54 protein-coding genes (2 of these 54 running past the window's edge) are annotated in these 57,429 nt (G+C 70.1%); 27 read left to right on the top strand and 27 right to left on the bottom strand.

Translation table 11 applies throughout. The features are described from left to right. From OG422_RS16205 to OG422_RS16195, 3 genes are all read left to right on the top strand, one after another. Positions 1–3,654: the 3' portion of a HAMP domain-containing protein gene (locus OG422_RS16205; protein WP_405747818.1), read on the top strand. It extends 579 nt beyond the left edge of the window; only the last 3,654 of its 4,233 coding nucleotides appear in the window; its start codon lies beyond the left edge, outside the window; its stop codon occupies positions 3,652–3,654. After that, positions 3,651–4,460: a response regulator gene (locus tag OG422_RS16200; protein WP_405743480.1), complete on the top strand. Its 810-nt coding sequence runs from the start codon at positions 3,651–3,653 to the stop codon at positions 4,458–4,460. The genes OG422_RS16205 and OG422_RS16200 overlap by 4 nt, the downstream gene beginning before the upstream one ends. A gap of 88 nt (positions 4,461–4,548) precedes the next feature. Further along, positions 4,549–5,997, top strand: a complete 1,449-nt coding sequence (locus OG422_RS16195; protein WP_405743479.1) for a DUF5685 family protein — start codon at positions 4,549–4,551, stop codon at positions 5,995–5,997. A 147-nt stretch (positions 5,998–6,144) separates the two neighbouring features. On the opposite strand, the gene OG422_RS16190 is transcribed toward OG422_RS16195, so the two are convergent. Next, positions 6,145–6,696 carry a SigE family RNA polymerase sigma factor gene (locus OG422_RS16190; RefSeq protein ID WP_405743478.1) on the bottom strand — a complete coding sequence of 184 codons (552 nt, stop codon included), beginning with the start codon at positions 6,694–6,696 and terminating at the stop codon, positions 6,145–6,147. Between the two features lie 559 nt (positions 6,697–7,255). On the opposite strand from OG422_RS16190, the gene OG422_RS16185 reads away from it, so the two are divergent. The 7 genes from OG422_RS16185 (at position 7,256) to OG422_RS16155 (ending at position 16,661) form a co-directional block, all read left to right on the top strand. Further along, positions 7,256–8,971, top strand: a complete 1,716-nt coding sequence (locus OG422_RS16185) for a hypothetical protein (protein ID WP_405743477.1) — start codon at positions 7,256–7,258, stop codon at positions 8,969–8,971. Between the two features lie 211 nt (positions 8,972–9,182). Further along, positions 9,183–11,072, top strand: a complete 1,890-nt coding sequence (locus OG422_RS16180; RefSeq protein WP_405743476.1) for an amino acid adenylation domain-containing protein — start codon at positions 9,183–9,185, stop codon at positions 11,070–11,072. After that, entirely contained in the window at positions 11,069–12,013 is a 945-nt protein-coding gene (locus OG422_RS16175; RefSeq protein WP_405743475.1) for a chlorinating enzyme, read from the top strand. Before OG422_RS16180 ends, OG422_RS16175 begins: the two co-directional genes overlap by 4 nt. Continuing rightward, positions 12,006–13,265 carry an alpha/beta fold hydrolase gene (locus tag OG422_RS16170; RefSeq protein ID WP_405743474.1) on the top strand — a complete coding sequence of 420 codons (1,260 nt, stop codon included), beginning with the start codon at positions 12,006–12,008 and terminating at the stop codon, positions 13,263–13,265. Before OG422_RS16175 ends, OG422_RS16170 begins: the two co-directional genes overlap by 8 nt. Continuing rightward, positions 13,262–14,686, top strand: a complete 1,425-nt coding sequence (locus OG422_RS16165) for an FkbM family methyltransferase (RefSeq protein WP_405743473.1) — start codon at positions 13,262–13,264, stop codon at positions 14,684–14,686. The genes OG422_RS16170 and OG422_RS16165 overlap by 4 nt, the downstream gene beginning before the upstream one ends. Then, positions 14,686–15,522: a thioesterase II family protein gene (locus OG422_RS16160; protein ID WP_405743472.1), complete on the top strand. Its 837-nt coding sequence runs from the start codon at positions 14,686–14,688 to the stop codon at positions 15,520–15,522. The genes OG422_RS16165 and OG422_RS16160 overlap by 1 nt, the downstream gene beginning before the upstream one ends. Further along, the gene (locus OG422_RS16155; RefSeq protein WP_405743471.1) at positions 15,459–16,661 is read left to right on the top strand and encodes an acyl-CoA dehydrogenase family protein; all 1,203 of its coding nucleotides are present in this window, start codon (positions 15,459–15,461) and stop codon (positions 16,659–16,661) included. Before OG422_RS16160 ends, OG422_RS16155 begins: the two co-directional genes overlap by 64 nt. 310 nt (positions 16,662–16,971) lie before the next feature. On the opposite strand, the gene OG422_RS16150 is transcribed toward OG422_RS16155, so the two are convergent. The 6 genes from OG422_RS16150 to OG422_RS16125 all read right to left on the bottom strand — a co-directional run bounded on the left by OG422_RS16150 (position 16,972) and on the right by OG422_RS16125 (position 22,703). After that, positions 16,972–18,156: a lipid-transfer protein gene (locus OG422_RS16150; RefSeq protein ID WP_405743470.1), complete on the bottom strand. Its 1,185-nt coding sequence runs from the start codon at positions 18,154–18,156 to the stop codon at positions 16,972–16,974. Next, complete coding sequence (locus OG422_RS16145; protein ID WP_405743469.1) at positions 18,153–18,632, bottom strand: MaoC family dehydratase; 480 nt, start codon at positions 18,630–18,632, stop codon at positions 18,153–18,155. The genes OG422_RS16150 and OG422_RS16145 overlap by 4 nt, the downstream gene beginning before the upstream one ends. After that, positions 18,629–19,705: an acyl-CoA dehydrogenase family protein gene (locus OG422_RS16140; protein ID WP_405743468.1), complete on the bottom strand. Its 1,077-nt coding sequence runs from the start codon at positions 19,703–19,705 to the stop codon at positions 18,629–18,631. The genes OG422_RS16145 and OG422_RS16140 overlap by 4 nt, the downstream gene beginning before the upstream one ends. 1 nt (position 19,706) lies before the next feature. Further along, positions 19,707–20,798, bottom strand: coding sequence for a bifunctional MaoC family dehydratase N-terminal/OB-fold nucleic acid binding domain-containing protein (locus OG422_RS16135; protein WP_405743467.1), 1,092 nt, complete (start codon positions 20,796–20,798; stop codon positions 19,707–19,709). Next, on the bottom strand, positions 20,795–21,952 hold the full coding sequence (locus tag OG422_RS16130; protein WP_405743466.1) for an acyl-CoA dehydrogenase family protein: 1,158 nt from the start codon (positions 21,950–21,952) through the stop codon (positions 20,795–20,797). Before OG422_RS16130 ends, OG422_RS16135 begins: the two co-directional genes overlap by 4 nt. 187 nt (positions 21,953–22,139) lie before the next feature. Next, positions 22,140–22,703, bottom strand: coding sequence for a GNAT family N-acetyltransferase (locus OG422_RS16125; protein ID WP_405743465.1), 564 nt, complete (start codon positions 22,701–22,703; stop codon positions 22,140–22,142). A gap of 424 nt (positions 22,704–23,127) precedes the next feature. Between OG422_RS16125 and OG422_RS16120 the strand changes: the two genes are divergently transcribed. From OG422_RS16120 to OG422_RS16110, 3 genes are all read left to right on the top strand, one after another. Beyond that, on the top strand, positions 23,128–23,448 hold the full coding sequence (locus OG422_RS16120; RefSeq protein ID WP_143943571.1) for a hypothetical protein: 321 nt from the start codon (positions 23,128–23,130) through the stop codon (positions 23,446–23,448). A gap of 96 nt (positions 23,449–23,544) precedes the next feature. Further along, the gene (locus OG422_RS16115) at positions 23,545–23,814 is read left to right on the top strand and encodes a hypothetical protein (protein WP_405743464.1); all 270 of its coding nucleotides are present in this window, start codon (positions 23,545–23,547) and stop codon (positions 23,812–23,814) included. A 340-nt stretch (positions 23,815–24,154) separates the two neighbouring features. Continuing rightward, the gene (locus tag OG422_RS16110) at positions 24,155–24,586 is read left to right on the top strand and encodes a helix-turn-helix domain-containing protein (protein WP_405743463.1); all 432 of its coding nucleotides are present in this window, start codon (positions 24,155–24,157) and stop codon (positions 24,584–24,586) included. Between the two features lie 75 nt (positions 24,587–24,661). Here OG422_RS16110 and OG422_RS16105 read toward each other — a convergent pair whose 3' ends face one another. From OG422_RS16105 to OG422_RS16080, 6 genes are all read right to left on the bottom strand, one after another. After that, a complete protein-coding gene (locus tag OG422_RS16105; RefSeq protein WP_405743462.1) occupies positions 24,662–25,264 on the bottom strand; it encodes a ClpP family protease in 603 nt (200 codons plus the stop codon). A 1-nt stretch (position 25,265) separates the two neighbouring features. Then, entirely contained in the window at positions 25,266–25,904 is a 639-nt protein-coding gene (locus tag OG422_RS16100; RefSeq protein ID WP_143943567.1) for a ClpP family protease, read from the bottom strand. A gap of 235 nt (positions 25,905–26,139) precedes the next feature. After that, the gene (locus OG422_RS16095) at positions 26,140–28,527 is read right to left on the bottom strand and encodes an ATP-binding cassette domain-containing protein (protein ID WP_405743461.1); all 2,388 of its coding nucleotides are present in this window, start codon (positions 28,525–28,527) and stop codon (positions 26,140–26,142) included. 178 nt (positions 28,528–28,705) lie between these two features. Further along, positions 28,706–29,119 (bottom strand): VOC family protein, encoded by a 414-nt coding sequence (locus tag OG422_RS16090; protein ID WP_030288615.1) that lies wholly within the window; start codon positions 29,117–29,119, stop codon positions 28,706–28,708. A gap of 77 nt (positions 29,120–29,196) precedes the next feature. Then, the gene (locus OG422_RS16085) at positions 29,197–29,760 is read right to left on the bottom strand and encodes a helix-turn-helix transcriptional regulator (protein WP_405743460.1); all 564 of its coding nucleotides are present in this window, start codon (positions 29,758–29,760) and stop codon (positions 29,197–29,199) included. A gap of 65 nt (positions 29,761–29,825) precedes the next feature. After that, a complete protein-coding gene (locus OG422_RS16080; RefSeq protein ID WP_405743459.1) occupies positions 29,826–30,452 on the bottom strand; it encodes a hypothetical protein in 627 nt (208 codons plus the stop codon). A 201-nt stretch (positions 30,453–30,653) separates the two neighbouring features. Here OG422_RS16080 and OG422_RS16075 point away from each other — a divergent pair, with 201 nt between their 5' ends. Next, positions 30,654–31,565: a phenylalanine 4-monooxygenase gene (locus OG422_RS16075; protein ID WP_405743458.1), complete on the top strand. Its 912-nt coding sequence runs from the start codon at positions 30,654–30,656 to the stop codon at positions 31,563–31,565. Positions 31,566–32,643: 1,078 nt separating this feature from the next. Here the strand turns inward: OG422_RS16075 and OG422_RS16070 are convergent. Both OG422_RS16070 and OG422_RS16065 read right to left on the bottom strand, forming a co-directional pair. Further along, entirely contained in the window at positions 32,644–33,735 is a 1,092-nt protein-coding gene (locus tag OG422_RS16070) for a pentapeptide repeat-containing protein (RefSeq protein ID WP_405743457.1), read from the bottom strand. A gap of 1,031 nt (positions 33,736–34,766) precedes the next feature. Further along, positions 34,767–35,000 carry a hypothetical protein gene (locus OG422_RS16065; protein ID WP_405743456.1) on the bottom strand — a complete coding sequence of 78 codons (234 nt, stop codon included), beginning with the start codon at positions 34,998–35,000 and terminating at the stop codon, positions 34,767–34,769. A gap of 29 nt (positions 35,001–35,029) precedes the next feature. Here OG422_RS16065 and OG422_RS16060 point away from each other — a divergent pair, with 29 nt between their 5' ends. Next, positions 35,030–36,163 (top strand): helix-turn-helix domain-containing protein, encoded by a 1,134-nt coding sequence (locus tag OG422_RS16060; protein WP_405743455.1) that lies wholly within the window; start codon positions 35,030–35,032, stop codon positions 36,161–36,163. Between the two features lie 334 nt (positions 36,164–36,497). On the opposite strand, the gene OG422_RS16055 is transcribed toward OG422_RS16060, so the two are convergent. The 3 genes from OG422_RS16055 to OG422_RS16045 form a co-directional block, all read right to left on the bottom strand. Then, on the bottom strand, positions 36,498–37,061 hold the full coding sequence (locus OG422_RS16055) for a hypothetical protein (protein WP_405743454.1): 564 nt from the start codon (positions 37,059–37,061) through the stop codon (positions 36,498–36,500). Positions 37,062–37,306: 245 nt separating this feature from the next. Next, a complete protein-coding gene (locus OG422_RS16050) occupies positions 37,307–37,666 on the bottom strand; it encodes a hypothetical protein (protein WP_405743453.1) in 360 nt (119 codons plus the stop codon). Next, positions 37,663–37,956 carry a hypothetical protein gene (locus tag OG422_RS16045; RefSeq protein ID WP_405743452.1) on the bottom strand — a complete coding sequence of 98 codons (294 nt, stop codon included), beginning with the start codon at positions 37,954–37,956 and terminating at the stop codon, positions 37,663–37,665. The genes OG422_RS16050 and OG422_RS16045 overlap by 4 nt, the downstream gene beginning before the upstream one ends. A gap of 341 nt (positions 37,957–38,297) precedes the next feature. Between OG422_RS16045 and OG422_RS16040 the strand changes: the two genes are divergently transcribed. After that, positions 38,298–39,512, top strand: coding sequence for an amidohydrolase family protein (locus OG422_RS16040; protein WP_405743451.1), 1,215 nt, complete (start codon positions 38,298–38,300; stop codon positions 39,510–39,512). A 62-nt stretch (positions 39,513–39,574) separates the two neighbouring features. Here the strand turns inward: OG422_RS16040 and OG422_RS16035 are convergent, their stop codons facing one another. Further along, positions 39,575–40,360: a GntR family transcriptional regulator gene (locus OG422_RS16035; RefSeq protein ID WP_405743450.1), complete on the bottom strand. Its 786-nt coding sequence runs from the start codon at positions 40,358–40,360 to the stop codon at positions 39,575–39,577. A gap of 84 nt (positions 40,361–40,444) precedes the next feature. Then, positions 40,445–40,645: a hypothetical protein gene (locus OG422_RS16030; protein WP_405743449.1), complete on the bottom strand. Its 201-nt coding sequence runs from the start codon at positions 40,643–40,645 to the stop codon at positions 40,445–40,447. Between the two features lie 144 nt (positions 40,646–40,789). On the opposite strand from OG422_RS16030, the gene OG422_RS16025 reads away from it, so the two are divergent. Both OG422_RS16025 and OG422_RS16020 read left to right on the top strand, forming a co-directional pair. After that, positions 40,790–41,548 carry a GntR family transcriptional regulator gene (locus OG422_RS16025; RefSeq protein ID WP_405743448.1) on the top strand — a complete coding sequence of 253 codons (759 nt, stop codon included), beginning with the start codon at positions 40,790–40,792 and terminating at the stop codon, positions 41,546–41,548. 40 nt (positions 41,549–41,588) lie between these two features. Further along, positions 41,589–42,512: an FkbM family methyltransferase gene (locus tag OG422_RS16020; protein ID WP_405743447.1), complete on the top strand. Its 924-nt coding sequence runs from the start codon at positions 41,589–41,591 to the stop codon at positions 42,510–42,512. 194 nt (positions 42,513–42,706) lie between these two features. Here the strand turns inward: OG422_RS16020 and OG422_RS16015 are convergent, their stop codons facing one another. From OG422_RS16015 to OG422_RS15985, 7 genes are all read right to left on the bottom strand, one after another. Next, positions 42,707–43,294 (bottom strand): hypothetical protein, encoded by a 588-nt coding sequence (locus tag OG422_RS16015; RefSeq protein WP_405743446.1) that lies wholly within the window; start codon positions 43,292–43,294, stop codon positions 42,707–42,709. Positions 43,295–43,458: 164 nt separating this feature from the next. Next, entirely contained in the window at positions 43,459–45,099 is a 1,641-nt protein-coding gene (locus tag OG422_RS16010; RefSeq protein WP_405743445.1) for a hypothetical protein, read from the bottom strand. A 755-nt stretch (positions 45,100–45,854) separates the two neighbouring features. Continuing rightward, complete coding sequence (locus OG422_RS16005) at positions 45,855–46,550, bottom strand: hypothetical protein (RefSeq protein WP_405743444.1); 696 nt, start codon at positions 46,548–46,550, stop codon at positions 45,855–45,857. 203 nt (positions 46,551–46,753) lie between these two features. After that, positions 46,754–47,410 carry a Crp/Fnr family transcriptional regulator gene (locus tag OG422_RS16000; RefSeq protein WP_405743443.1) on the bottom strand — a complete coding sequence of 219 codons (657 nt, stop codon included), beginning with the start codon at positions 47,408–47,410 and terminating at the stop codon, positions 46,754–46,756. A 22-nt stretch (positions 47,411–47,432) separates the two neighbouring features. Beyond that, positions 47,433–47,924 (bottom strand): Pycsar system effector family protein, encoded by a 492-nt coding sequence (locus OG422_RS15995; protein ID WP_405743442.1) that lies wholly within the window; start codon positions 47,922–47,924, stop codon positions 47,433–47,435. 328 nt (positions 47,925–48,252) lie between these two features. After that, positions 48,253–49,008 carry a glycosyltransferase family 2 protein gene (locus OG422_RS15990; protein WP_405743441.1) on the bottom strand — a complete coding sequence of 252 codons (756 nt, stop codon included), beginning with the start codon at positions 49,006–49,008 and terminating at the stop codon, positions 48,253–48,255. 2 nt (positions 49,009–49,010) lie between these two features. Beyond that, positions 49,011–49,799 (bottom strand): GntR family transcriptional regulator, encoded by a 789-nt coding sequence (locus tag OG422_RS15985; protein ID WP_405743440.1) that lies wholly within the window; start codon positions 49,797–49,799, stop codon positions 49,011–49,013. Between the two features lie 490 nt (positions 49,800–50,289). On the opposite strand from OG422_RS15985, the gene OG422_RS15980 reads away from it, so the two are divergent. The 9 genes from OG422_RS15980 to OG422_RS15940 all read left to right on the top strand — a co-directional run. Beyond that, on the top strand, positions 50,290–50,592 hold the full coding sequence (locus tag OG422_RS15980) for a hypothetical protein (protein WP_405743439.1): 303 nt from the start codon (positions 50,290–50,292) through the stop codon (positions 50,590–50,592). Continuing rightward, positions 50,589–50,834, top strand: coding sequence for a hypothetical protein (locus tag OG422_RS15975; protein WP_405743438.1), 246 nt, complete (start codon positions 50,589–50,591; stop codon positions 50,832–50,834). Before OG422_RS15980 ends, OG422_RS15975 begins: the two co-directional genes overlap by 4 nt. Positions 50,835–50,859: 25 nt before the next feature. Further along, a complete protein-coding gene (locus OG422_RS15970; RefSeq protein ID WP_405743437.1) occupies positions 50,860–52,104 on the top strand; it encodes a hypothetical protein in 1,245 nt (414 codons plus the stop codon). A 182-nt stretch (positions 52,105–52,286) separates the two neighbouring features. Further along, the gene (locus tag OG422_RS15965; protein ID WP_405743436.1) at positions 52,287–54,458 is read left to right on the top strand and encodes a cell division protein FtsK; all 2,172 of its coding nucleotides are present in this window, start codon (positions 52,287–52,289) and stop codon (positions 54,456–54,458) included. Positions 54,459–54,598: 140 nt separating this feature from the next. Continuing rightward, positions 54,599–54,850 carry a hypothetical protein gene (locus OG422_RS15960; RefSeq protein ID WP_405743435.1) on the top strand — a complete coding sequence of 84 codons (252 nt, stop codon included), beginning with the start codon at positions 54,599–54,601 and terminating at the stop codon, positions 54,848–54,850. Positions 54,851–54,914: 64 nt separating this feature from the next. Next, positions 54,915–55,103, top strand: a complete 189-nt coding sequence (locus OG422_RS15955; protein ID WP_143942575.1) for a hypothetical protein — start codon at positions 54,915–54,917, stop codon at positions 55,101–55,103. 11 nt (positions 55,104–55,114) lie between these two features. Next, complete coding sequence (locus OG422_RS15950) at positions 55,115–55,723, top strand: hypothetical protein (protein WP_405743434.1); 609 nt, start codon at positions 55,115–55,117, stop codon at positions 55,721–55,723. A gap of 5 nt (positions 55,724–55,728) precedes the next feature. Beyond that, complete coding sequence (locus tag OG422_RS15945; RefSeq protein WP_405743433.1) at positions 55,729–56,124, top strand: hypothetical protein; 396 nt, start codon at positions 55,729–55,731, stop codon at positions 56,122–56,124. 90 nt (positions 56,125–56,214) lie between these two features. Then, positions 56,215–57,429: the 5' portion of a DnaB-like helicase N-terminal domain-containing protein gene (locus OG422_RS15940; protein ID WP_405743432.1), read on the top strand. Its footprint extends 588 nt past the window's final position; the window shows 1,215 of its 1,803 coding nt (coding positions 1–1,215); the start codon lies at positions 56,215–56,217; its stop codon lies off the right edge, out of view.

The raw sequence follows: 57,429 nt of genomic DNA, 5'->3' as shown, positions 1-57,429 counted from the left end.
GCGCGCGGTGACCTGACGCAGCAGGTGACCGTCGAGGCGACCGGGGAGCTGCTGGAGCTGAAGCTGACCGTCAACACCATGGTCGACCAGCTGCGGGCCTTCGCCGACGAGGTGATCCGCGTCGCCCGCGAGGTCGGTACGGAGGGGCAGCTCGGCGGGCGGGCGCAGGTCCGGGGCGTGTCGGGGGTGTGGAAGGACCTCACCGACAACGTCAACTTCATGGCGTCGAACCTGACGTCGCAGGTCCGCAGCATCGCGCAGGTCACCACGGCAGTCGCCAACGGCGATCTGAGCCAGAAGATCGTGGTGGACGCGCAGGGCGAGATCCTGGAGCTGAAGTCCACGATCAACACCATGGTCGACCAGCTCTCCGCCTTCGCCGACGAGGTCACCCGCGTCGCCCGCGAGGTCGGCACCGAAGGGCAGCTCGGCGGGCGGGCACAGGTCCGGGGCATCTCCGGGGTGTGGAAAGACCTGACGGAGAGCGTCAACTTCATGGCGGACAACCTGACGACGCAGGTCCGCAACATCGCCCAGGTCGCCACCGCCGTCGCCGAGGGCGACCTCGGCAAGAAGATCACCGTCGAGGCGAAGGGCGAGATCCTGGAGCTGAAGTCCACGATCAACACGATGGTCGACCAGCTCTCCGCCTTCGCCGACGAGGTCACCCGCGTGGCCCGCGAGGTCGGTACGGAGGGCAATCTCGGCGGTCAGGCGCAGGTGCGGGGCGCGTCGGGGGTGTGGAAGGACCTGACGGACAACGTCAACTCGATGGCGTTGAACCTGACATCGCAGGTCCGCAACATCGCGCAGGTCACCACCGCCGTGGCCAACGGCGATCTGTCGAAGAAGATCGATGTGGACGCGCGCGGCGAGATCCTGGAGCTGAAGGACACCGTCAACACGATGGTGCAGCAGCTGCGGGCGTTCGCCGACGAGGTGACGCGGGTGGCCCGCGAGGTCGGCACGGAGGGGCAGCTCGGCGGTCAGGCGGAGGTGCACGGCGTCTCGGGCGTGTGGAAGGGGCTCACCGACAACGTCAACTTCATGGCGTCCAACCTGACGTCGCAGGTCCGCAACATCGCCCAGGTCGCCACCGCCGTCGCCGAGGGCGATCTGTCGAAGAAGATCGACGTGGACGCGCGCGGCGAGATCCTGGAGCTGAAGTCCACGATCAACACGATGGTCGACACCCTGTCGTCGTTCTCGTCCGAGGTGACGCGGGTGGCCCGCGAGGTCGGCAGCGAGGGGCAGCTCGGCGGCCAGGCGCGCGTCGAGGGCGTCTACGGCACCTGGAAACAGCTGACGACCAGCGTCAACGAGCTGGCGCTGAACCTCACCACGCAGGTGCGGGCCATCGCGGAGGTCGCCTCCGCGGTCACCCAGGGCGACATGTCCGGGTCGATCTCGGTGGAGGCGCAGGGCGAGGTCGCGGCGCTGAAGAACAACGTCAACCTGATGGTCGCCAACCTCCGCGAGACGACCCGCGCCAAGGACTGGCTGGAGTCCAACCTGGCCCGCATCGCCGGGCTGATGCAGGGCCACCGCGACCTCGTCGAGGTCGCCGATCTGATCCTGCGGGAGCTGACGCCGCTGGTGAACGCGCAGTTCGGGGCGTTCTTCCTGGCGGAGGCGGGCGCCGAACCGGGCGAGGGCCTGGAGTTCATCGCCGGGTACGGCACCGGGCGGGCCGAGGTCCGCCACGAACCGTCCCGGGGCGCGCCCCCCGGCGGGCTGATCAGCCAGGCGGCGACGGAGAAGAAACGCATCCTGGTGGAGTCGGTCCCGGCGGACTACATCACGATCAGCTCCGGTCTGGGCGCGGCGCCGCCGGTCAGCCTCGTCGTCCTGCCGGTGCTCTTCGAGGACCAGGTGCTCGGCGTCATCGAGCTGGCGTCGTTCAGCCGCTTCAGCGATGTGCACCTGGCCTTCATCGACCAGTTCGTGAACACCATCGGCGTCTCCGTCAACACCATCATCGCCAACGCCCGTACGGAGTCGCTGCTCTCGGAGTCGCAGCGGCTGACGGCGGAGCTGCGCCGCCGCTCCGACGAGCTCCAGCTGACCAACGCGGAGCTGGAGGAGAAGGCGGCGCTGCTGGCGACGTCCTCGCAGTACAAGTCGGAGTTCCTGGCGAACATGTCGCACGAGCTGCGCACCCCGCTGAACTCGCTGCTGGTGATGGCGCGACTGCTGGCCGACAACCCCGAGGGGCGGCTCTCGCCGCAGGAGGTGGAGTTCGCCGCCACCATCCACCGCTCCGGCTCCGACCTGCTCCAGATGATCAACGACATCCTGGACCTGGCGAAGATCGAGGCCGGGCGGATGGACGTCCACCCCAAGGAACTGCCGCTGATCAAGCTGCTCGACTACGTCCGGGCGACGTTCCGGCCGCTCGCCCGCGACCGGCACCTGAGCTTCGACATCACGGTCGCGGACGATGTCCCGCGCACGCTGTACTCGGACGAGCAGCGCCTCCAGCAGATCCTGCGCAACCTGCTCTCCAACGCGCTGAAGTTCACCTCGTCCGGCGGCGTCGAGCTGTCCGTCACGGTCGCCGCACCGGACGCCTCCGGCACCGGGCCGCCGCCCGCGCCGGGCCCGGTCCTCGCCTTCGCCGTCAAGGACACCGGTATCGGCATCCCGGCCCACAAACTCGGCGCGGTCTTCGAGGCGTTCCAGCAGTCGGACGGCACCACCAACCGCAAGTACGGCGGCACCGGGCTCGGCCTCTCCATCAGCCGGGACATGGCGACACTGCTCGGCGGCCGGATCACCGCCGAGAGCGAACCGGGCACCGGCTCCGTCTTCACGCTGTACGTACCGGCGCACCACACCGGCCCGTCGGCGGCCCTCCAACTCCCGGCGGTGACGGGCGGGGTGGCGGAACCGGCTGCGCCGGGGACCGTACCGGAGGCGGGGTCGGTGCACGCCGGAGCGGAGGCGGAGCCGGTGGGCGACGCGGGGGCGGCGGACACGGACCGGGGCGGCGGCTCCGGGCCCGGGACCGCGCCGGGTGCGCCGGGTGCGCCTTTCCCGGACGCGCCCGCCGGGCCGGAGCCGGGGTCCGTGAGCCCCGGGCCGGAGCGGGCGGAGCCCTGGGCCGCCGGCAGTCCGGAGGTCACCTGGCCGGAGACCTCCCGGCTGGGCGACTGGCTACGGGGCCGCTCGGGCCGGGTGCTGTCCGGCCGGCGGATCCTCATCGTCGACGACGACATCCGCAACGTCTTCGCCCTGACCCACGTCCTGGGCCGGGCCGGCATCCGCGTGAAGTACGCCGAGAACGGCCGCGAGGGGCTGGAGGTCCTGGACCGGACGCCCGACGTGTGCCTGGTGCTGATGGACATCATGATGCCGGAAATGGATGGTTACGAGATGATCCAGGCTCTACGGAAGGCTCCGCGCTACGCGGAGCTGCCGGTCATCGCCCTCACCGCGAAGGCCATGCCCGGTGACCGGGAACGCGCCCTGGAGACGGGCGCCGACGACTACGTCCCCAAGCCCGTCGACGTGGACCGCCTGCTGGCCGCCATCTGCCGCCTCCTGGACCCCGGCGGCGGGAACGGCGGTGGCGGCGCGGCGCCCGGGCCGGACGGCGGCGGCGGCGAGGGGCCGGACGGCGCCGGTCCCGGGCGGGCGGAGCGGCCCTCATGAGCGGGCCCTCGGACACCGCCGCGCTCCTCATCGTCGACGACATGGAGGAGAACCTCGCCGCGCTGGAAGCCGTGCTCGGGTCGCTCGCCCGCATCGTCCGCGCGGGCTCCGGCGAGGAGGCGCTGAAGGCGATGCTCCGGCAGGAGTTCGCGGTGGTGCTGATCGACGTCGTGATGCCGGGCATGGACGGCTTCGAGACCGCCGCCAACATCAAGGGGCTCGACCAGACCAAGGACGTCCCCGTCATCCTGCTGACCGGCGCGGAGGTCGACCCGAACTACGCCTACCGCGGCTACACCGTGGGCGCCGCCGACTTCCTGGTCAAACCCTTCGACCCGTGGCTGCTGCGCACCAAGGTCAACGTCTTCCTGGAGCTGTACCGCAAGAACCGCCAACTGGCCACCCAGTCCGAGCAGTTGCGCCGTCTCCTCACCTCCGAGGGCGGCCCGGACCGGCCCGCCACCCCTACGGGAGCGACGCCCGCATCCCGTACGGAACTGCCCGCGTCCCCTACGGGTGCGGCCCCCGCGTCCCGTACGGAATCCGGCGCGGCGCCCGGGGACGAGGGCACGGCGGGGAATCCGCCCCCGGGCGGGCCACCGTCGGACCGGGCGGCGGTGGCGGCGCGGCTGGGCGAGGTCGTGGGGCAGCTCACCGAGGCGGAGGGCGCGCTGCGGGAGGGCGGGGGCGGCGAGCCGTCCGGGGTCGCCGACCGGATCGCCGAGATCGAGCGCGCCGCCGGCCGGCTGCTGGCCGACTGCGGCAAGCCGGCGGCGGACGGCGGCCCGGCCCCAGACCGCCCCTGACCGGCCCGGACGCGATCGGTACGATTCCGGCCGCGGGTGCCGTCGGCCGGTGGCCCGCGTACGCGTCGTCACACGGGGGGTTCACCACATGTTCGGGATCGTCAGGCCCTGCGCCCATCGGCTGCCCGGCGGGCTGAAGGCGGAGTGGATGGCGCACCTGTGCGGGCTGTGTCTGGCGCTCCGCGCCGACCACGGGCAGTTCGCGCGGGTCGTCACGAACTACGACGGGCTGATCGTGTCGGTGCTGACCGATGCGCAGCGTGGCCCGGCCCCGGGTGGGCGCCGCACGGCCGGGCCGTGTCCGCTGCGGGGGATGCGGACGGCGTCGGTGGCCAAGGGGGAGGGGGCGCGGCTCGCGGCGTCGGTGTCGTTGGTTTTGGCGTCGGCGAAGATCCGTGATCATGTCGCGGACCGGAACGGGTTGCTGCGGCGCCGTCCGGTGGCCGCCGCGGCCCGGAAGGTCGCCGCCGGGTGGGACCGCGCGGGGGCCCGTACGGGTGCCGGGCTCGGCTTCGACACCGCCGTCCTGGTCGACGCGGTCGACCGGCAGGTCGGCATCGAGCAACTGGCCGGTCCCGGTACGCCGTTGGCGGTGATCACCGAGCCGACCGAGACGGCGACGGCGGCGGCGTTCGCGCACACCGCGGTGCTCGCCGGGCGCCCGGGCAACGCCGCCCCGCTCGCCGAGGCGGGGCGCCTCTTCGGGCGGCTCGCCCATCTCCTCGACGCCGTGGAGGACCGCGCGGCCGACGCCGCCGAGGGCGCCTGGAACCCGCTCACCGCCACCGGCGCCTCCCTGCCGGAGGCCCGTCGGCTCTGCGACGACGCGCTGCACGGTATCCGGCTGGCGCTGCGCGATGTCGCCTTCACCGACGGGAAGCTGGCGCACGTTCTGCTCGTCCATGAGCTGCGACGGTCGGTGGACCGGGCGTTCGGGACGGAGTCCTGCGGGCATCGCGGCGGACCCGACGGCACCCCGCTCCTCAACCACCCGCACGGCACCCCCGGGCCCTACGGGAGCCCGGCCCCGTACGGGGACCCGAACCCGTACGGGAACCCTCAGCAGGGCGCACCCGTCGGCGGCAACCCGTACGCCACCGGGCCGCAGCACCTCAACGGCGCGCAGCGGCCGCAGCCGGGCGGCGGGGCGACGCCTCCGCACCGGTACGACGGCGGGATGGACGACGGCGGCTCGGGCGGCGGGCACGGCGGCAGCGGCTGGGGCGGCGGGCACGGCGACGGCGGGAGCCACCGTGGCGGCGATGGATCACACGGGGACGGCGGCACGTCCGTGCCCCGGCCGCCCAAGCCGCCGCGCGGGCTGCTCGCCGGGTGCATCGTCGCCGTCGGCCTGTGCTGTTCCTGTCAGGTCTGCTGCGCGGGCAGCTACGAGGGTCCCTGGTCGCGCAAGAAGCACGAGGGGTGCTGCCACTCCGCCTGCGACGGCTGCGGCGACGGGTGCTGTTGTGATGGGTGTGACGGGTGCTGCTGCGATGGGTGTGACGGGTGCTGCTGCGACTGCGGGTGCGACTGCTGAGCCGGGAGCGGTCGGCGGCTCGGAGGGGATGGTCGGCGGCTCGGACCGGAGGTCACCGCCCTGCTGGGGCACTTCCACAACAGCACCCGCCCATACACCTACACCCAACTCCCCTATGTCATGGCGGAGTTGCCTGCCCGGCCGACCTCACTCGAACAGCGCCGGAGCCAGCTCCTCGTCCTCGCGGAGCTTGGCCAGGGCGCGGGAGACGGCGCTCTTGACCGTGCCGACCGAGACCTCCATGACCTCGGCGGTCTGGGCCTCGCTCAGGTCCTCGTAGTAGCGGAGGACGACCATGGCGCGCTGGCGGGGCGGCAGCCGCATGATGGCGCGCCACATCGCGTCCCGCAGGCCCTGGAGTTCGGCCGGGTCGGGGGCGGGGGCCGGGTCCGGCTCGGGGAGTTCGTCGCAGATGAACTCGTCGACCTTGCGCTTGCGCCACTGGGACGTGCGGGTGTTGAGCAGCGCGCGGCGGACGTAGCCGTCCAGGGCGCGGTGGTCCTCGATGCGGTCCCAGGCGACGAACGTCTTGGCCAGCGCGGTCTGGAGCAGGTCCTCGGCGTCGTTCGGGTTGGCGGTGAGCGACCGCGCCGCCCGCATCAGCACCGGGCCCCGGGCCCGTACGTACGACGAGAACGACGGGTACGACGGGCGCGTGACGGCGGGCTGCGTGGCGGAGGTGCACACTGGCGTGGTCATGCCTCCACGCTAGAAGCGGCCGACCCCTCACCGGATCGCCCCAAGGTGCCGAAGCGCCGTCCGTCTGAAGTTGTACGGGTGGGGTCTTCCCTACCTCCTTGGGGCGGAGGCCGGGTCCCCAGCCCCTACGGGGCGCCCCGGCGGGGCCCCGCCCCCGGACCGCGTACCGGCCCGTTGTGCTCCCCGTGCGCTCAGCTTCCGGCGGGACGCCCCTGACGCTCGGCTTCCGGCCGGGCGGTCCGCACGGCCCAGCCCCGCGCGCCCCCTGTGCCCCGCGCTCCCCCGCCGCCCCACGGCGTGCCCCGGCATACCCCCGGCGAGCCCCCACACCGCCGCCGCGCACGTGGATACGGTGGCAACGCCCAACGGCGCGGGCGCGTGTGCGCGGGAGCCGTGGGGCACGGTCCCCTGGGCGGGCCCGCACGCCGACCGACCACCGCGCGTCGGCCGTCCGGCCCGGGGCGCCCCCGGACCGTCCCTCGGGCGGCCCGGCCCCGCCCGCACCATGCCGCGCCCCCGCGGCGCACGCCACGTTCGTCCACCTCTCACCGGGAGAAACGTGTTGCAGACCCAGACCCAGACCCAGACCCAGACCGTCACCCACGCCGACCGCCCTCTCGCCTGGGAGGGCTTCTGCACCGGCCCGCAGGTGCTCTCCGGCGCGCAGCTCGACGCGCTCGCGACGCGGCTGCTCGGCCTCGGCCTCGCCGGGGTCGAGGCCGCGGCGCGCACCGAACTCGTCCCGTACCCGGCCGCCCGGGGCGCGGTCCCGGCGATCGTCCTCGGCTCCGCCACCACCCTGAAGAAGTGCTACGAGGCCGACGTCGCGCACCTCGTCGAGGGCACCCCGCCCGACGACTTCGCCACGTACAACGAGGCCCGGGCCGTCCACCTCGCCGCCCCGGGTGACCTGGTGGTGGGCCGTACCGAACCGTGGCGGCAGGCCGTCGCGGGCAGCGCCGCGGAGCCGGTGGAGGTGCCGGAGCTGCGCCACTACTACCTGACGCACGCGCTGCTGACGCTGGCCGCGCAGTCCCCGGCCGACGCGCCCGCGGCGCCCCTGGCGCGGCTGCTGCGGCAGCTGCGGCAGGCCCCGGGCACGATCGTGCGGCTCTTCGCCCTCGACCCCGAGGCGCGGGTGCTGCTGCTGTGGCTCAAGCGCACCGCGGGGCTGGAGCGGCTGCGGGTGGACGCCAACGGGCAGGAGGTCGCCGAGCGGTGGAACCGTAAGACCACGCTGTACCCGACGGTCGAGGAGGCGGCGGAGCTGCCCCCGCCCGCGGCCGCCGCCGACCCGTACGAACTGCTCGCCGCCGAAGCCCGAAGGACGCCGTTCACCAGGGAGTTCGGGGTGCTGCTGCCCCGGCTGCCGGGCTACTCCGTGACCCGCGCGGGCGCCGACGCGGCCGTGATGCGGCGGCGGGTGCACGGCGCCGCCCGGCTGCTGCGCGAGCGCTACGGGCTGCCGCTGGGCTGCTTCAAACCCGCCGAGGCGCTGACCGGCAGCCGCATCCGGACGGGCGTGCCGCTCGACGACCCGGCGGCGCTGGACGCGCTGGCCCGGCAGGCCATGGAGACCGAGGAGGACTACGTCCTGGAGGCGCACACCGACTATCTGCGGCACTCCGTCGAGGGGTACGAGTTCATCCTGGCGCCGAGCACGCACGTGGTGGCGGGCGAGCTGGCCGAGGGCGGCACCGTGCAGATCACCCGGGGCAGCGTCTGGGAGGGCAGCGTCTACGTCGACGAGGAGACCTGCGGGCGGTTCGGCATCGACCCGGAGGTCTTCCGCGGCGTGCGGGCGGGCATGGCGGGGCTGCTGGGCGCCTTCGAGGGCGGCGGGCGCAGCCTCGGGTTCGTCAAGGGCGGGGTGGACTTCGCGATCGCGAGGATCGGCGGGCGGTTCGGGGACACCCCGGTGGTCGGGATGCAGGACCTCAATCTCTCGTCCAACGGCGCGGAGTACGTCCGCGCGTTCCTCGCCCAGGCGCGGGAGGCGCACGGCGGCGACCGGCGCATCTACGCCGCCACCAAGGTGGTCCGGCCCGTCCCCGGCACCGATCTGCGGCGGCTGAAAGCCGCCGCCGAGGAGGACGCGCCGGGGCGGTGGACGCGGGTGCTCACCTCCGTGCCCGGATGCTGGGGCATGGTCGGGGTCGCCGGGCCGTGCCCGCGGCAGGCGGCGGAGGACATCCTCGCGCTCGAACAGCGGTTGCACACGGCGGGGCTGCTGCGCACCAGCCTGCGACAGGCACCCGAGCCCTGCGGCGCCTGACCCCTCCGTCGCGCCGTCGCACCGCCGCACCGTCCCCCCTCCCGCAGGGGGGACGGTGTTTTCCGTGGGACGCACGGGATTACGGGGGCATTCAGGAAAGCGTTTTCCGGCCTTACCCTTCCTTGGCCTGCATGACCCCTTACGCGGGGTTGACGCTCGAAAATGCGAATGTCACTGTGCTGGATGTCGATTGCCGGGCGAAGGGTTACGCGTGAGCATATTCAGCGACCTGAACGACCCCAGGGGCATTCCCGAAGCAGCCCCTGACCAGCAAAGGGGCACTTCTCTCCAGGAAAGCGCACGGCCGGATCTGCCACCACAATCCGGCCTGACCGGCCTGTTCGAGGCGGTCGCCGCGGAATTTCCGCTGCGTACGGCGGTGACCGCGGCCGATGGTTCCCTCACCTACCGGGAATTGAACGAGAAATCCGACCTACTGGCCGGAAAACTTCTCGACGCCGGCACGAAAAGCGGGACCACGGTCGGGCTCCACACCCCCCGCACCACCGACCTGATCACCGGACTCCTCGGAATCCTGAAGACCGGCGCCGCATATCTGCCGCTCGATCCCGGATATCCGGCCCCCCGTATCCGCTGGGCACTTTCCGATGCGGAATGCCCGGTGGTCGTCGCCCCGCCGGACCTCGCCGCCGCCCTCGGCGACACGGGCGTCCGCACGGTGGACCCCGCGGCGGCGGACGACGGGCCGCGCCCGGCGCTGCCCCGCGTGCCGGACAGCGCCGCCGCGTACGTCATCCACACCTCCGGCTCCACCGGCGAACCCAAGGGCGTCCAGGTCGAACACCGCAACGTCAGCGGCCTGTTCACCGCCGTCCAGCCGTGGTTCGGGTTCGGCGCGGACGACGTGTGGACGCTGTTCCACTCCGCCGCCTTCGACTTCTCCGTCTGGGAGATCTGGGGCGCCCTGCTGCACGGCGGCCGCCTGGTCGTCGTCCCGCCGACCACCACCCGCTCCCCCGCCGCCCTCCACCGGCTGCTGCGGGACGAAGGTGTCACCGTCCTCAGCCAGACCCCGGGCGCGTTCGTCCGGCTCGCCGCGGCGGACGCCGGGCAGGAGCCGCTGACCGCGCTGCGCACCGTGGTCCTCGGCGGCGAACGCCTCGACCCGGCGGCGCTGCGGCCCTGGCTGGAGCGGTACGGCGACGACCGCCCCCAGGTGGTCAACATGTACGGCATCACCGAGGCGACGGTGCACGCCTCGTACCGCCCGATCCGCCGCGCCGACCTGGACGGGGCGGGCCCGAGCCCCGTAGGGGTGCCCCTGCCGGGGCTCGTCTTCCACCTACGGGACGCCACCGGCCGCCCGGTGCCCGACGGGACGCCCGGCGAGCTGCACATCGAGGGCCCGGCGCTGGCCCGCGGCTACCTGGGGCGGCCGGAGCTGACCGCCGAGCGGTTCGCCGCCGGTCCGCCGCGCACGTACCGCACCGGCGACCGGCTGGTGCGGCTGCCGGACGGCGGGTACGGCTACCTGGGCCGCGTCGACGACCAGCTGAAGGTGCGCGGCTACCGCATCGAGCCGGGCGAGATCGAGGCGCTGCTCGTCCGCCACCCGGAGGTGGACGCGGCGGCGGTCCGGCCGCACGACTACGGCGAGGGAGGTGACGACGTACGGCTCGTCGCGTACGTGACCGGCGCCGCCCGCCACCAGGACGATCCGGCGCCGCTCAGCGCCGAGTTGACCGCGCTGGCCGCCGCGGAGCTGCCGCCGCACATGCGGCCGTCCGCGCATGTCGTCCTCGACGCGCTGCCGCTGACCGCCAACGGCAAGACCGACCGGACGGCGCTCCCGGCGCCCGGCCCGGCGACCGCGCGCGAGCCGGAGCCCGAGGGGCCCGACGCGTCCTCCGGGGCCCGGATCGCCGCGATCTGGCGCGCCGTCCTCGATGTCGGCGACGTCCCGCCCGACGCCGACTTCTTCGACCTCGGCGGCACCTCCCTCACCCTGCTGCGCATGTTCGAACGGGTCAACGCGGCGTTCGGCACCGATCTGGACGTCACCGTCCTCATCGACGGGGCCACCGTCGCCTCCCTGACCTCGCACATCGATGCCGCCCGGACGACCGAAGGAGACGCATGACCACCGAAGCCACCCGGTTCGGCCTCAGCGACGAGGAACAGAAGAACTTCCACGCGCGCGGCTACGCGGGCCCGTTCACCCTCTACGAACCCGACGAGATCAAGCAGCGGTGGGGCCAGGAGCGGCTGCGGCTGCTGGACCGCAGCGCCGCCGTCTACCAGGACGAGGCGGCCGTCTCCGGCGGCACCAACATCGCCAACTACGACCGCCACCTCGACCAGGAATTCCTCGCCGACCACATCACCCGGCCGGAGATCACCGACCGGGTCGCGAGCATCCTCGGCCCCGACGTGCTGTGCTGGCGCTCGGAGTTCTTCCCGAAGTACCCGGGCGCCGAGGGCACCGACTGGCACCAGGCCGACACCTTCGCCAACGCCTCCGGATCCCCGCAGATCCTGTGGCCCGGCGGCTCCGACTTCGGCGGCACCCTCACCGTCTGGTGCGCCTTCACCGACGCCACCATCGACATGGGCTGCCTCCAGTTCATCCCCGGCACCCACCGCACGATGTTCTACGACGAGACCAAGCGGATGCACTACGACCCGGACCTCGCCGACGTCGAGAAGGGCGGCGTCCGCCGCGGCTTCTTCGGCTACGACTACCGGGAGCTGCAGATCGACCCGGACTGGACGCCCGACGAGTCGCAGGCCGTCTCCATGGAGATGCGCGCGGGCCAGTTCATCGTCTTCTGGTCGACGCTGATGCACGCCTCCCACCCGCACCTGGGCACCACCCGCGACATGCGGATGGGCTTCGTCGGCCGCTACGTCCCCACGTCCGTCCGCGTCTACCCGGACACCGACGCGATCGAGGAGTACGGCGGCCGGGTCGGCCTGGAGCGGTACGGCGCGGTGCTGGTGTCCGGCGAGGACCGCGAGGGCCACAACCGGATCGCCACCCACACCACCCGCAACCACCCGTTCCGGCGGCGCGATGTCTGAGCCGGGCGCCGCCGCCACCGGCCGTGGCGGCGGCCCCGGCGCACCGCCGGACACGGCCCTGCGCGAGCTGGCCACGGCGCTGAGGGACACCTCGTCGCTGATCTGCTCGCTGCCCGGCCCGGTACGCGTCGCACCGGGGCCCGGCACCGCGCCGTGGACGGCCGCCGCCGGGGACGTCCTGGACCGGCTCACCGGACGGCTCGGCCTGCCCGGCATCGAGGTCGTCCCGGACACGGCCGGGCTGTGGGCCGCCGAGGTGGCCGTCGGCCGGCGGCTCGTGCTCGACGCGTCCGCGCTGGCCGGGGCGGCCGACGCGCCACTGGCCGGGCCGGTCCGGGCGGCGTACGCGGGGCCGCCGGGCGAGCCGGTGGTGCTGCCCGCGTACGACGGCACCCCGCTGCGCGCCTACGCCGCCGGGGAGCCGGGCCGCCCGGCCGTCCTCGTCGTCGGCGCCTGCGGGATGCCGGTCGGTCTGGCCGCACCGTGGCTGCGGGCGCTGTCCGGCACGTACCGGGTGCTGACCTGGGAGAGTCGCGCGCTGTTCGCGCCGCGCGCCAAGGCGGGGCTGCCGCCGCTGCTCGGGTACGGCCTGGCGGAGCAGAGCAGCGATCTGCTGGCGATCCTCGACGGGTTCGGGGTGGCCGAGGCCCACGTCATGGGCGTGTGCGGCGGCGCGCCCCTCGCGCTGGCCGCCGCCGCGGCCTCCCCGCGGATCGCCTCGCTGAGCCTGTGGCACGGCGATTTCGAACTCGGCGGCGACGCACCCAAGACCGACCACCAGCGGGACGTGGCGGCGCTGCTGGCCAAGGCCGGGCAGGGGCTTCCGCAGGCCGAGGGGCTGTACCGGCTGCTGCGCCACCCCCGGTCCCTGGCGAAGCTGCGGCCGGACGTCGCCCACCATCTGGTCCACCCGTACGCCTCGCCCGAACTGCTGCGCCGCTACGGGCTGCTGAACGGCGCGATCATGACCACCGACTGCCGTCCGCTGCTGGCCGCGGTGGACCGGCCGGTGCTGGTGGTCACCAGCCCCGAGGACACCACCGCGCACCCGGACGGTTCGGTGCACGCCGCGCGGCTGCTGCGCCGCGCCGCGCTGCGGTGGCTGCCGCACGGCGACCACCTCACCGCCTTCGACGCCGGACCGGAACCGGTGCGCCTCGCCGAGGAGTTCCTGCGCGCGCACACGCCGGGCCACGCCCCTGACCGTCCCACCGCCCGTGACCGTTTCGGCGACCGGAAGGGCCGCTCATGACCGCACCGACCCACGGCGTCACCGACACCGCACGGGCCGCGCGCCCGGCGGACGCCGCCACCGGCGACGCGGTGGCGCGGGCCCTCGCCACGCACCCCGCGGTCGCCGCCACCACCGTCCGCGGCCCGTCCGGCCGCCGCACCGCGTATGTGGTGCCCGATCCGCGCCACGCCCCGCAGCTGCACCGCGCGGCGGTCGCCGGGACGGCGGCGCTGCCCGCCGGTCTGGAGTGGCACGAACCGGCCGACGAGCTGCGGCTGGCGGGCGTCAACCGCACCGAGTCCGCCTTCCTGTACCGCGAGATCGTCACCGACCGCGCCTATCTGCGGCACGGCATCGCGCTGCCCGACGACGCGGTGATCGTCGATGTCGGCGCCAACATCGGCATGTTCACCCTGCACGCCGCCCGGCCCCGCCCGCGGGCCCGGGTCCTCGCGGTGGAGCCGGTCGCCGAACTCGCCGCCGCCACCGCCGCCAACGCCGCGCTCTACGGCCTCGACGTCACCGTCCTGGCCTGCGCGCTCGGCGCCGTACCGGGCCGGGCGGAGCTGACGTACTACCCCGGCAACAGCGTGATGTCCGGCCGCTACGCGGACGCCGGGGAGGACCTGGAAGTACTGCGCGGCTATCTTCTGACCGGTGAGGGCGGCGGGGCGGGCGGACAGCTCGACCGGCTGGCCGCCGGGCGGATGGCGGCCGAGCGCCGCGGCTGCGCGGTCCGCACCCTGACCGAGGTGGCCGCCGAGGCCGGGCTGGACCGCATCGACCTGCTGAAGATCGATGTGGAGAAGGCGGAGGCCGATGTCCTGGCGGGCATCGACGAGACGCTGTGGGCGCGGGTGCGGCAGATCGTGCTGGAGGTCCACGACCTGGACGGCCGCCTGGCGCGGATCGTCGGCCAGCTGCGCGACCGGGGGTTCACCGTCGCCCACGACCAGGACCCGCGACTGCGGCTGACGCCCTGTCACAACGTGTACGGACGCCGCCCGGACGCCCGCCCGGCGCCCCGGGACCCGGCCCCGGCCGGGTCGCCGCTCGTCACGGCCCGCGCGCTCGGCGAGCGGCTGCGGGAGCATCTGGCCCGGTGCGCCCCTGACCTCCCGGCACCCGACCGGTTCGTGCTGGTCACGGAGGTACCGGAGGAAGAGGAGGACGTACCGGGCGCCGCCTCCCCGACGGCGTCCCGGGCGCCGTCCTCCCGTACCGCCGTCTTCACCGAGATCTGGACGGAGATCTTCGGTCCGGGCTCCGACCGCCCGGACGCGGACTTCTTCGATCTCGGCGGCGACTCCCTGACCGCGGTGCGGCTGCTGACGCTGCTGGAGGACCGGCTCGGCGAGGAGGCACTGGCCCCGGACGCCGTCTTCACCGACGGCACCTTCGCCGGGCTGGCCGCCGCCGTCGAGGCGTCGGGCCGCTGATGGCCGGGGGGTCCGCCGCCCGCTGGTTCCACCGTCCGCTGCCCCGGCCCGGCGCCCGGCTGCGGCTGGTGTGCCTGCCGTGCGCCGGGGGCGGCGCGGCGGCGTTCCGGACCTGGCCGGCGGCGCTCCCCGACGACGTCGAGGTCGTCGCCGTACGGCTGCCGGGCCGGGAGAACCGCACCGCGCAGCCGCCGTACGACCGGTGGCCGCCGCTCGTCGCGGAGCTGGGCACGGCGCTGGCCGAGGCGGTGGAGCCGCCGTACGTGCTGTTCGGGCACAGCCTCGGCGGGATGATCGGCTACGAGCTGACCGTCCGGCCGGGCCCGGCTCCGCTCCCGGAACGGCTGATCCTGGCGGGCTGCCGGGCGCCGCACGTCCCGCTGCTGGTGCCCGCCGTCCACGGTCTGCCGGATGCGGCGTTCGCCGAGGGGCTGCGGCGGCTGGCCGGGACGCCGGAGGAGGTGCTGCGCAATCCGGCGCTGCTGGCCCTGCTGACGCCGATGCTCCGGGCCGATCTGCGGCTCGCGGAGACCTGGCCGCCCGCCGGGACGCCGCCGCTGCCGGTGGCACTGACGACGTTCGGCGGCGCCGCGGACCCGATGGCGCCGCCCGCCGCGGTGGCCGGGTGGCGCCGCCACGCCCCGCTCGGGGTCCGCGCCCACCGGCTGCCCGGCGGGCACTTCTTCCCCCGGGAGCACGACGCTGCGTTCCTGCGGCTGCTCGCCGGGGAACTGCGCGCACCGCACGCCCGCGACGGGAGAGGAACCGCACCATGCGCTCCGTGTACTTCACCGACGCCCACGAGGAGTTCCGCGCCCGGGTCCGCGCCTTCCTGACCGCGCACGTGGCCCCGCACGCCGCCGCCTGGGAACGGGAACGGGCGCTGCCCCGCGCCCTGTGGCGGAAGCTGGGCGCGGAGGGCCTGCTGGGCCTGGCGCATCCGCGGTCGGCGGGCGGCGGGGAGCGCGATCTCTTCACCTCCGTCGTCTTCCTGGAAGAGTTGGGCCGCACCGGCTTCGGCGGGCTGCGGGCGGCGGTCTCCGTCCACGCCTACATGGCCACCCACTACCTGGCGGCGGCGGGCGGCCCGAAGCTGTGCGCGGCGTATCTGGCCCCGGCGGTGCGCGGCGAGAAGATCGCGGCGCTCGCCCTGACGGAACCGGGCGCCGGCGCGGACCTCTCCCGGCTCGCCACCACCGCCGAGCGCGACGGCGACCACTACGTCGTCCGCGGCACGAAGACGATGGTCAGCAACGGCACCGCCGCCGATTTCCAGGTGGTGGCGGTCCGCACCACGCCGCCCTCCGGGTCCGGCCGGCGCGGCGCCACCGGCCTCTCCCTGCTGGTGATCGACGCCTCGCTGCCCGGCGTCACGGCCCGTCCGCTGCCCACCCTGGGCTGGCGGGCAGCAGGCACCGCGACGGTGGAGTACGACGCCGTACGGGTCCCGGCGGACCGGCTGATCGGCCGCCTGGACAGCGGTTTCTACTACCTGATGCGCGGCCTCCAGCTGGAACGGCTGGTCGCCGCGGTGCTCGCGCTCGGCGGGATGGAACGGACCCTGGACGACGCCCGCGCCGCGGTGGCCGGGCGGGAGCTGTTCGGCGGCACGCTCGGCGCACTCCAGGCACCGCTGCACCGCCTCGCGGACCTGGCGACGGAGCTGGCGGCCGCCCGGCAGCTCGTCCACCACGCCGCATGGTGCCTGACGCAGGGCGAGCCGCCGGACACCGCCTGCTCGATGGCCAAGCTCCACACCACCGAACTGGCCTGCCGTATCGCCGAGGCCAATCTCCACCTCCAGGGCGCCCGCGGCTACCTCGACACCTCGGACGCGGCCCGCGCCCACCGCGACGCCCAGGCGGCGACGCTCGCCGCCGGACCGAGCGAGGTGATGCGCGACCTCATCGGCCGGTCGCTGCTCCGCCCGCCGTACGGCACGCCTCCCCCACAAACCCCCCAAAAATCTTCATAAGGGTCTTTTCACCCATGGGGGTGATGAGTATCATAAGAAGCAGCCTGCGGGGCGAGCGAGGGAGCTCGACCGGAGCGTATCCGCCAGAGAGGACGGTGATCCTCTCGAATATGCAAGGGCCGGGCTGAGAGGCCGGAAGGTCGGGGAGACCGGAAGGCGACCTCCAACACCTGATGCGGACAATGCCGCCGAAGGAAGCCCACCTCGCAGGTTCATGACGCCCGGAGCCGCGAGTCGGCGCCGGGCGCCGCCGCGTTTCGGCCCGTTGCCCCTCGGGCTGCCTGAGCTGGCCCGTCGAGCCCCGGACCCCTCACCCCCCGTCCCGCCCCAGGATCAGCCCCGACGTGGGCACCCCCGTACCCGCCGTGACGAGGACGTGGGCGGCATCCGCCACCTGATTCACCGCGCTGCCGCGCACCTGCCGCACCGCCTCCGCGATGCCGTTCATGCCGTGCAGATACGCCTCGCCGAGCTGGCCGCCGTGGGTGTTGAGCGGCAGCGCGCCGGCCGCGGCGAAATCGGCCGCCTCGCCGGGGGCGCAGAAGCCGAACTCCTCCAGCTGCATCAGGACGAACGGGGTGAAGTGGTCGTAGAGGATCGCCGCGTCGATGTCGGCGGGTGTGTGGCCCGAGGTGCGCCACAACTGCCGGGCCACGACGCCCATTTCGGGGAGCCCGGCGAGGCCGGACGGGTAGAAGTCGTCGCGGTAATAGCTGGTCATCTGTTCCTGGGCGCTCCCCGCACCCTGGGCCGCCGCCGTGATCAGCGCGGGCGGGCGGCGCAGGTCCCGGGCGCGTGCGGCGGTGGTGACGACGAGCGCCTGCCCGCCGTCGGTCTCCTGGCAGCAGTCCAGCAGCCGCAGCGGCTCCACGATGGGCCGGGACGCGGCGTGGTCGGCGAGGGTGATCGGGCGGCCGTGGAAGTACGCCGCCGGGTTGGTGGCCGCGTACCGGCGTCCGGTGACGGCGACATGGCCGAACGCCTCCGGGGTCAGCCCGTAGGTGTGCAGATAGCGCCGGGCGGCCATGGCGACCCAGGAGGCGGGGGTGAGGAGGCCGGGCGGGAGGTTCCAGCCGAGCGCGGCGCCCTCGGCGGACGGTTCGCGGTGCTGTACGCCGGAGCCGAAGCGGCGGCCGGAGCGTTCGTTGAAGGCGCGGTAGCAGACGACGACCTCGGCGATGCCGGTGGCGACGGCGAGCGCCGCCTGCTGGACGGTGGCGCAGGCGGCGCCGCCCCCGTAGTGGACGCGGGAGAAGAAGGAGAGTTCGCCGATGCCGGTGGCCTGGGCGACGGCGATCTCGGGGCTGGTGTCCATGGTGAAGGTGACGAGCCCGTCGACGTCGGACGGGGTGAGCCCGGCGTCGTCGAGGGCGGCGCGTACCGCCTCGGCGGCGAGGGTGAGTTCGCTGCGGCCGGAGTCCTTGGAGAACTCGGTGGCCCCGATGCCGACGACGGCGGCCCGGCCGCCCAGGGTGTCCGCGCGGCGCACGCTCATGGGGCGGCCGTCCCTCCGGTGACGGGCACCGTGAGGGTCACGGTGCCGGTGACGTGGTGCCCGAGGCCGTTCGCGCCGACCACCCGGATGCGTACGGTCCCGCCGTCCACCTCGGTCACCGTCCCCGTCAACTCCATCGTGTCGCCGGGGTGGTTGGGGGCGCCGAGGCGGATGGCGACCTTACGGAGGACGGTGCCGGGGCCGAAGTGGTCGGTGAGGTAGCGGCCGACGAGGCCGTTGGTGGTGAGGATGTTCATGAAGAGGTCCGGCGAACCCTTCGCGCGGGCGGCCTCGGCGTCGTGGTGCACGTCCTGGTAGTCGCGGGAGGCGATCGCCCCGGAGACGATCAGGGTGCGGGTGATCGGGATGCGGAGGGGCGGGAGGGTGTCGCCGGGAGCCGGGGCGGCGGGGGCGGTTCCGGGCGCGGGGCCCCCGGGCCGCCGGGCCTCGTACGGCCCCTCGTCCGCGTCGCTCATGCGGCTTCCTCCCCGTCGTCGGTGAGCAACTGCCCCAACTCTTCGAGGAGTTGGGCGCCCGATCCGAGGTCGGTGGCGAGCTGGCGCCCCCACAGGAAGTGCCGGTGGACGGGGTGGCCGAGGTCGGCGCCGAGGCCGCCGTGCAGATGCTGGACGGCGTGCACCACGCGGGTACCGGCCTCGGCGGCCCACCAGGCGGCGGTCAGGGCGTGCGGCGCGGCGCCGCGTCCGGCGTCCCGCCGCCAGGCCGCCTCGTACGCGGTGACCCGGATCGCCTCGGTGTCCAGATGCGCGTCGGCGGCCCGCACCAGGACGGCCTGGTGGGCGTCGAGCGGCTTGCCGAACTGGTGCCGCTCGGCGGTGTGCGCCACGGCCCGCGCGAGGGCGCCCGCACAGACGCCCGCCTGGAGCCCGGCGTGCGCGATCCGGGCGCAGGCCAGCACGTCCCCGTACGGGCCGGGGCCGACCGGGTCCGGGGCCGCGCCGAGCCGCTCCGCGGGGGCGTCGGTGAGGTCGAGGCGCCCCGCGGACCAGGGCGCGGTGGTCGCGACCGGCGTGACGGCGACACCCGGCGCATCGGTGCGCAGCAGCCACAGCTCCCGGTCCGCGTCGGGCACCAGCACCAGATCCGCGCAGGTCAGCCAGGGGACGACGGGCACGGTGCCGGTCATGTGGGCGGTGGGCCCGGCCGCCCGGGTGGCCCGTACGGCGGGCGGCTCGCCGGTCCCGAAGGCGCCGGTGGCGACGAGCGCGCCGCCGGTCAGGTCGGGCAGCAGCCGCGCCCGCTGCTCCGGCGAACCGTGCGCGGCCACCGCGAGGACGCCGTACGCGCAGGTCGCGGCGAGCGGCACCTGCGCGGTGGTCCGCCCGGCCTCCTCCAGCAGCAGGACCAGCCCGAGCAGCCCGGTCTCGGTGACGGAACCCGGCAGTCCGGCCTGGCTCAGGGTCTTCCACAGCGCGGTGTCGGCGTCCGTGCCCAGGGCCGTCAGCCGCTCGGGCGTGGACCGGTCGCCGAAGATCTCCCCGGCGAGCCCGGCCGCCGCCCGCTGCTCCCGCGTCGGCGTGAAGTCCATCTCAGCCCTCCTCCCCGGGCGCGTGCGCCCCCGGCTCCGCGCGGAACACCGGCAGCTCCCACGCCCCCTTCGCGTCCGTGACCTGCTGAAACTCCAGCCGTACCGGCATCCCGATCCGCACCGCGTCGTACCGGACGCCGGTGACGCCCGCGACCAGCCGCACCCCTTCGGCCAGCGCGATCAGCGCGACCGCGTACGGCGGGTCGAAGGCGGGGAACGGCGGATGGTGCAGGACGACGTACGAGTGGACGGTGCCGGTACCGGACGCTTCGACGGTGGCCCACTCCGGCGATCCGCAGCGGGCGCACCCCGGCAGCCAGGGCAGCCGGAGCCGTCCGCAGCCGCCGCACCGTTGGATCAGTAGCCGGTGCTCCGCGACGCCCGCCCAGAAACCGGCGTTGTCGCGGTTGATCACGGGGCGGGGGCGAGCGGGGGTCACCCCGGGGGATCCCTTACGGGGTGCGGGGGAGGGAGCGGGGGCGGGCTCGGGGGTTCCCTTACGGGCACCGGGCCCGGCCTCCGGCTCTCCCTTACGGGCCTCCGGCTCTCCCTTACGGGCCCCCGCCCCCGGCGCGTACTTCAGAATCCGAAACCGGTGCGTCCCCGCCGGAACGCCCCCCGCACGCACATCCATCCGCGTCGTGACGAAGTGCCCGCTCCCCAGCTTGGTGGACTTCCGCGGTGACACCGACTCGATGACCGCGTCGAAGGTGATCTCGTCGCCGGGCCGCAGCGGACGCAGATACTCCTGCTCGCAGTCGGTGGCCACGACGGCGGTGCACCCGGCGCCGTCCAGCAGCGCGAACAGTTCGTCGTACGCGGCCGACCGGCCCTCGTGCCCGGAGAGGCCGCCCATCGTCCACGCCTGGAGCATCGTCGGCGGGGCGACGGCGTCCGGTCCCCGGTACGCGGGGTGGGTGTCGCCCATCGCCTCGCACCAGTGCCGGATCATCGCCGCGTTGACCGGGTCCTTGCCTCGCCCGCCGGTCGCCGCGGGCCGCCCCTCGAACTCCTTGAGCCGCGCGTACAGCTCGCCGTCACCGCTGGTCCCCGCCGTTTGCGGCGCGCCCCGCGCCTCGTCCCCACCGTTCACCGCCGCCCCCTCCGCATCCCCAGCCGCATGGTCGCGACCAGCTCCCGCTGGATCTCGCTCACCCCGCCGCCGAACGTGTTGATCTGCGCCGCGCGGTTCATCCGCTCCAGCACGCCGTCCCCGAAGGCGCCGGGCGATCCGGCCCGGATCAGCGCGGCGTCGCCCACCGCCTCCTGGCACAGCCGGTACACCTCGACCGCGCTCTCCGTACCGGCGAACTTCACCCCGGCGGCATCGCCCGGCGCGAGCGTCCCGGCACCGACGTCGCCGACCAGCCGCCAGTTCAGCAGCCGGGTTGCGGAGAGCCGGGCGTACGCCTCGGCCAGCCGGGACCGCACCCACGGGCGGTCGGCGGGCCGCCGCCCGGTCGCCGGATCGGGCGTGCGGGCATGGGCGAGCGCCGCCTCGTAGACGTCCTCCGCCTGCATCCCGATGGCGGCGAGCGCGACCCGTTCGTGGTTGAGCTGGTGGGTGATCAGCCGCCAGCCGGTGTGCTCCGCGCCGACGAGGTGGTCGGCCGGGACCCGCACGCCGTCGTAGTACGTCGCGGTCGTCGTCAGCCCGCCGACCGTCTCGATCGGCGTCCAGGAGAAGCCGGGCGCGTCCGTCGGTACCAGCAGCAGGGAGATGCCCCGGTGCTTGGGCACGTCCGGGTCGGTGCGGCAGGCCAGCCAGATCCAGTCCGCCTGCTGGGCGTTGCTGGTGAAGATCTTCGACCCGTCGATCCGCCAGTCGCCGCCGTCGCGCACCGCGCGGGTCCGCAGCGACGCCAGGTCGGTGCCCGCCTCCGGTTCGGTGTAGCCGATCGCGAAGACGATCTCGCCGCTGAGGATGCGCGGCAGGAAGTACGCCTGCTGCCGCTCGGTGCCGTACGCCATCAAGGTCGGGCCGACGGTGTTGAGCGTGACCATCGAGACCGGCGCGCCCGCCCGGTACGCCTCGTCGAAGAAGACGAACTGTTCGTCGGGACCGCGCCCCTGCCCGCCGAACTCCCGGGGCCAGCCATGACCCAGCATGCCGTCCGCGCCGATCCGCCGTAGCACGGCCCGCTGTGCGGTGGCCTCGTCGGGCGGCCCGTCCGGCATCAACTCCCGGAAATACGCGCGGAGTTCGGCGCGCAACTGCTGCTGGCGTGCGGTGGGCGCGAGATGCACGTCGACGGCCTCCCCTTCGGGGCGCGGACGGTGGCGGGGCACGGCGGACGCCGGGGGCGGATGGCGCGCGGAACTGCACCCTCAGCGTTTCTGACTCTCCGTCAGAAACGCTGAGGGTGTCAAGAGTGCGCCCACCCGGGGCCACCGGCCCCCTGGGACCGGGCCCTCGCGGCCACCGGCCCCCGCCTCACACCTCGCCGGTCGGCTCCCCGGCGGTCGTCCCCCAGGTCGTCGGCTGCCCGTCCGTCGGCTCCGCCACCTCGATGACCAACTCCGGCCGGTCCCACGGCACCGCCGGTGGCCGGGCCGGAACCACGCCCACGGACCAGGCACCGACGCTCCGGTAGAACCCCTCCGCGGGCGGATGGGAGACCACCCGCACCCGGGCGAGACCGGCCCGGCGGGCCTCCTCCCGCAAGTGGGCGATGAGCCGCCGCCCGATGCCCAGACCCTGTGCCTCGTCGGCGACGAACAGCAGGTCCAGCTCGGGCGGATCGAGCACCAGCGCGTAGAACCCGAGCACCCGCCCACCGGCCCCGTCCGCCTGGCCCGGTTCCTCCGCGACGAAGACCCGGTGCGTCTCGATGTAGTCGGGCCCGACGCGGTACCCGGCGACCATCGACGCGTACGGGCCCTCGTACGCACGCGAGTTCCGCACCAGGCGGGTGAGGCGGCGGGCGTCCCGGGCCGCCGCCCGCCGTATGGTCACCGCGCCGGACCGCCGTCCGCCACCCTTGTTTCCACCGCTCACCGGGCCCACTCCCCCACCGCTCACTTTCGGCCTTCCGGCGTCTTCGAGCCGGTCAGAACCGCTTCCGCCGGTCTCTTTCACAGAACCGATTCCGCCGTTCCACCGTACCGCCCCCGAACAGCACCGGAACCGATCCGTCCAGGGCAAACCCCCACCCGTACCGACTTTCCGCGAGGCCGCCGTCCGGCGCATTCTCCCCGAACACGTACGAAGAATTCCGATGCCGCTGAACACCCAGGCGAATACTGCCGCCGACACTCCGCTAAAAACACCTTTACGCCCCCTCCCCTCAGCGATCCGGGAATTTCCGCAAGAGGCCGGGGAACGCCATCTCGACACTCTCGGCCAAAGCTCTCACGCGCCATTCCGCCCCCCGGCCACCGGTAGTTTCCTGGTCCCCACGAACCAACTCAGGGGGGTTTGCATGACCACCGGAATCAGAGGCTGCGACAACCAGTCGAACTCCTACGTCTCCTTCGTCAACCAGGAGCACCCCGGAGACAGCACGTCGGTGAGTCCCCGGACGTACAGCGACGCGTACGCCTGGATCTCGCAGCACAAGGACAGGCCGCTCACCGTCCAGACGGGGCGGGGGCACTGCATCCTGTGGGACGACGACTGGAAGGTCAAGGGCCAGTGGGACGACGGTAACGGGGAGTTCGTCCTCGCCAACGTCGAGCACAGCCCACAGGATTACCGCATGACGGTCAGCATGACCGGCGACATCTCCCTTTCCCCGGTCTGATCCCCATCCCGCGGGCGGAACGGCCGGCCGACCACCTGCCGTTCCGCCCGCGCCGGCAACACCGCGCACGCACCGGCCGCGAAAGGGAGACGCACCGTGTCCATGTCGGACTGGAAAATCAGTAACTCCAGCGAGAACAACACGGGAAACTGGGTGTACTACGTGTGCACCGTCCTCGTGCAATTCGCCAACATCCATTTCAGTCGGCACGTCGACAATCCCGCCAATGATCACATGGCGACCAACGACAATCAGTATTATTACTATGGCGTCACCGGCACCTTCAACACCGCCGCCCAGCACGCCCCGCAGGCCGTCCGCGACGCCCTCGTCCAGGCGTGGAACAACTACTTCTCGGTCCGCTGATCGCTCGCCGACGGCCGATGCTGCTGTCCACCGGGAATCCGGCGGGCAGCGGCATCACCGCGTCGGGGCGCCGCGCCGGCCTCAGACCGCCGCGCCGGCGGGCGCACCGTCCGCCGCGCCGGATGCGGCGGTCGGGCGGACGCGGTCGGGCGGCCCTCCCGGCCTACTTCGCCGCCCGCGGCACGACCGTCTCCAGGATCTCCCGTCCAGCACAGTGCCGACGGTCCCGCCGCGGCCCTCCGGCCCGTCCCCGGGAGCACCGCCGCGGCCACCGCACCGCTTCACCCAGGGCGGAACGCCGCTCCCTTCCCCCGGCGCCCCGGATCCCTAGGCTGAACGGGTGAGCACTCATGCGCGGAACGAAGCCCACGTCATCCCCCTGCATCCGCGGCCCTCGCCGCCCGGTTCCGGCGGGGCGGCCCCCGCCCGGCAGCGGCCGGCGGGAGCCCCACAGCCACCCGCGTCGCCGGACCCCCTGTGGCGAGACCTCGTCGGCCATGCGCTGCGGCGCGAACGGCTGGCCCAGAACCGCACGTTGAAGGAGGTCGCGGAGACGGCACGGATTTCCATGCCGTACCTGTCGGAGCTGGAGCGCGGCCGCAAGGAAGCCTCCTCCGAGGTGCTCGCGGCCGCCGCCCGGGCCCTCGGGCTCGACCTCGCCGGCCTGCTCTCGCTCACCCAGGACGAGCTGGCCCGGTATGTCCGCAGCCGGGTGGGCCGGGGCCGCACCTCGCCCACGGCGCGGCACAACGGCCTCGACCTCGCCGCCTGACGGGCCGGCGGCCGGTACGGCGGGGCGCAGCGCACCACCGCCGTACCGGTCGGCTCGTCGGCCTCCCTCGCGAGGTCAGGCGAGCGCGAGCCGGCGGCTCAGCACCTCGTCGGCGAGCCCGTAGGCGACGGCCTCCTCGGCGGTGAGCACCTTGTCCCGGTCCATGTCCGCGCGGAGCGTCGCCACGTCGTGATGCGTGTGCCGGGACAGCACCTCCTCCGCCTGCGCGCGGATACGGGCCATCTCCTTGGCCACGAGGCCGAGGTCGGAGACCGTCCCCTGCCTGCCGCCACTGGCCGGCTGGCCGAGCAGCACCCGCGCGTGCCGCAGCACGAACCGCCGCCCGGGATCCCCGCCGGCCAGCAGCACCGCCGCCGTCGACGCCGCCTGTCCGACGCAACAGGTGGAGATCGGCGCCCGCACGTACGTCATCGTGTCGTAGATCGCCATCAGTGAGGTGAACGAGCCGCCGGGCGAGTTGATGTAGAGCGAGATCTCGCTTTCCGGGCTCGCCGACTCCAGGTGCAGGAGTTGCGCGATGACCACATTGGCGACCCCGTCGTCGATCTCGGTGCCGAGGAAGATGATCCGCTCGTTCAGCAGCCGGCTGAAGACGTCGGAGGACCGCTCGCCCTGCGTGGTCCGCTCGATGACGTAGGGAACGGTGTACGAGCCCATGTCACAGCCCCATCCGTCGGCGCGACGTGGTCGGGCGGATCTCGGCGAGCGACTCCACCAGCCGGTCGACCATCCCGTACTCCCTGGCCTGCTCGGCCGTGAACCAGCGGTCCCGGTCGCTGTCCCGCACGATCGTCTCCTCGCTCTGCCCGGTGTGCTCCGCGGTGATCCGGGCGAGGGTGTCCTTGGTGAACTGGTGGTTCTCCGCCTGGATTTCGATGTCCGCGGCGGTGCCACCGATGCCCGCCGAGGGCTGGTGCATCATGATCCGCGCGTTCGGCAGCGCGAACCGTTTGCCGGGCGCCCCCACGGTGAGCAAGAACTGGCCCATGCTGGCGGCGAACCCCATCGCCAGCGTCGCGACGTCGTTCGGGATGAGCCGCATGGTGTCGTAGATGGCGAGGCCCGCGGTGACCGACCCGCCGGGGCTGTTGACGTACAGGCAGATGTCGGTGTGCGGGTCGTCCGCCGACAGCAGCAGGAGCTGCGCGCACACCCGGTTGGCCGACACATCGTCGACCTGGGTGCCGAGGAGGACGATCCGCTGGGCGAGCAGCTGGGTCGCAAGGTGGTCGTCGAAGCGGCTGGGCGGTGTGTCGCCGTCCTCCGCGCGGGGCGGGAGGGTGGTGAGTGGGGTCATCTGGTCTCCTCGTCGAGGCAGGAACGCCGTCGACTCCACTCTTGGCCCCGGAAGCTCCCCGGATACCGTTTCTCTGCCCGCCGCAGATTCGCCACGGGCAGAGGCGACGACCCCCTCCCTACCTGACGCCCGCGCTCCTCCTGCTCAACGGCGTACCACTTCCCACCTGCGGCGAGGGGTTGGGGGCCACGGGACGGTTCCGGCGGGCGCGACCGGCCCCGTGGCACCGTGCCCGTCACTCCCCCACGTACGCCGCCAGATGTTCACCGGTGACGGTGGAACGTGCGGCTATCAGGTCGGCCGGCGTCCCCTCGAACACCACCCGGCCACCGTCGTGCCCCGCCCCGGGCCCCAGGTCGACGATCCAGTCCGCATACGCCATGACCGCCTGGTGGTGCTCGATGACGATCACGGACTTGCCGGAGTCGACCAACCGGTCGAGCAGCCCGAGGAGTTGCTCAACATCCGCCAGGTGCAGGCCGGTCGTCGGCTCGTCCAGGACGTAGACGCCGCCCTTGTCCGCCATGTGCGTGGCCAGCTTGAGGCGCTGGCGCTCGCCGCCGGAGAGCGTGGTGAGCGGCTGGCCGAGGGTGAGGTAGCCGAGGCCGACGTCGGCCAGCCGCTCAAGGATCTTGTGCGCGGCGGGAGTTCGCGCCTCCCCTTCGGCGAAGAACGCCAGGGCTTCGGCGACCGGCATGGCCAGCACCTCGGCGATGTCCCGTCCACCGAGGTGGTACTCCAGGACCGCGGCGTCGAAGCGACGGCCCTCGCAGTCCTCGCAGGTGCTGGCGACCCCGGCCATCATCGCCAGGTCGGTGTAGATCACCCCGGCGCCGTTGCACGTCGGGCACGCGCCCTCGGAGTTGGCGCTGAAGAGCGCCGGTTTGACCCCGTTGGCCTTGGCGAACGCCTTACGGATCGGGTCGAGCAGACCCGTGTACGTCGCCGGGTTGCTCCGCCGCGACCCACGGATCGGGCTCTGGTCGACGGAGACGACGCCCAGCTCCTCGGGGATCGAGCCGTGCACCAGTGAACTCTTGCCGGAGCCCGCAACGCCGGTGATCACGGTGAGCACCCCGAGCGGAAGGTCGACGTCCACGTCCCGGAGGTTGTTGGCCTGCGCGCCGCGGATCTCCAGCACACCGTCCGGTTCGCGCACCGCCCCCTTGAGCGCGGCGCGGTCATCGAGGTGGCGCCCCGTGACCGTGCCGCTGCCGCGCAGCCCGTCGACCGGCCCCTCGAAACAGACCGTGCCGCCGCCCGTACCGGCACCGGGCCCCAGGTCGACGACGTGATCGGCGATCTCGATGACCTCCGGCTTGTGCTCGACGACCAGCACCGTGTTGCCCTTGTCGCGCAGCCGCAGCAGCAGCTCGTTCATCCTTTGGATGTCGTGCGGATGCAGCCCCGCGGTCGGCTCGTCGAAGACGTAGGTGACATCGGTGAGCGACGACCCGAGGTGGCGGATCATCTTGACGCGCTGCGCCTCACCGCCCGACAGCGTGCCCGCGGGCCGGTCCAGGGACAGATACCCGAGCCCGATCTCGACGAAGGAATCGAGGGTCTGCCGGAGCGCGGTGAGCAGCGGGGACACGGAGGGTTCCTGCACGTTCCGGACCCAGTCCGCCAGGTCCCGGATCTCCATCCGGCAGGCGTCCGCGATCGAGACCTCCCCGATTGTCGCGGACCGGGCGTGCGCGGCGAGCCGGGTGCCGTCGCACTCGGGGCACGGCGTGAAGGTGACCGCCCGCTCCACGAACGCCCTCACATGCGACTGCATCGCCTCCTTGTCCTTCGCCAGCATCGACTTCCGGATGCGCGGGACCAGACCCTCGTAGGTCATGTTGATCCCCGCGATCTTCATCCGGGTCGGCTCGCGGTGCAGCAGATCGTGCAGTTCCCTCTCGGTGAACTCCCGGATCGGCTTGTCCGGGTCGAAGAAGCCCGACTCCGCGTACAGGCGCGAGTTCCAGCCGCCGCCCGTGTAGCCGGGGATGGTGAACGCCCCCTCGTTGACCGACTTGGTGTCGTCGTAGAGCTGCGCCGGATCGAGGTCGGAGACCGTGCCGCGCCCCTCGCAGCCCGGACACATCCCGCCCACCTTGTGGAAGGTGACCTTCTCCTTCTTGCCGTTCCCCACCGTGATCGCGCCCGCCGCCGACACCGACGGCACATTGAACGCGAACGCCCCGGGCGGCCCGGCGTACGGCTTCCCCAACCGGCTGAAGAGGATCCGCAGCATCGCGTTGGCGTCGGTGACGGTGCCGACCGTGGACCGCGGATCGGCGCCCATCCGCTGCTGGTCGACGCTGATCACGGTGGTCAGCCCGTCCAGCACATCGACCTCGGGCCGCGCCGGACTCGGCATGAAGCCCTGAAGGAACGCGCTGTACGTCTCGTTGATCAGCCGCTGCGACTCCGCCGCGATCGTGTCGAACACCAGCGAACTCTTCCCCGACCCGGACACCCCGGTGAACACCGTGAGCCGCCGCTTGGGAATCTCGATGTCGACGCCCTGGAGATTGTTCACGCGCGCACCGTGCACCCGGATCATCTCGTGGCTGTCGGCGATGTGCGGGGCGCGCGCCTGCCCATCGGCCCTGGCGTCCGTGCTGGTACTCATGCTGCTGTTCTCCGTCTGTGAGGTGGGCGAGGTGTCCGGGAGGGGCGGGGTGTCCGGGAGGGGCGGGGGGACGGGCGGGGCGGGGGGACGGGCGGGCCGGGCCCTCCTCGGTACGGGTACGGGTACGGGTGCGAGGGCGGGTACGGGCGAATCCGGTACGGACGCGAGCGCTCCGGGGCTACGACCGCGCCTGGGTGAAGCGCAGCATGTTCCCGGCCGGGTCCCGGAAGGCGCAGTCCCGGACGCCGTACGGCTGGTCGACCGGCTCCTGGAGCACCTCGCCGCCCGCGGCACGGATCCGCTCGAAGGTGGCGTCGCAGTCGTCGGTCGCGAAGATGACCCCGCGCAGCAGCCCCTTGGCCAGCAGCTCCGCCATGGCCTGCCGGTCGGCGGGCGACGCGTTCGGATCGGCGAGCGGCGGTTCGAGGACGATGTTCACCCCCGGCTGCGACGGCGACCCGACGGTCACCCACCGCATCCCCTCGAACCCGACATCGTTCCGCACCTCCAGCCCCAGCACATCCCGGTAGAAGGCGAGCGCCCGGTCGTGATCGTCCACGGCGATGAAGCACTGCGAAAGCGTGATGTCCATGCGCCCGACGCTACGGTCCGGCGCCCGGATCCGCTTCTCCATTCGTGACGGGTTCCTTCGGGGCCGCGGGGGCCGGATTACGGGGAGCGGGGGCGGGGGTTCCGGGTTCCGGGGCCTTCGGGGCGGGCAGCGGGCCCGGCAGCAGCGGCTCCGGCATCGGCATCGGCATCGGCGGATCCGGTCCGGGCGGCGGCAGCGGCTCCCGCACCGGCGGCCGCGGCCTTTCCGGCATCCCTCCTGACCGACCGCACCGGCCGGGTCGGCCGCGTAAATATCTTCGCGATGCACGGCGGTACCGCGGCCCCCGCCTCATGGCTACGGGCCCGGTAGGCGCTCGGGCTCTCCCCCACCAGCTCCGTGAAGCGCGAGCTGAACGACCCGAGCGACGTGCACCCGACCGCGAAACAGACCTCCGTCACCGACAGATCCCCCCGCCGCAACAGCGCCTTCGCCCGCTCGATCCGCCGGGTCATGACATACCCGTACGGCGTCTCCCCGAAGGCGGCCCGGAAACTCCGCGAGAAATGCCCCGCCGACATCAACGCCACCCGCGCCAGGGCCGGTACGTCCAGCGGCTCGGCGTACTCCCGGTCCACCAGATCCCGCACCCGCCGCAGCCGCACGAGCTCATCCAACGTCATGGATCCAGAGTGGCACGGGGCACTGACAACCGACCGGGACCGGAACGGCACAGGCCGGGGCGCACTCACTCCACACACGGAGGCGCGACGGGCAACTGCTCGCCATGGAGCCAGGTGAAGGTGCGGTTGGGTTCGAGGCGGGCGTCCCCCCAGTGAATGGCGTGGATGCCATCCTCCGCATTCGCCGTGAAGAACAGACACACCAACCTCGTGGCGGCCCCCAGCTCCTCAAAGGTCTCGTGCAGTTCCTCGTACTTCTCAGGCTTCTGCTCCTCGCCGAGGGGGAACAGCTCGCCATCCGGCTGCGGCCCGTGGGCCAGCAGCAGGCGTCGGCGCGTCGGGGAGGCGTCGGCGGCCAGCCGGGCACGGGCGAGCGGGCGGGAGCGGTTGGCGTACTTGTAGGGGAAGAGCAGGCACTCGTTGACCACGGCGTACTCGTAACCCCGTACATCGCGCACGGCCTCGCCAACTTCCAGCGCCGCATCCGTCAGGTTCTCGCGCACAGCCTCAGCCAGGGTGCTGCCGTAAGGGCTGCGCTTTTTCACCCTCGCCTTGAGGTGAGCCGCATGCGCCCGCGCATGGGCCCTGGCCAACGCCTCCGGAACCACCGCCGCGAGCCGCCCCGCATGGCGCCCGAACCTTTCCACCGCCCACTTCGACGGCGCACCCCGACCGCCACCCACCCCAGACATGCAGAGCCCCCTCCCCTGTCGCCCACCTCCGACCTGTGTGACAGGCCCACCGACCACCGACAAGAGAGCGATCCAGCCACGCACCCGGCAGGGGCGGCCCCGCACCCGGCACGCCCGGCGCCCCCGCCCCGGGCTGCACACGGCACCGAATCCTTTGCCCGGCCCCACCGGCCGGGGAGGATGCCCCCTGTGATCGATTGGTTGAGCCAGACCCCACTGGACCCGAACGGTTCGCGTCTCGGACGCGCCGAGGACCACCCCTCGTTCGCCGATCGTGCCTACGTCAGCCGCCGCAACGCGATCGTGGCCGCGGCCAAGAGCCACCGCGTCGGCGCCCCCTCACCCCCGATCGCGTACGACGACGCCGAGCAGGCCGCCTGGCGCACCGTGCACGCCGCCCTCACCGAGGCACAACAAGGACGCGTGTGCCAGGCGGTGCTCCAGGCACGCGAGACGGCACCGATCCCCGCCGACCGCATCCCGCAGCACGAAGAGGTCTCGGACCGCCTGGAACCACTGACGGGCTTCCGCTTCACCCTCGCCGGCGGAACCGTCCCGAACAAACGATTCCTGGGCACCATGGCGGACGGCTACTTCCACGCCGTCCAGTACGTCCGCCACCCCGCGATGCCGCTCTACACACCGGAACCCGACATCCTCCACGACGTCTTCGGCCACGGCATCCGCCTCTCCGCCCCCTGGTTCGCCGACCTCTACCGCACCGTCGGCCGCGCCGCCGCCCGAGTGCGATCAGCCGGCGCCCTGGACCTGATCAGCCGCGTCTACTGGTTCACCCTCGAATACGGCCTCGCCTGGGAACACGGCCGCCCGAAGGCGTACGGCGCCGCCCTCCTCTCCTCCTACGGCGAACTGGCCCGCTTCCCCCAAGCCGACATCCGCCCCTTCCACCTCCCGGACCTCGTCCGCCTCCCGTACCAGGTGGCGGGCTACCAACAGGTGCTGTTCGCAGTCGACTCCCTGCCTCACCTGTCCGAGGTCCTGCACGATTTCCTTGACGACTTCGACGAGGAGACCCGGGACCGGCATGGCTTGCCACCCCTGGTGGAACGGGGATTCATGGCACGGCCGGAAGCCTCCGCGTCGACGGGCTGACGGGCTCCGTCCACGCCTCGTCCACACGGGCCGCGTCAGCGCTCACAGCACAGAGCGCGCCCAACAGCCGAGGAGGGGCCCGGACTTCTCCGGAACCCCTCCCGCACCACGGGGAACAGGAATCCATGACCGAACCATGCGGCCGAACCGCACGGTCCGCCCCGGAAGTTCTCGCACCGTAGGGCTGCCTCCCAGACCTTGCCGTCGAGACACACAACGAAGAAGGTCCCCTCCTCATACGAGGAGGGGACCTTCTTCTTCAGAGCGCCCGGCAGGCCTTGCACCTGCATCTCCCACCGGTTGGTGGGCATCTTTCCTTGGACCACAGACGCACGCTCCACCCGCCGTTCCCGGGGGCGAAGTTGCACCATGATCATATCGGATCCGCGGGCCGTGAACGTCACCCGGCACCAACCGACGCCCCGTCCGTGAACGTCACCCGAAACCACCCCGGGCGCACCTGCCCCAACCACCCGCGAGATCGCCATCTGACAGCGAGCGGGAACGACGAAAGCCCCCGACCGGGATCTCCCCGGTCAGGGGCCTTCTCGCTCTGCTGAACCGCGGAGGCTGTGGGATTTGAACCCACGGTGAGGGATCACCTCACGACAGTTTTCAAGAGCGCTGCGCTCCCCACGACGAAACGAGCTCTTACCAGGCGCGGAGCGCCGACAAGGTCCGCCGGCATGTCGTTCTTGGCCAGAGGTTGGCCGCAAGCCCCTCGCCCTGGGTGGGCTATCTGCTGCCGCGATGTGGCGAGTCCGCGCCGCTCGCCGACCCTTGAGACGTTGCCTCGATACACAGCAACTTTCGGCCAGCACGGAGAGTTTCATTACTGCTCGGTATATAACTAGGCCGCATGATCGCCCGGAAGACGGCGCGATGTCGGTCGCGCCGCTCCTCCAAGGTTCCGGTGATCTTGCCTGTCGCCTGCCAGTCGAGGTCGATAGTCGCTCCCGCGGACGGCAGCGATGACTGAGCCTCCCGGGTCCGATGACTTCCCAGCCCATTCGACAGCTGTCTGCACTTTTAGGTCCCTAGAGTCCATACGGTTAAATCTCCGAGAACGCCAGGAAGTTCAACACGGGGTACGCCCCGCAGGAAGAGGATCCGTTTGGGTCGGATAATCTTTGGCGTGCGCGTGATGCGCGTCTGAGAACGTTGCCCCCGCAGCTCTCACATTAGTGAAAGTAACGTAACTCAATTCTGCCTTGGATAGGTTCGCCCTAGTTAGGCAAGCTCCGGTCATGTCGGACCCTGATAGATCTGCACTCACGAATTTAGCATCCAGCAGGATGCTGTCCTTCCATACCCCACTCCCCTTGAGTCCCGACAAGTCTGCTTTAATCATGCTGGCGGAAGAGAAAATCGGGGCGATCTCCGACATGGGGAAAGGTCCCGGTGCGGCTTTGATGAGACGAACCCCAAACAGGTTGGCGTTAGAAAAATCTGCCCCCCCGATGAGCGAGCCACTCAGATCCGCCGTTGATAGCTCGGCTCCCCGAAAGCTTGCCCCTTGGAGGGTGGACTTCCTTAAATCTGCGTCAAGCATTTCCGCCTTATCGAGGCGAGCTTTCACTAGATTTGCTTCACGAAGATTGGCTCTGGCAAGGTGGGAGTAACGCAGGTCCGAGCCAGTAAACAGGAACCCCTTAAGGTCTCGATCGCTTAGATCGGCGCCCCGAAGGTCACTGGAACGAAGGTCAACCACTGCACTCTTATCTCGGGCTGCGTCCCGGGAAGTAAGGACTTCAATGGCCGCCTGAATATCCGCTTCCAATCGAAGGTGGTGGCCTGACTTCTTTTCGTCACTCACCGGAATGGACAGGTCGTCCGGAATCTTGGTCTTCTCTTGGTCGATCGGCGCCCTCGTGCGAACGAACGAAGAGAGTAGATTCACGATGGCTGGCTGGTCGCGTGTGGAGTCTTGCATTATTCGCTGCAGTGCGTACACGCCACCCAGGCGTAATGTTTCGGTTTTAGAGCCAAGATTCGTCACGGCAGAGTTGTAGCGGTCGGTAATCTGACCTTCTTCCGAGAGGCGTAGATCTGCATTCGCTTGATTTACCGTTTGCCAGGTAAATACGAGTGCAATCACTGCCGCAAGGCCGGGTAAAAGATTAATGGAGATTACCGCCCAGTCCCTGCCCTGGGCGTTATCGGGCGGCAAGCGGCGCCCTCCCCGGCCCATCCTCCGCCGCATCCTTAGAGTGCCTCGCGTCGCCACGGAGGCAGTGCGAACGGAGCGTTGGCGCCTGTCTCTGCGAGATCCATCCCCACCAACATGCCTTCTTGAGCTGGGAGTTGAAGCACACATTTGGCGGAGCATACAGCCCGAATCGCGCTGCGGGGGCCGTAAGCGATCACTACAAGCGCAGCCCGATGATTGGGTCTGCTGGCGGCTGCCACCACTCACCCAGCCCGCCACGCACGCCACCTGCAGACGCGCAGCTGGCAGCGGCGCCCTCTCCATCCCGGTGTCGGCCGATCCCCGCCGGAGGCACTGTTCTGACCTCGACTGCTCGCCGTGCAGCACCTAGTTCATGGTTCTCGGCTCACCGTCTGAGCGCGGCCCGGCCCCCAACCCGCAGCACCGCAGTCCCCCACCCTGGCCACAGGTTGGCCACACCCCCTGATCACCCCCCAGATACGGGCGATCAAAACTGAGACACCCCCAACGCAAAAGGGGCACCCGATCCACTCGGGTGCCCCTTCCGACCAGCGACTTCGCTGACCTCTGCGGAGGCTGTGGGATTTGAACCCACGGTGAGGGATCACCTCACGACAGTTTTCAAGAGAAGGCGGCCGCGCGCATCAATCTGGCCGTTGACCTGCCAGAACTGCTGACCGTCCATGGCTGAACACCGCCGCTGGTCCACAGGTGGTCCACAGGGGCGTGAGCGTGTCTCGCAAGCCTGGGACACCCCGATCCACCCCACGGTCGTCCACTGTCCTTGATGTCAGACGGCCCCTCGTTGCTGTCTACGGGCGAGCGGGTTGCTGAGGTTGTTCGGCCCGGCCACCTGGCCTTCAAAGGGCGAAGGCAGTTGCTTACGGCCACGCCGGTTGCGGTACTTCGCTGCTGTACTGCGTTTTGGGGTGTGTCAGATGGTCAGGCGCGGCGCCATGCTTCGAAGCATCGCTCGCGGTCCTGCGACGTTTCGAACTGTCGCCGTCCGGCCAGCGCAACGCGCCATGTGCTCACTGAGTCGATGAGCCTGCTACGGCAGTGCGCTCAGGCTGCGTCAGTTCCTCCAGGAAGCTCAGCGCGCGGGAGGCAATGCCGCCTCCGTTGCCACCATGGAGGTAGTCGAAGAAGAGGCCGCCCACGTTGGCAGGATGGATGGTCATGGCTCCCGCCCCCGCATCGCAGATGCGCTTCCAAAACTGTTTGTTCACCAACGTCGGGCCTAGGGCGTGAAAACTGTTGCCCATGCGACCGCGAAGTCTGAGATCATGCCTGCATGGCCATGGAGATGCGCGTCGAACTTCAGAATTATCGCGGAAAATTATTCATTAATGAAAGCGAATTCCTCGACATTATCGCCGCAGGAAGCAAGCCTGGGCTTGAGGTCTCACTGAAACCCACCGGCGAGCAGATTCCAGTCGGGACGAGATTTAGCGACCTGATTGCGGCGATAGGCCCCGCATTCGAATTTCAAGCCGCTGAATTCGTGGACGTTCGAGGTCTCGACGCCTGGCGCCCCCTGCATGCCGACGCCATCTGCCTCTTCTTTGGGCTGCGCAAAAGCGGCGGGAACCCATGCCTCACCCAATACGAGAACTATCCAACATCGGTTGACTTTATCGTCGTCGTGCACCCCTCGGTCGGCGAAGGCGAGATGAGGCGACGCACGGAAATTATTTGCTTGAAGTATGGCATAAGGGTAGTCGATTTTTCCGAACATGAAGACTCGTACTCGCATCACTGGAATATCTTGGGTGTATGGATAGAGGAGGGCACGCTGCGGGAAGTGATGGATGCCGCAGACGAGTTGGGCCTAGCGGCACGCACCCCCTCCTGGCCGGCATCGTTCACTCCGGCGGAAATTCTGCACGCCGTTAGGCATGACTTGATCGAGATTCTGACGGGCGAGCTTCGAGAGGGGGATTGTTTTGATGCCAAAGAATCTCTAGACCTTAGCGAGAATTCAGCAAAAGTGGAGTTCGCGAAAGATGTGGCCCAGTTTGCAAATTCGGCCGACGGCGGGATCCTTCTCATTGGCGTCAAAACGAGAAAGCTAGAAGGAGGGGTGGAAGTCTTCGCTAAGCTGGCACCACTCGATAAGAATCCTCGCCTCTCGACCTCTCCGGCGAAGCTTGCACAGGCCGCACGCGATGTTGCCGATCGTTCGATTTACCCGGCAGTGTCGGGGCTATCGATCGATTTGATTCGATTGCGCGACGGTGAATTGATATCTGTCTACATCCCTCCTCAGGCTTCCCAGCTCAAGCCGTTTATTGTGCATGGCGAGACTGTTTCCGGAAAGCACTTTGGGGAGTTTTTCAGCATCCCTATGCGTAGAGGCGATTCAAACCTTCCTGTATCACCGAAGGAGCTTCATCGGCTGCTTTCTGGGCGACTTTGGGGTTCCTGATTCCGCATCGCGTGCGAGGTCGATGTAGCGGCTTTGGGGCGAGTGATCATGGCCCCATACTCTGAACCGCGAATCGGGCAGGCTTGTAGACCTGCCCGTTAGTGCCCGATGTGGTGCCGTGATTTTTCTCTGACGTCAGGCAGCTGATTGCTGTGCGCGCGGCCCGGCCGCCGGCTGGGCTGGAGCGGGGCGGATACAGGAGCGCGGGCCCGTGCGGTGGCCGGGCCGTACGCGGTGAGCGGAGTGAGCTGCCTTGAACTCGTAGAAAAAATTGTTACTCAGCAACTGATTGCCTGTGTGCCTGGTCTCCAAGCGCGGATGGCGAGTACACGGCCTACGAGCCATCCGCCGACGACCGCGCCGGCGGCAGCAACAGATCCCGCTCCGGATGCTTCTCGCCGGAGGTGCTGCCCTGCACCCCCAGATCCGTGCGCGCCGCATCATGGAAGGTATTGATCGCCCGGAACACGGCGCGATGCCGGTCCCGCCACTCCTCCAGGGTGCCGGTGATCTTGCCCGTCGCCTGCCAGTCGATCTCCAGGGCGATGGCGTTCAGGTCATGGGCTGCCTCCATGACATCGTCGGCGCCCAGGAGCATGATGCGCTCGAAGGACCGGCCACGCAGACGCGACGCTTCCGCGTGCTCGGCGAGCAGCTCCTGCTGGGGCTTCTCCGCCGGGCGGATGCCTTCTCTGTCCTCGTAGATCTGGACGGCCAGGAAGATGACGGCCCGCATGCGGTCCACGTAGCCCTCGTATGCGGACAGCTTCCGGTCGTCCCAGCGGGTCAGCAGCTCGTACCGTGTGCGGTTCCGTTCCGCGAGGTAGTTGCCCACGTACGACGTGAGTGCGCCGAGCAATACCGCGCCGATCGTGACCAGTTGTTCGCCGGCAGCCATGCGCTCCCCCGAGCCGAGACTCATGTTGATGACTTGGCGGTCATCTTAAGGTCCGGGCTTCGCCGCCTTCCGTCCGTGGCCGAATCGAGGCGACATCATGGCGCCCCCGAACGCGCGGAAGCCCGGCTCGCGTACAGCCTCGTACGCGAGCCGGGCTTTCCCGGGTTGAGCTGGCGGTTTGGAGCGCTGGCCGCACGATCCGCCGGTCCTCACCGACGGATCAGGGCGCCAGGCCCGGCAGCCGCTCAGCCGAAGGCGTCAGCCGGGAGCGTCGGCCCCTCTCCCTCCTCGCCGCCGGCCTCGCCTTCTCCGGCCGGCGTCGGCCAACCCAGGCGCTGCCCTCGGCTGTCGGCGATCCGGAGGACGTTCGTCAGGGCTTCGACCAGGCAGCCCGCCAGGTAGTGAAGCTCTTCCCGTGACGCCTGTTCCACGCTGAGCACCTCATGGGCGTGCTCGACGGCCCCGGCGGCCATGCCGAGCTGCACGGCTTCCGTGTCGTCCGCCAGGCGCCACATGAAGCTGGCGTCATCGTCCGCGCTCAGGTGACACGGCTGGCCGTTCTCCCCCGTCCAGGGGAGCAGGCGAGGCATCGGCGTCCGGGTCATGCGCGCACCCCCTTGCCGGAGGAGTGCGGGAGGCCGACCACTGCGGAGCGTGCCGCCCTGTGGCCGTTCTCCGTCTGTCGCTGCTCGTGGGCGAGGACGTATGGGCGGACGAGGTCGATGTCACGGAGGTGCCCGGCCTCGTGGCGGGGCGGCGGGCAGACGAGGAGCGTGCGCCGTTTCTGGGCGGTGCAAGAGGTCGGTCGACTCCCCTGCGCCTGTCGGTGGCGCCCCCGGGCCGGCAGCAGTCGGCGCAGGGGCGGGACGAGGTAGCGGGCGATGCGGTGTGCCATGACGACCTGCTTTCTCAGGTTGGAAATGCCCCCGGACCGATCGCGGGAGGGGCAGTTGTTTCCGGCGTACGGAGCGCCTCACGGCGGGGCCCGTGGCGAGGAAGAACGGGCTCACCAGGCCCTTTCACGCACGCAGGCGCACGGATTCACCAGGCGCGATGACCTAACGTAAATCTAGTTAACTAGCTTAGGTGGAGAATGGAAGGTTCGCCACACCTTCGGGCGCGCACTCACGCCGACGAGGGAAAGTCCGGCATCGCCTTGTTGCTTGAAGGGCGGCTCTATACCCTCCAGCTGACGCCTCGTCAGATTTAGGTGTCCGGCACCTTCGGGAGGGCTTCATGACCAGCGAGACAAGCGGCACGACCGAGATTCCGAAGATCATCAGCGTCGACGACCACGTCATCGAGCCCGCGCACCTCTTCGAGACCTGGCTGCCGGCGAAGTACCGGGACCGCGGACCGAAGCCGCTCACCGCGGGCATCGGCGGCCTGGAGCGCGTCGCGAGCAAGTACCGGTTCACCACAGACCCCAACGGCCAGCTGACCGACTGGTGGGAGTACGAGGGGAACCTCTTCCCGTACAAGCGGATCATCGCCGCCGTCGGCTTCTCCCGCGACGAGATGACGCTGGACGGCATCACCCGGGAGCAGATGCGCAAGGGCTGCTGGGATCCGAAGGCGCGGCTGGCGGACATGGACCTCAACCACGTCGAGGCGTCGCTCTGCTTCCCGACCTTCCCGCGCTTCTGCGGCCAGACCTTCGCCGAGGCCGACGACCTCGAAGTGGGGCTCGCGTGCGTCCGGGCGTACAACGACTGGATGGTGGAGGAGTGGTGCGGGGACAGCGGCGGGCGGCTCGTCCCGCTCTGCCTCATCCCCCTGTGGGACGTGGACCTGGCCGTCGCCGAGATCCGCCGGAACGCCGCCCGCGGCGTACGAGCCGTGACGTTCAGCGAGATCCCGACCTACCTGGGGCTGCCGTCGATCCACACCGGCTACTGGGACCCGTTCTTCGCCGCCTGCGAGGAGACCGGAACCGCCGTCTGCATGCACATCGGCTCGTCGTCGCAGATGCCCGCCGCGTCCCCGGACGCGCCACCGGCGGTGGAGGCGTCGCTCAGTTTCAACAACGCCATGGCGTCGATGATGGACTTCCTCTTCAGCGGTGTCCTGGTCCGCTTTCCGAAGCTCAAACTCGCGTACGCCGAAGGCCAGATGGGCTGGGTTCCGTACGCCCTGGAGCGCGCCGACGACGTCTGGGAGGAGCACCGCGCCTGGGGCGGCGTCCGCGACCTCATCCCGCACCCGCCGTCCACGTACTACTACCGGCAGATATTCTGCTGCTTCTTCCGCGACAAGCACGGCGTCGCGTCGATCGAGACCGTGGGCGTGGACAACGCGACCTTCGAGACGGATTACCCGCACGTCGACTCCACCTGGCCGCACACCAAGCGAGTCGCCGAGGAGCACGTGGGCGACCTCCCACCGGACATCGTCTACAAGCTGCTCCGAGGCAACGCGATCCGGATGCTGGATCTCGACTTCGACAAGTAGGCGGCGGAACCGCGCTGTGGCCGCACCGGGTTCGGTACGGCCACAGCAGGCGGGAGCGTTCGTCAGCGACGGGCGGAAGCCTCTGGCATGGGCGTCGTGTACACCGCAGCGATGCGGTCGCCGCGCATCAGCATGTGGGCGACCTCCACCGCGCGCCCTTCGGCGTCCCGGGCAACCCGCTGAATCTCCAGGACAGAGGTGCCGGGGCCGACCCCGAGTTCGGCGGCCTCGTCCGCCGTGGGCGGCCTGGCTGTGAGCCGCTCCTCCACGTGGTCCAGCTCGACGCTGACGGCCGCGAGCCAGTGCTGGCAGACGTCGCCCCACGGTGCCTCGCCGGCAAGAGTCAGCGCGGGCACCCACGGCGTCCCCGCGACCATGTCGTACCGCAGGTAGGACCGCACGACGCTGCACGGATACTCGTCCTGCGGACGCTGACCGAGGTGAACGAACTCCAGGAGCCGCGTCCCCGCCTCCACGCCCATCAGGTGCGCGATCTCCGGCGACGCCGTCACCTCCCCGCTGGTGACGGAGACCTTGAGATCCGCATCGAGCCCGGGACGTCCATGACCACGCCCACGGGCACGCTCCCGCAGTGCGGGCTGCGACGGCCGATCGTTGGCGTACTCGATCAGCGGCACGTCCGTACGCACGAAGGTCCCGCGCCCGTGGTACTTCACGATCAGCCCCTCGCCCACGAGAAGCCCGAGCGCGTGGCGCACGGTCGGCGTCCCCGCCTTGTACGTGCGGACGAGCATGCTCTCCGAGGGCAGGCGGCCTTCGACACCGAATTCGCCGCTCCGGACCCGTCGGCGCAGATCCGCCGCGATCTCCTCGTATCGCTTAGTCATCCGTGCTCACCGCCATCCCCTCCGCCATGCCTTCCTCACTCGACCGCAAGGGCTGGCCCCCTCTCCGTCCGTTCCGACACTCGTTCACCGCGACCGCCGTTCTCCCGGCTCGGCGGGCGGCGGCGCCCGCCAGATGACGGCCCACGCGATGAGTCCGTCCTCGCCGCTGCCGATCCCGAAGCGGTCGGCGCGCTCCAGGGCCGCGAGCAGCGCGCGCCAGCTCGCCTCGGACGGGGCTTCCGGCACGCTGACCTCGATGCGGATGCGGCCGTTGCGACGGTTCATCCACGGTTCGTACGCAGCCGCCCTGAGCCGCGCCGCGATGTCCTGCGCTCGGGAAGCAGGTGCAGGCACGACCCCTCCGTCGTAGCGTGATACTCAGAGTGAAGTTAGTGAACTAGCTTAAGGCTAGTGGACTAGATTTGCTATATGCCTGAGCAGCCGCCTTACCTCGTCGTCGCCGACCGCCTCCGGCAGCGCATCACCACCGGCGAGTGGTCGCCCGGGGACCGGCTGCCGTCCCGCTCCGAGATCGGCGCCGACTACCAGGTCGGCGAGAACGTCGTACGCCGCGCGCAGGAACTGCTGATCGCACAGGGCCTGCTCGAAGGCCGCGCCGGATCAGGCACGTACGTCGCGGAGCCGCGTGAACGCCTCCGCATGGTCCGGTCGTGGTGCCGCGATCAGCGCGGCGGCTCGCCCTTCCGCGCCGACATGGCGGGCGTCGGGAAGCGCGGCACCTGGGAGCACCGCACCGAGGCGAAGGTTCCGGCGCCCGCGGGCATCGCCGCCCGGCTCGGCATCGGCGAAGGTGATCCGTGCGTGCGTACGGAGTACGAGTTCCTGGCAGACGGGAAGCCGGTGCAGCTCTCGACGAGTTGGGAGCCGTACAGCATCACCGGCGGCACCATCGTCGTCCTGCCCGAGGGCGGGCCGCATGCCGGCCGGGGCGTCGTCGAGCGGATGGCGGAGATCGGCGTCGTGATCACGCACGTGGTCGAACAGCCGGAGCCGCGGAAGGCCACCGCCCACGAAGCCCACCTCCTCGGCATCACCAAGAACTCCCTGGTCACGCACATCCAGCGGACCTACATGGCGGAAGACGGGCGTCCGGCGGAGACCGCCGACATCGTCATCCCCGCCGCACACAGCGAGATCGTCTACGAGATCCCCATCGATCGCGTGTAAGTCCGGAACGCCATGCCCTGTCTGACGTATGGGAGTTGGGATGACCGCCGCACGCCCGCGGATCAAACGAGACCTCGCCCGTTGGTACGTCCGCTACGCGCCGGGCCCCCTCGGCAAGACCGCGATACTCGACGGCTTCCTCAACGCCGAACTGCGCGACCACCCGGTGAAGCGCCACACCCGCACCCGCTTCGGCGCCACCATCACGACGGACACCCAGGACCTCATCCAGCGCTACCTCTACCTCTTCGGCACCTGGGAGCCGAACCTCACCGGGTGGCTCGCCAGTCGACTGAAGCCCGGCGACACCTTCGTGGACGTCGGCGCCAACATCGGCTACTACAGCCTGCTCGCCTCTCACCTCGTCGGCGAAAGCGGCAAGGTGGTGGCCATCGAAGCGTCGCCGACGTTCCACAAGCTCCTGGCGGCGAACGCCGCGGCCAATCGCTGCGACAACCTGCGCGCCGTCAACGCCGCAGTTTCCGACCGCGAGGAGACCCTGACGTTCACGCTCGCCAGCTCGCACAACATGGGGGCGAACAGCATCGTGCCGTACGCGGGGAAGGCGGAGTCCACGTTCGAGGCGCGGGCCCGGCCGCTCCCGGATGTGCTGACACCGGACGAGATAGCCCGCGCCCGCATCATCAAGATCGACGTCGAGGGGGCAGAGGGCGCGGTGGTCCGTGGCCTGGAGCCCGTTCTGGACCGTCTACGCCCCGATGCCGAGCTGGCCGTCGAGGTCACCCCGCAGCGAATGGCCGAACTGGGCTTCTCGGTGGAGGAGCTTCTGGAGACCTTCACGAGCCGGGGCTTCCATGTGTACCGGGTGGCCAATGAGTACGCGGCGGGGAGTTACCCGGCGACGCTGCGCCAGGGCGCCCAGGCGCCGGTTCGTTGGCGGGGGCCGGTCGTGGAGGAGAGTGAATTGATGTTCTCGCGGGTGGATGCGGAGAGGCTGCCGTGACCCTGTCTGCCCCAAGGGCCCGTAGCTTCGTGAACCGTGGCGGGCCACCCCACCTACGACTTAACCCACCGGTTCACCAGTAGAGCGCAAGCCCAGCTGCCGTGGTCTACTCACTAGACCCGGTTGAGGGTGTACCCAAGAACCACATCGGCCAGTAGATGCTGACGACACCGAGGATCGAGGGGCCGACTCAGTCACTGCGTGGATTTCGTGGCTGACTGCTCCGGCTGGAATTCCCGTTGCTCCGCCAGTGTGAGCCCCTCCGCCAAGTCCGGCCAGTCCATCTCCTTCATCAAGAGTCGCGCGGTGGCAACGAACAGCTTGTGACGAGCCGGGTCGTCCTCCAGTCTTTCGACTACTTGGGCCAGGACGTGGGCGGTGCGCATGGCGTTGGTCTGCGCGTCCTCGGCTCTGCCGACGAACGGCAAGATGTTTGTGTTGAACTCATCCCACACGATCGGTTGGTGCACTTCGCGGTGGTGTTCGAGCCACCAGGCACGTGCTGTATCGGCGTCACCTAGCACCTTGTCCCGCATATATGCCACACGGGCCTCGTATAGGTCGTGGCGGAGCTGCTGTTCACGCATGGCGTCTTCGTACGCCTGGGCACGAGCTGCAGCCTCACTGCTCAACCGGAGGACAAGGCGGGCTTTGATCTCTATAGGCCATTCCACATCCAGCCGCCGCCAGTCCGACAGCTCCAGTGCGAGTGCACTCTCCGCTTCTTCAATCTGCATCGGCAGATACCTGCGAGTGATCTGCGAAGCCTTCTCCTCCAACATCAACCGCGCGGTTGCATGCATCTCAGCGCGTTTTTGGCGCAGTTCCGCGGGACATGGGCGACAGAGAAGTACTCCGCTGACCGAGTAAGCCACTCCCCAGAGCTTCGTCGGCCACGTAGTGGAAATACGACCACGAAGACGTCGCTGTAGACCCAGGTACGCCATCACTCGCCTGATGCCTTCTCGCGTTCGTGAGTCCTGATGATCACTCGTCGGTACACCTCACCCCAGAACGAATCCTGAAAGTCAGGATCGCGCGCGAAGAATCGCTGCAGACCGCTTCGGTAGATCCTGGGTTCGTACACCTCGGACATGAGATCAACCAGCAGTTGCACAGACAGCCCACCAGTCTCGGCCTCGACGCCCCAAGCACCAAGCTGTTCATCTGCCGCACTCTGAGATTCCTCGTCCTGGAGCAGTTGCTGCCAGGCCCGCACAAAGCGCTTCCTTCCTTCAGAACTACTTGTTGTACCCAAGAGAAGCTGCGTGCCTTCATCACTGGCAGCTAGGGAAAGGAAGGCGACCAGACCGTGCTTCTTCGCTGGCTCCTCCGTCAGCCATGTCTCGAGAGCCTTCGCCACCTCGACCGAGTTGATCTGGGCAAGCCGTCGAAACGTGTCCACCATGGGGCGCGACGCGTACTGAGCGTGCACGGCTGCCCTGGCCAGCCGTGTCATGGCGATAGATGGCTGGTGTACAGCAAGTTCCCCGCCACAGATCTGTGTGACCAGATCAACCACTGCCGACGACGGCTTTCCGAGCATCCATCGGTACAAGCGTTCTCGGACGTATTTGCCCAGGGCCGGGTCAAGTGCCGCTTTAGTGAGCGCTTCCACTGCCAGTGGCATTCGGTGCTCGGATACCTCCTTAGCGATGCCATCAATAATGCTGCTGTCGTGCAGTTCTCGCGACAATTCGAGGAGTGCGGAGACAGCGATACGCGCATCGTCGTCAGGGACGGCCCGGTGGGCTACTACGGAAACCGCCCAAGAACGCAATAGAGTTCGCTGAGTCGGAAACTCTTCCCACAAGTTTCTGAGGATGGCGGGCGCCAGATCGTGCTTGTCTCGAGCGTGGAACGCCCGATCGCCGTGTGGTGTAAGAGTGGCGGCCTTCAGCCGGTGGCTGGATGTGGCGTCCGCGAGAACGTTGAGAGGTTCACGTGTGAAGTTGAGCTTCTCAAGAAGCAAGTCAGCAGCTTGGAGCACGGACTGCTTTCTCCCTCCGTGCAGCAGCGCACCCGCCCACACAGTGGCTCGTGTGGACACAAGCTCCGGTTCTCCGGGGAGCCCTAGTTTCGCCGGGGTGAGCAGGGAGTTGATGTGAGTGCCCCACCCGCGGAACTCGTCGATGATGCTGTTGTCGTTCTCCTGCGCCTCATAGACGATGCTAGCGAGTCGTCGGGCCTCTTGAGCGGGTGGATTGGAGAGCCAAATCTCTTTGTATGCCTCATGATCGAGCCAGGTGACGCGATGTTCTGCACCGAGCTGACATAGTTCTTGGCTTACCAGAAGTTTGGCATTCGGCGACGAGTGCCCGACAGTGATGAGGCGGGTTTCTTCAGCCCACACTCCATACCATTCGTCAGGGGTTGTAAGAACCACCAGATAGCAAGCACTCTTTGTTCCGTCACTGCCGTGGTTGAGCAGTCCCTGGCCGAACCGGGGACCGGGCTGCTTCGGCATATCTGAGAGGTCAAGGATGTATCCGTTACCTGCTGTTGACGGCAGTTTCTGGGCGTCAGGCTTCGACCACTCAGGCTCGAGGTCCACAATGGACAACGGCGCAGATGTCACCGTCGTCAACAAGCGCAGGGCAGCTGTGCGTCGCCCCGTTCCTGGCGGCGCACAGAGAACGACCACCCGGCGGTCCCTGAGTAGGGATTGCGCACGGTCCCACATGTCGGTGTCCCGCGGTGGAACGAAGCGGTCATCAGCGCAGACGGCTAGGTCCGCAGGATGCACCGACTGTTGTCGTACGAAATCACCGCCGTAGAAGTGCTGGTTCTCTGCCTGGTATCCGACTCCGTGGGGAGCGACCCTCTGCACGCGACCACCCACCGTCCCGGGGATCGGTCGAGAAGGAGGAGCGGTTAGCAGAGGCAGCTCCTGGCTACCCGGGCCCCCAATGACTCCGGCCGGCGACGGCGAACCATCGGCTGTCTCGCGCTCTCCGTCATCACGCGACGGTAGCGGCACGGGGACAGGAGGAGCAGACGGCGTGGAGCCAACTGCATGCCTATCAGTCTTGTTCGTATCATCCTGCGCAGCTACGGACTGGGCTTCATGCCCGGCCTGGGGGCCATATGGCACCTTCGGCCTGTCGTCCGGCATCGGGCCCCCTAACACCGGAGGCGCAGCAATCGGTGCCTCCATACCCTCTTGCGCGGATGTGATGTCGCGTGCACGACCGTTGCGGTTCCGCCAGTCGGGCCAGGGACGGCGGGGTGTCGCAGCGTATGACGGATCCTCCTGGGCAGGGGTGGGCCCGGGTGCATTGGCGGACTGCTGGGGAGGATCGACCGGGCCTTCAGAACCTCCTGCCTGGAACGGATCTTCGGTCATCGCGGGTCTCCCATACCGTTGAAATACTGGTTCTGGCCCTGGAAACTGCCGTTACCGTGTTGCACGAAAGATGGTGCTGACACGGGTCGTGCTTCCGCTCGCTGCGTCTCGTGCGCGGAGGGGGAGGCGGCCGAACTGTGCTGCTCTGGAACCTCGAAGAATGAGCGGTCCGCAAGGCCCCAGTCGAGACCAGGAACGTGCAGCCAGGCAGGCTGGGAAAACTTCTTGGCCCTGGCAATGCTCTGTGCAAAGTCCCCGGAGACGGTGTTGCCTGTGTCGAGCCCGCTCCGAAAGACATCTTCGTGCACCCGCTGCGAGATAATCACGGCGGTGTTCGTGCGCTGAGGATTGGCCCGTGCGAGGAGGTCTCGGAGCGTCTGATCGTCGAGAAGACGGTGGGTCTCGACCATGGGAACGCCCAGTCCAGAGGACGGCAACGGTCCGACGTGGACACTCACTCGGAGTTGCAGCACCCTCTGGCTGGGATGTTGCCTCCTGTAATCGTGCAGGACATCGCTAAGAGCCTCGGGGAAACACCCCACCAAGGCCGGCAACACCTCGGGGTCCAGCCCAGCGACGTACCCGTCACCTGTGTGCTGCGGGAAAACCCGCTGTTCCCAGCGTGCGCTAAGCCCCGTGGCGGACAGGGCCTGTGCGAGCACTTGCTGAATGTCCGCGTTGATCTCCTGCATGCGTTTGCTGGTGTGAGAGCTGAAGTCCCGAGCGTCAACCGCGAGTACAGCCCGGTAGGGCCACAAGGGCTCCCAAGAAGGTGTCATCAGCTGTCTTCCTCTTGTCGGGGTGGTCGAAAGCCACTCTGACGGCGAAGGCGGCACCACACCGTCCAGCATTGGACGGTACGAAAGTGATGTGCGTCACGAAAGTGTTGCTGTTGTCAGTCCTCGCAGAGCTCGGCGAGGGCAAGACTGTCCCTGATGACCAGACGCCCCCGCCCCAGCTCAAGGACGTGTGCATCATGAAGCGCTCGCAACACGGCCATCGCCGACGAGCGGCTCATCGAAGCCATCGCAGCCAACTCATCTCGGGACATGCCGAGCTGGAGGGTGATGACACCGCCGTCCGCGCGCTCGCCGATTTCTACCGCCAGGTATCGAATCACTCGGGCCACACGAGCCTGAGGTGGCAGCCTCGTTAATGCCGTGCGTAGCTGCTCGTTGTCGTGCATACGTTGAATAGCGAGACGATAGATGACTGGGTTGAGGCCGTGCCGGTCGACATATCCTCGAAACGCATGCGCGGGGAGCACAATCCCGATACATTCGGAAACTGCCTTCACAGAGGCCGATCGAGGCTTGTCGAGCAGTGCACCAATTTCCCCAAGCACCTCTCCTTTCCCGCGCAGCGCCAGGGGCACCTCCGCCCCGCCTTCCGCTACCTGGGTAATCTTGACGATTCCGTTCACCAAAGCGATGACGAAGTCGGGTGATTCTCCTTGATGAAACAACCATGTGGCTCGCGCATAGCGGCGCCTCTGCCCTAGATGCAGCAAGCCATTCCAGGCAACACCCGAGACCAGGTCACGAAAGTTCACCTCCCCCACCCCCGCGGTTTTCTCACCCGATTACAGCCGAGGCAGCAAGCACGGAGCAGCCCATCACCGCTAGTACAAATGAGAGCTGCACTCGACGGTGCTTGGTCCAGGCGATCTCGCTCATGACCACGATCTGTCGCGACAAGGCAGACAGCGCGGTACCCGACCGCAGAGCCGCCTCCAGTGCCTCTGGCTCGAAGTGGCGGAGATGCCCGAAGTACAGGTAGTCGTCGTCCGGGTCGGGCCCTCTGCGCTCTAGTCTCAAGTTGGGGGCTACCGCAGCGGCAGCGAGAACGGCTCCGACGAGGAGGATGCCCCCCCCTACCCACAGCAGCACCTGACTGGGCACCGAACGCACGCCAGTACCGTGGCCAGAGGTAGCTAATACCCCGACCAGGGCCAGCACTGTCGACTGAACACTGAGAGCGATGGACGCCTTGGTATCCGCCTTCCCTGTCCAATCGACCAATGCGGCCTGAATCTTCCAGGCTGTTTCCAGCGGGTCAGCGGCCACCCTGCGTCCTCCTGATACGTTCGTACTGAGCTGGGTTGATCTGCTCCCAGGATCTGACACCGCTCCTGGGAGCAGATCAACTTCTCGATGAATTGGCTCGAATTGATCGCCCCCTCTCCGCGGCCACCTCAATGAACTTCTTTGACTCGATGGGGTGCCCGGTTGTTACAGGACACTCGTGTTGCCAGAGTGGTTGCCCCGTCGACGCTCGTCGACGCTCGTCGAAATCGAACTGAAGAACTTGGCAGGCAACACTGCAAAGAGCAAGCAGAATGGCTGTGCCCAGCGAGACAGACCTCACCGGACACAGCCATCAGATTGAAGCGAATCAGCCCTCGAACCGCCAATTCCCCATAGCCGCCAGCGCCCGGGCCCGCGCCTGCACCACCGCGAACCGGGCCTCGCGCTCCCGCTCATCGGCGTGCGCCGGCTGGCTCGTGACCTGTCCGGGCCACTTCCGGTAGAGCAGCCCGGTCTCCGCGGAGAACCAGCCGCGGGCGACCGCGCTCAGCGCCAGCAGAAGCCCGGTGTCTTCGGAGGCGGGCAAGGCCATCCAGCCACCGAGGGCCAGAAGCAGATCGCGGCGAATGCACAGCGTCGCCGGATGCACCTGCGCGCGGAAGTTGTGCTCCTCCCAGTGCTCCAGGACCGCGCCGCGCTCGATGATGCCCTCGGGCGGGTCCTGGTCGAAGCCGACGGTGGAGCCATCGGGCATCAGGTCGAGTACGCGCGACGTGGCCCAGCCGATCGCCGGATCAGCGGTGAGGGCCTTCAGGTCACGGGCGAGGGAACCAGGCGTGAGCATGTCGTCCGCGTCCAGGACACGGATGTACTCGCCCTTCGCCCGGGAGAGCGCGAGAGTACGGGCCATCGCAGCGCGGCCGTGGCGGCCCTGACCGAAGCTGATCCGCGGGTCATCGGGCACATGCGGGCGGACCTCGTCCGTCTCGCCGTCCTCCTGGATCACCCACTGCCAGTCCCAGCCGTCCGGGAGTTCCTGCTCCAGCAGCGACTTGTAGGCGTCGGCGAGGTACTGGGCGGCCGGCGGGTGGACCGCCGTCATCACCGTGATCACGTTCGTCATCGTCACCACCGGGCCAGGGGCGTCGTGAAGACCATCTCGGTGCGGTCGCCGGGCAGGATGACGTCGGAGACCTCCACCACCCGGTCGGTGGTGTCGGTCGAGATCTTGCGGAGTTGGAACACGGAGACGCCCTTCTGGAGGCCGAGTTCCTCGGCCTCCTCTGCTGTCGGAGGCCGGGCCATGATGCGTTCCTCGATGCGGTCCAGCTCGATGCCGAGGGTCAGCAGCTGGTTCTGCGTGCCGCCCGCCCACGGTTCGTTGGCCTCATCGAGAAGATCCGGGTTCGCCGAGACGACCTCGTGAACGAGGTAGGAGGTGACGAGGCTGAACGGCGCGTCGCCTTCGCGCGGGAAGGTGCGGTAGTTCCGCTCCAGCAGGAGCGTGCCCTCCGGTACGGAGAAGACGGCCGCCAGGTCCTCGTTGGCCGACACCTCGCGGAATTCGGCCTTGAAGGCGAGGTCGGAGACGGTGAGGCCGGTGTCGTGCTCGGTGGAGCCGGTCTTCTCGCGCTCCGCCTGGACGAGGCGCGCCCGGTCCTTCTCCCACTGATGGCGCTCGTTGTTCCGCTCCACCCGCGGCCGTGGCTTGCGGACGAAGTTGCCGATGCCGTGGCGCTTGTCGATCAGCCCCTCGGCGTGCAGCTCACGCAGCGCGTCGCGCATCGTCGGCACGCTGGTCCGGTACTGCTCGGCGAGCTTGGTCTCCGCCGGCAACTTCTCGCCCGGCCGGAGCTGGCCTGCGCGGATGTCCTGGCGCAGCGCGTCGGCGATCCGCTCGTACTTCTTGGCCATGGGTCCGCTCGCCGTCCGTCTCGTGTGCCGTTCCGTCCGTCTCGCCGGACAGCCTCAGCATAAGTCCTCAAGAGGAGTTGACGACGGCGAGCGAGCCCCCTACCTTCATCACATCGACTCCTAAAGAGGAGTTGAGGACAAGAGGTCTTCATGACTCTTGTCCGGTCGAGCCTGCCGAAAACCGAGGAAGGCGACTGCTGTCGCGCGCCGAGGGGACCGACGGGAACCGGCTGTTCCTTGAGAACTGAATCGCACGGCGCCTGGCAAGCAGACCGTGCACTGACCAGTGCTTTTAGCCCCGGTGCCGCCGTTTCCCAGCGGCACCGGCGGCCATGACCGCTCGTTTCGACGAGCGGTTGCCACGCCCACCTCGCAGAGGCCAACCGGCGTGCTCACCGCATATCTGCCGGGTCGGCGGCACTCCCGTGCAAAGGACATCGCTGCCGTCCCGTGCCCTCCCTGTCCACTGAGCCCACTTCAGGAGAGCGCCATGAATGTCGTAATCGGCGGCTTTGAGCCTGGCTTCGATGACCCGATGGCCCTGACCATCGGCACACCGCCCGAACTCTGGCTTGGCGTCCCGGGCGAGTCGGAGGAAGAGCGGCTGACCCGCCTGGCGGCAGCTGCCGACATCCTCGCCGAGGAACCGGGGCTGACGGACCTCGTGACCCGCATCGTCGTGAACGCCCTCAAGACGGAGACCCCCGACCTACTCGCCCACCGGCGACGCCGCACCGCCCGCACCGACCACCGCCCGCACGCCCGCACCCTCCCGGAAGGACTCGCCTCTTGAACGGCTACTTCGACTACGACGAGTACGGCCTCGCCGAGGACTACGACTTCACGCCCGCGGACGCTCCGCAGCGGAAGCCCGCCGCCGGGTGCGACAACTGCCTGTTGCTGCCGGGCGAGGCCGTGACCGTGGGAGCCTTGACGGTCGTGTGCGCCTGCTGGATGGGACGGGGCGCCTCCGTGGAGGCGTGCCGCTGCGGGCCCAGGGAGGGGGACACACCCGGTGGCGACATCCCGGACTGATCCCTCCCCCTCACCAGCCCCCAGCGTGGCAACCGAACAGGACGCCGCCACCGCCCGGAAGGCGATTCAGCAGCTGGAGAAGGTCGGTCAGCTCGTGACCCGCTCCCTGCTCACCATCGGCTTCGGCGCGCTGGTGTTCACCTGCATCAACGTGACGAGCTTCGCCATCTCGCACGATGTCCCCGGCTGGGTGGCGTGGATGCTCGACCCGCTGGCGTCGTTGGCCCTGTTGACCGTGTTGTACGTCGACGGGGTCCTGGCCGAACAGGGCGGGTACAGCCCGAGCGGCTGGCCGTTCCTGCTCCGCTGGTTCGCCGGACTGGCCACCTGGATCATGAACTGCTGGCAGAGCCTCTTCCCGGACGGGTACTTCCGCCTCGTCCCCTCGCAGGCGGACGCCGGCGGCCTTCTGCTCCACTCGGTGGCCCCGCTCCTGCTCATCGCGCTCGCCGAGGCATCGGCCGGGTACCGGACCTACCTCGCCGGGAAATGCGCGGAACACCGGCTCACCGTCAAGGCGTATCAGGAGACGGTGGCCGCCGAACGGGCCGCGCGAGCCCAACAAGCTCGCGAAGAGCGCGAGCGGGCCGAGGAAGCAGAACGCGCGCAGGAGCAGGAACGGGCCCGACTGGCCCAGGAGCAAGCCCAGCGCCAGGCCGAACGCGAGGATCGCGAACACGCCGCGCGGCTCGCCGACGGAGCCCGGCAGGCAGAAATCGAGAAGGCTCGCGAGCTGGACCGGATCGCGAGAGAGAAGGAGGAACGCGAGGCCCGCCGCACGGCCGAGCGGCTGCGTGCCCAGGCAGAAATCGAGGCCGCGGAGCGCGACCGGGAAGCCGAACGCGAAAGGCTCCGTATCAAGGCGGAAGCCGAGGCCAGGACCCATGAGGAGAACGAGCGGGCCAAGCGCCGGGCAGCCGCGGAACGACGTGCCCGCGCGCCACAGGCACCCGTACGGCACCACCAGCCCGCCTCGGAAAGTCCCTCGAAGAAGCAGCTTGCCAGCGTCTCGATTTCCGACGGACGCACCTCGAACCGCGAGGAACGCATCCCTCGCGAAGTGCGCGCGGCTCAGCGGGAGCGGGCCGAACGCGAGGCCGCAGCGGCGCTTCTCGATAACCGCGCGCCGGACCCCGTCCAGCTCGCGAAGGCGTACGGCCTCGGCGAAACCTGGGGCGGTGACCGCATCCGTGCGGCGCGACGACGGCTGGCCAACGAGGACGGCTCCGAGGACGCGGTCATCGCCGCGGTGCTCGAAGTGAGTGCCTGAGCGACCGCCTACGCGGCGGCACGCAGATCACAGACGGGATCGGCGCCCACGGCTTCCGCACCCCATCGACACACCACAGCGCCGGGCCGTACGCCCTTCGCTGACCTGCCGCGGGGCGGCCGTCCACGACCAAGCGACCGGCCGCCCCGCGCGTCCCTCAACGCCTCGGAAGGACCCGCGCATTGAAGCATGAGGACGAGGAGAAATCGTCCGAGCACCGCGAGCCGGAACCCCGGCCCGCCCACACCACAGACACCGACGAACCCGACGCGGAAATCGTCGACTTGAATGCAGCACGCGACGCCCGCGCCCTCGCTGCCGACCCGGACGCGGTCACGCTGGTCGACGGCCCTGCGCCCTCCGGCCCCGGACTCCTGGCCCGCCTCGCCGGGGCCAAGCGTCGGGCGGTACTGCCCGGCTGGCTCCGCTCCCGCCAGGAGCTGACCACCGCCGTGAAGTGGGTGGCCGGTCACTACGGCCACCTCACCGCGTACCACGGCATCCGTTCCCCGCTCTACGCCGCGCGCCTCGTCCTTCAGGCGCCGCGCGGCACCGCCCGCTTCCTGAGCGGGGCGATGCGGTGGGTGGCGGACCGCGAGGGGGAGCCGGTCCGGCTGGCGGCGGTGCGCCGCGAGGACGCCGCCGACTACCTCAAGCTCTCCCGCCAGCGCGACGGCCGGGTACGGCTGCGCACTCTGACCGCCGTCCTGGCCGCGTTCGTCGGCACGTCCACGGCTCTGGCGCTGTACGTCCTGGCTCCGGGGTGGCTGCAATCCGTATCCGTCGGCGCCCTCGTGCTGGCGCTCGGCTGGACCGGTACCCCCGCCGATTCCCCGGTCATCACCCGCGCCGTGGAGACCTCCAAGGCGCCGAAGCTCACCAGCGACATCGTGCTGCGCGCGCTCGGAGCGCTGGGCATCCCGGCGATCAACCAGGCTCAGTCCAAGGGACGGGACGGCTTCAGCTTCACCGCGCCCATCACCCGCGACGGTCCCGGATGGCGAGCCGAAGGCGATCTGCCGTACGGCGTGACGGTCACCGACGTCATCGACCGCCGCGAGAAACTCGCCTCCGGCCTGCGCCGCCCTCTCGGTTGCGTCTGGCCCGAGGCGATACCGGACGAGCACACCGGGCGGCTGGTCCTGTGGGTCGGCGACCAGGACATGTCCAAGGCGAGGAAGCCGAAGTGGCCGCTGCTGACCGGCGGCAGCGTCGACCTGTTCAAGCCGGTGCCGTTCGGCACCGACCCACGCGGGCGCTGGGTCGACGTGACGCTGATGTACATCGCGGGGATCATCGGCGCCATCCCACGCATGGGCAAAACCTTCCTGTTGCGGCTTCTCCTGCTGATCGCCGCGCTGGACCCGCGTGCCGAGCTGCACACGTACGACATGAAGGGCACCGGCGATCTGGACCCGGTCGGCGACCGGGTCTCCCACCGGCACGGCGCCGGGGACGATGACGAGGTCATCGAGTACGCCCTCCGCGACTTCCGCGCCCTGCGCGAGGAGCTACGGCGCCGCACCAAGGTGATCCGCTCGCTCCCCCGCGACCTGTGCCCGGAATCGAAGGTCACCAGCGAACTGGCCGACAAGAAGGACCTTCGGCTGCACCCCATCGTGATCGGGGTGGACGAATGCCAGGTCCTCTTCGAACACCCCACCCACAGCGGCGAGTTCGAGGAGATCTGCACCGACCTCGTCAAGCGTGGCCCGGCCACCGGCATCGTATTGCTGCTGGCCACGCAGCGGCCGGACGCCAAGGCGCTCCCCACTGGCATCTCGGCGAACGCCTCGGCCCGGTGGTGCCTGAAGGTCATGGGCCAGGTCGAGAACGACATGGTCCTCGGCACCAGCTCCTACAAGCGCGGCGTACGCGCCACGATGTTCTCCTGGGCCGACAAGGGCGTCCACTACTTCGTCGGTGAAGGCGCCGACGCCCGGATCGTCGGCGCCGCCTACGTCGACAGCGTCGGCGCGGACGCCATCGCCGTCCGCGCCCGCCAGGCCCGCCAGAAGGCCGGCCTGCTCTCCGGACACGCCCTGGGCGAAGAGCCGGAGCAGAACGCCACCGCCTCCTACGACCTGCTCGCCGACATTGCACTTGTGGTGCCGGAGTCCGAGGAGCGGGTCTGGAACGAGCGGATCGCCACCCGGCTCGCCGATCTCCGCCCGGACGTCTACGCGGGCTGGGTGGGCGAGAACGTCACCACCGCGCTCAAGCCGTTTGGCATCAGGACCCGCGGCGTGGCTGGCACCTCGGACGAGGGCGCCCGCACCACCCGCCGCGGCATCGTCCGCGCCGATCTCACCTCTGCGATTGCGGAACGTAGCGGATCGCTGAAGGCGGCATAGCCCCGCCGGGTCGCTACCGGTAGCGGGGGCACCCGCTACCGGTAGCACCTCCGCTAGCAGCCCAAATGGGCTCCCACCAGCCCCGTAGCGCGAAGCACCCCACCAGCAAAGACCACAGAAAACTCCAGAGAGGCCCTGCGATGACCCCGACGACTGCTGCTGTCACGCTCTTCACGATCGTGACGCTTGGTTATCTCGCGCTCTGTGCGGTCAGCCCGTTCGGCAACTGCCGCAAGTGCCGCGGCTTCGGCTTCTACATGAAGACCGACCGCAGGGGCCGCCCGCGCCCCGGCCGGACCTGCCGCCGGTGCCGCGGCGACCGCAAGCGCATCCGCATGGGCCGGCACCTCTACAACGTCGCCGCCCGGACCCACCGCGACGGCACCCGCTGATCACGACGGGCCCGCCCGCCCCAGCACCTCCACCCCACCACCGAACCGATCAAGGAGTACCTCCATGGCCGTCACCATCTCGCTCGCCGCGCTCTTCGGAATCGTCCTGGCCCTCCTGCTCCGCGCCCGGACGCTCGGCTACGGCTCCGCCTTCATCGCCATGATGTTCGGCTTCTACCTCGCCTCCACGGGCGCGGCCACGACCGTCAACGAACTCACCAACGCGGCTGTCGAAGCCCTCCGGAACCTGTAGGGGGAAGCCCGGTGAGTGAGTACACCGTCCTGGCGAAGCGCCCCCGGAGGGCAGCCGCCGCCAAGTTAGCTCCCGTCATCGCCACATCAGCAGTGCTGATCCTGGCCCGCATCTGGAACGCGAACGGTGCCGAGCATTCCCTGGGCGATGCCTGGCTGATGGGCACGCTGGCCGTCTACTCCTGCGCCGCGGGCGCCTTCTCCGCCATCGGGTACGCCAGCGCCCCGGCCATCACCGGGACCGCCTTCGCCGCGTCCGCCGCGTTCGCCCTCGCGGGAGTCGCCGCCTACGCGGACGGCTGGTCGCTGCCGCTCCTGCTGTGGGGCATCGCCACGGTGCTCGCGTACGCCCTGGCCCACCGGCACTGGCGCACGGATCGCCGCGAGACCACCGCGTACGAACGCCGCCTCGCCGAGAAGCGCGAGGACCACGCCCACATCGAGCGCGTCGAAGCGCTGCGTGGCCAGACCCAGATCACCGTCGCCCGCGACCAGGCCGTCTACGCGGCCCACCTCGCCGCGGCCCTCACCACCCGCGCCGCCCTCCCCGGCTTCGACGCCGCGGCGCTCACCGAGGCCGGTCTCCCCGAACTCCCGGCCACCCGCACCACGGAGGAATGAGCCCCATGAACAACCCGCGTGGCGACGTACGCCTTCGCGCCGCCGAACCGGCCGAGGCATACGCCGATGCGCCGCGACTCCTCGCCGAGATGCGGTGGGTCACCGACCAGGTGGCTACGCGGCCGCTCGGCAACGACCTCGGCCGGGAGTTCTGGCTCCGCAAGGCCGCGCTCCTGGACCGCATCGCGCTCGTGGAGACGGACGAGAGGCACAAGGCCGAAGCCGACACCATCGCGGCCAAGGCCGCTCACCACCTGGCGCGGTACGACCGCGAACGCGGCTCCGGCCCGTTCGCCACCCGCAACGGGCCGATCCCGCCCGACTCTCCGCAGTGGGGGTCGAGCTACCGGCCGTACGTCCGCCAGGAATACGCCGCCTGGCAGCAGATCACCCGGGGCTGACGCACCGAGGCGGTGGCACTCCCGTGCAAGGACAACGCCACCGCCCCGGCTCTCCCTGCTCATCCGAAGACAGAACAGGAGGTCTCCATCATGTCACCCGAGGCCGCACCGGAGCCGTACCACAGCAATGTGCGGCCTCCCCACAGCGACCTCTCGCGCGTCGCCGTCGGGCAACCGCCCCAGGACCTCGAAGCCGAACAGTCCGTACTCGGCGCCATGCTGCTGTCCGCCCAGGCCATCGCCGACGTGGTCGAAACGCTGGACGCCGCCGACTACTACCGGCCCGCCCACGAGACGGTTCACCGCGCGATCTGCGAGCTGCACGACCAGGGGCAGTCGGCCGACCCGATCACCGTCGCCCACCATCTCGGCAAACGCGGCGACCTGGCCCGCGTCGGTGGAGCGCCCTACCTCCACACCCTCGTGGAGTCCGTGCCGACCGCGGCCAACGCGGAGTACTACGCCGAGATCGTGCGGGAGAAGGCCGAGCGACGCCGCCTGATCGAGGCCGGCACGCGGCTCGTCCAGGCCGCGTCCGCCCCGAACGCCGACCCCCACCAGCTCCGCGCCGCGCTGCTCACGCAGATCACGGAGCTGACCGCCCGGCCGACGGAACCGGCCACCGAGGACGCGGCGCCCGCCGGTCCGCCGAACCCGCTCTACGACCGGCGACCGGGCCTCCACCGCCCCCATCGGCCCGGCCCGACCCCACATCCGGACGTGTTCTGCGGCTGGCTCGGCGAGACGGTCCGCGAGCTGGACCCGACCACGGAGGCGGACCCCATCGCCGTACTCGCCAACCTGCTCTCCGCCGCAGGCGCGATCATCGGCCGACGCCCCCACCTCATGGTGGGCAACGACCGTCATCCCTCCCTCATCTGGGCCCTGACGATCGGCCCCACCTCCTCCGGCCGCAAGGGCTCCGCGACCTCCACCGCCCGCCGCGTCCTGGCCGAGGCCCTGCCGGACTGCTTCGGCCCCGACCACACCCCACGCGGCCTGAACTCCGGCGAAGGTCTCATCGAGTACGTCAAAGACGACACCGGCGAGATGGCCGCCCCCGCCAGCATCGACAAGCGGCTGTGGGTCGTGGAATCGGAGTACGCCGTCACCATGAGCCGCGGCCGGCGGGAAGGCTCCAGCCTGCCCGGTGTCCTGCGGCAGGCATGGGACGGCGACTCCCTCGGCTCGATGGTCCGCGACTCCCTCAAGGCCACCGATCCGCACATCGCGATCCTGGGACACATCACCCCGGAGGAGTTCCGGGCCAAGATGCAGGACTCCGAGATGGCCGGCGGCACGTAC

Origin of the sequence: Streptomyces sp. NBC_01525, from assembly GCF_045040405.1 — a bacterium.
GTDB lineage: Bacteria > Actinomycetota > Actinomycetes > Streptomycetales > Streptomycetaceae > Streptomyces > Streptomyces benahoarensis.
The sequence above is the reverse complement of the archived record's forward strand: the minus strand, read 5'-3'. Positions and strand labels throughout refer to the sequence as shown.

Bases quoted from the DNA above. Each gene is read 5' to 3' on its own strand.
- OG422_RS16150 (WP_405743470.1), bottom strand. From the start codon at position 18,156: ATGAGCGTGCGCCGCGCGGACACCCTGGGCGGCCGGGCCGCCGTCGTC.
- OG422_RS16165 (WP_405743473.1), top strand. From the start codon at position 13,262: ATGACCGCACCGACCCACGGCGTCACCGACACCGCACGGGCCGCGCGC.
- OG422_RS16015 (WP_405743446.1), bottom strand. From the start codon at position 43,294: ATGTTGGAGGAGAAGGCTTCGCAGATCACTCGCAGGTATCTGCCGATG.
- OG422_RS16090 (WP_030288615.1), bottom strand. From the start codon at position 29,119: ATGGACATCACGCTTTCGCAGTGCTTCATCGCCGTGGACGATCACGAC.
- OG422_RS16025 (WP_405743448.1), top strand. From the start codon at position 40,790: ATGCCTGAGCAGCCGCCTTACCTCGTCGTCGCCGACCGCCTCCGGCAG.
- OG422_RS16190 (WP_405743478.1), bottom strand. From the start codon at position 6,696: ATGACCACGCCAGTGTGCACCTCCGCCACGCAGCCCGCCGTCACGCGC.
- OG422_RS16140 (WP_405743468.1), bottom strand. From the start codon at position 19,705: ATGGACTTCACGCCGACGCGGGAGCAGCGGGCGGCGGCCGGGCTCGCC.
- OG422_RS16095 (WP_405743461.1), bottom strand. From the start codon at position 28,527: ATGAGTACCAGCACGGACGCCAGGGCCGATGGGCAGGCGCGCGCCCCG.
- OG422_RS15955 (WP_143942575.1), top strand. From the start codon at position 54,915: ATGGCCGTCACCATCTCGCTCGCCGCGCTCTTCGGAATCGTCCTGGCC.
- OG422_RS16050 (WP_405743453.1), bottom strand. From the start codon at position 37,666: ATGACCCGGACGCCGATGCCTCGCCTGCTCCCCTGGACGGGGGAGAAC.
- OG422_RS16060 (WP_405743455.1), top strand. From the start codon at position 35,030: ATGGCCATGGAGATGCGCGTCGAACTTCAGAATTATCGCGGAAAATTA.
- OG422_RS16145 (WP_405743469.1), bottom strand. From the start codon at position 18,632: ATGAGCGACGCGGACGAGGGGCCGTACGAGGCCCGGCGGCCCGGGGGC.
- OG422_RS16055 (WP_405743454.1), bottom strand. From the start codon at position 37,061: ATGGCTGCCGGCGAACAACTGGTCACGATCGGCGCGGTATTGCTCGGC.
- OG422_RS16100 (WP_143943567.1), bottom strand. From the start codon at position 25,904: ATGACCCCACTCACCACCCTCCCGCCCCGCGCGGAGGACGGCGACACA.
- OG422_RS16155 (WP_405743471.1), top strand. From the start codon at position 15,459: ATGCGCTCCGTGTACTTCACCGACGCCCACGAGGAGTTCCGCGCCCGG.
- OG422_RS15945 (WP_405743433.1), top strand. From the start codon at position 55,729: ATGAACAACCCGCGTGGCGACGTACGCCTTCGCGCCGCCGAACCGGCC.
- OG422_RS16170 (WP_405743474.1), top strand. From the start codon at position 12,006: ATGTCTGAGCCGGGCGCCGCCGCCACCGGCCGTGGCGGCGGCCCCGGC.
- OG422_RS16065 (WP_405743456.1), bottom strand. From the start codon at position 35,000: ATGGGCAACAGTTTTCACGCCCTAGGCCCGACGTTGGTGAACAAACAG.
- OG422_RS16195 (WP_405743479.1), top strand. From the start codon at position 4,549: ATGTTCGGGATCGTCAGGCCCTGCGCCCATCGGCTGCCCGGCGGGCTG.
- OG422_RS16005 (WP_405743444.1), bottom strand. From the start codon at position 46,550: ATGCAGGAGATCAACGCGGACATTCAGCAAGTGCTCGCACAGGCCCTG.
- OG422_RS16085 (WP_405743460.1), bottom strand. From the start codon at position 29,760: ATGACGTTGGATGAGCTCGTGCGGCTGCGGCGGGTGCGGGATCTGGTG.
- OG422_RS16030 (WP_405743449.1), bottom strand. From the start codon at position 40,645: ATGAACCGTCGCAACGGCCGCATCCGCATCGAGGTCAGCGTGCCGGAA.
- OG422_RS15960 (WP_405743435.1), top strand. From the start codon at position 54,599: ATGACCCCGACGACTGCTGCTGTCACGCTCTTCACGATCGTGACGCTT.
- OG422_RS16045 (WP_405743452.1), bottom strand. From the start codon at position 37,956: ATGGCACACCGCATCGCCCGCTACCTCGTCCCGCCCCTGCGCCGACTG.
- OG422_RS16020 (WP_405743447.1), top strand. From the start codon at position 41,589: ATGACCGCCGCACGCCCGCGGATCAAACGAGACCTCGCCCGTTGGTAC.
- OG422_RS16120 (WP_143943571.1), top strand. From the start codon at position 23,128: ATGACCACCGGAATCAGAGGCTGCGACAACCAGTCGAACTCCTACGTC.
- OG422_RS16080 (WP_405743459.1), bottom strand. From the start codon at position 30,452: ATGTCTGGGGTGGGTGGCGGTCGGGGTGCGCCGTCGAAGTGGGCGGTG.
- OG422_RS16040 (WP_405743451.1), top strand. From the start codon at position 38,298: ATGACCAGCGAGACAAGCGGCACGACCGAGATTCCGAAGATCATCAGC.
- OG422_RS16160 (WP_405743472.1), top strand. From the start codon at position 14,686: ATGGCCGGGGGGTCCGCCGCCCGCTGGTTCCACCGTCCGCTGCCCCGG.
- OG422_RS15985 (WP_405743440.1), bottom strand. From the start codon at position 49,799: ATGGCCAAGAAGTACGAGCGGATCGCCGACGCGCTGCGCCAGGACATC.
- OG422_RS16200 (WP_405743480.1), top strand. From the start codon at position 3,651: ATGAGCGGGCCCTCGGACACCGCCGCGCTCCTCATCGTCGACGACATG.
- OG422_RS16175 (WP_405743475.1), top strand. From the start codon at position 11,069: ATGACCACCGAAGCCACCCGGTTCGGCCTCAGCGACGAGGAACAGAAG.
- OG422_RS15980 (WP_405743439.1), top strand. From the start codon at position 50,290: ATGAATGTCGTAATCGGCGGCTTTGAGCCTGGCTTCGATGACCCGATG.
- OG422_RS16035 (WP_405743450.1), bottom strand. From the start codon at position 40,360: ATGACTAAGCGATACGAGGAGATCGCGGCGGATCTGCGCCGACGGGTC.
- OG422_RS15990 (WP_405743441.1), bottom strand. From the start codon at position 49,008: ATGACGAACGTGATCACGGTGATGACGGCGGTCCACCCGCCGGCCGCC.
- OG422_RS16105 (WP_405743462.1), bottom strand. From the start codon at position 25,264: ATGGGCTCGTACACCGTTCCCTACGTCATCGAGCGGACCACGCAGGGC.